We start from the raw sequence: 56,804 nt of genomic DNA, 5'->3' as shown, positions 1-56,804 counted from the left end.
GACTGGCGCTTTGTGCTGGCCAACCGTATTGACAGCCGTTTTTCCCCAGGTCTACGCAGTGATAATAGTGTTAACTCGCTGAAAGAAGCCTACCTGACGTATAAAGTGACGCCGCGTTTACTGTTGGATGCGGGGCGCGTCAACACGCGCTATGGCCTGGCATTCGGTTATAACCCCACCGATTTCCTTGGGCAGGGTACGGTGCGCTCCGTTACGTCTGCCGATCCAGAGGCGCTGAGAAATAACCGCTTGGGCAATGTGATGCTGCGTTGGCAGTATCTGTGGGATAAAGCCGCTTTGACGGCGATCTGGTCGCCCAAGCTCAGCAATAAACCGAGCCAGCAAAGTGCCAGCCTGGACTGGGGAGCCAGTAACCCCAGGCAGCGTCTGTTGCTGGTGGGCAGCTATCAATGGGCAGAAAATCTGAATCCACAATGGCTGCTCCTGCTGGAGCAAGGCCGATCGCCACAGTTGGGCTTCAACCTTTCACGCGTGCTCTCCCATTCCACGCTGTTTTACACCGAATGGGCCGGGGGGCGCCAACCTTACACCTGGCAAACCTCCTTGCCCGAGCAACAGCAAGAGAGCCGCTGGCGCAACCGCCTGGCTTACGGTCTGACCTGGAGTGGGGAGAATCGGCTCACGCTGCGTGCTGAGGGCCATTACAACGGCAGTGCTGATAATCAGCGTGCGTTGGATTTCCTTGCCAACCTGCCTCCTTATGCTGTGGCACAAGGCGCAACCTCTCTCGGTGAGACCCCGTTGCAGGCACAAAACTGGCTGATGCCCCGCCGTTCCGTGCTGTTCCAGGCATACTGGAAAGATATTGTCGATAATTACGATGTTAACGCGATCTGGCAGCGCGATCTGCAACGGCAGCGTAACATGGGCTTTGCCGAGGTGCGTCGTCATATCGGCCCTGTGGATCTGGCTTTGCAGTGGCAGAAAATCTATCTTCTGGAAACATCGCAAGTGGAGCCGGTGCGGCCAGAACGGCGTTGGCAACTGTCGTTCAACTATTATTTTTAAGTGATGTATACCTGCAGTGACCCGGTTAAGAGGTGGTCCGCGTCACTGCCCGCAGCCAACATTTTTGCCGTTTGAAAGATAGCGTATCTTTTTATTTTATTGATTTTTAAAGTCATTTACACCTATTTGGCTGGTTGTAATATAACTGTAATATTTCATACATTTTTCTGTCACTAAACTGTCCTATTTTCCCTCCTGCAACAATACTTACTCTGATGAAAACAACTCAAAGTTGATTTTTGAATATCCCATTAGGAGGGATTATGAAACTGATGCGTACCACCGTCGCCAGTATTGTGGCAGCGACTTTCTCCCTGGCCTCTGTGTCTGCGTTCGCTGCTGCTAGCCTGACCGGTGCAGGTGCGACATTCCCCGCTCCGGTTTACGCCAAGTGGGCAGATTCTTATCAGAAAGAAACCGGCAACAAAGTTAACTATCAGGGGATCGGCTCCTCTGGCGGCGTGAAGCAGATCATTGCCAACACCGTTGACTTTGGCGCCTCCGATGCACCGTTGTCTGACGACAAACTGGCCGCTGACGGCCTGTTCCAGTTCCCGACCGTGATTGGCGGTGTGGTGCTGGCAGTGAACATTCCGGGCATCAAATCCGGCGAACTGACCCTGGATGGTCAAACCTTGGGTGATATCTACCTGGGTAACATCAAAAAATGGAATGACCCGGCGATCGTGAAGCTGAACCCTGGCGTGAAACTGCCGGATCAGAATATTGCTGTCGTACGCCGCGCTGACGGTTCCGGCACCTCTTTCGTCTTCACCAGCTATCTGGCCAAAGCTAACGCGCAGTGGAAAGAGAAAATTGGCGCAGGTTCAACCGTTAACTGGCCAACCGGCCTGGGCGGCAAAGGCAACGACGGCATTGCCGCGTTCGTACAACGCTTGCCGGGTTCTATCGGTTATGTGGAATACGCTTACGCCAAGCAGAATAACCTGGCTTACACTAAACTGATCTCAGCAGACGGCCAACCGGTCAGCCCAACTGAAGAGAGTTTCAGCGCAGCGGCCAAAGGCGTGGACTGGAGTAAAACTTTTGCTCAGGACCTGACCAACCAGAAAGGCGACAACGTCTGGCCGATCACCTCCACTACCTTCATTCTGGTACACAAAGAGCAGAAGAAGCCCGAACAAGGCGCAGAAGTGCTGAAGTTCTTTGACTGGGCTTATAAAACCGGTGCCAAGCAAGCCAGCGAACTGGATTACGCCCCATTGCCACATGAAGTGGTTGAGCAGATCCGCGCCGCCTGGAGAACCAATATCAAAGACAGTTCCGGTAAAGCCTTGTTCTAACTATGCAGGGGGTGCGGAATTTACCGCGCCTCAGCCTGTGTGTCAGGGCTCAGCGTGCTGGGCCCTCCAAGCTTTAAACAGAAGAGTAATCTATGGCTGGAACTAAGCCGACCATTAAAGCACCAAGTAAAAATGGTGACATCATCTTCAGCGCGCTGGTCAGACTGGCGGCGCTGATTACCCTATTGCTGCTGGGCGGCATTATTGTTTCGCTGATTATCGCCTCCTGGCCAAGCATGCAGAAGTTCGGTTTTGCCTTCCTGTGGACCAAAGAGTGGGATGCCCCGGCTGAACAGTTTGGTGCGCTGGTGCCGATCTACGGCACGGTGGTGACCTCGCTGATCGCCTTGATCATCGCCGTACCGGTCAGCTTTGGTATCGCCCTGTTCCTGACCGAACTGGCACCCAACTGGCTGAAGCGCCCGCTGGGCATCGCCATTGAGCTGCTGGCGGCGATCCCAAGCATCGTTTACGGCATGTGGGGTCTGTTCGTGTTTGCCCCGCTGTTTGCCCAATATTTCCAGACCCCGCTCGGCAACGTGCTTTCCGGTATGCCGATTGTCGGTGAGTTGTTCTCCGGCCCGGCGTTTGGTATCGGGATTTTAGCCGCCGGGGTGATCCTGGCGATTATGATTATTCCCTACATTGCCGCAGTGATGCGCGACGTGTTCGAACAAACCCCGGTGATGATGAAAGAGTCGGCCTACGGCATCGGCTGTACCACCTGGGAAGTGATCTGGCGCATCGTGCTGCCGTTCACCAAAAACGGCGTGATTGGCGGGGTGATGCTCGGCCTGGGGCGTGCGCTGGGGGAAACCATGGCGGTGACCTTTATCATCGGCAACACCTACCAGCTCGACAGCTTTTCGCTGTTTATGCCGGGCAACAGTATTACCTCGGCGCTGGCCAACGAATTCGCGGAAGCGGAATCCGGGCTGCACACCTCTGCGCTGATGCAGTTGGGGCTGATCCTGTTTGTTATCACCTTTATCGTCCTGGCGCTGTCGAAGTTTATGGTGATGCGCCTGGCTAAGAACGAGGGACGCTAACGTGGCAACGATGGATATGCAAAACCCCGCAGCGTTGGCGGAAAGCCGCCGCAAAATGCAGGCCTGGCGCCGCCAGAAAAACCGCATTGCGCTGTTCCTGTCGATGGCGACCATGGTATTTGGCCTGTTCTGGCTGGTGTGGATCCTGTTCTCTACCGTAACCAAGGGCATCGACGGCATGTCGCTGGCGCTGTTCACTGAAATGACGCCGCCGCCGAATACCGCCGGTGGCGGTTTGGCCAACGCCATCGCCGGTAGCGGCCTGCTGATCCTGTGGGCGACGATTTTCGGTACACCGCTGGGCATTATGGCGGGGATCTACCTGGCAGAATACGGTCGTAAATCCTGGCTGGCGGAAGTGATCCGCTTTATCAACGACATTCTGCTGTCTGCGCCGTCAATCGTGGTGGGCCTGTTCGTTTACACCGTGGTGGTGGCGAAAATGGAACACTTCTCTGGTTGGGCTGGGATTATTGCGCTGGCCCTGTTGCAGATCCCGATCGTGATCCGTACCACCGAGAACATGCTCAAACTGGTGCCGGATACGCTGCGCGAAGCGGCTTACGCCTTGGGCACGCCGAAATGGCGCATGATCTCGGCCATCACGTTGAAGGCCTCGGTTTCCGGCATTATCACCGGCGTGCTGCTGGCGATTGCGCGTATTGCGGGTGAAACCGCTCCGCTGCTGTTTACCTCGCTGTCGAACCAGTTCTGGAGCACCGATTTGATGCAGCCGATCGCCAACCTGCCGGTGACCATTTTCAAATTCGCCATGAGCCCGTTTGCCGAATGGCAACAGCTGGCCTGGGCGGGGGTGCTGTTGATCACCCTGTGCGTACTGTTACTGAATATCCTGGCGCGTGTGATTTTCGCCAAGAAAAAGCATTCATAAAAATTTAAGCGTCAGCCTGGCTGGCGCGGTGAAAAGAGAGAAGTCTTGATGAGCATTGTTGACTCCGCTTCCAGCAGCAAAATTCAGGTACGCGATCTGAACTTTTACTATGGCAAATTCCATGCGCTGAAAAACATCACGTTGGATATTGCCAAGAATAAAGTAACCGCGTTTATCGGCCCGTCAGGCTGTGGTAAATCCACCCTGTTGCGTACCTTCAACAAGATGTATCAGCTGTACCCAGAACAGCGGGCTGAAGGTGATATCCTGCTGGATGGGCAAAACATTCTGACCGATAACCAGGACATTGCCCTGCTGCGCGCCAAAGTGGGCATGGTATTCCAGAAACCGACGCCGTTCCCGATGTCGATTTACGACAACATCGCCTTTGGCGTGCGCCTGTTTGAGAAGCTGTCGCGTGCCGATATGGACGAGCGCGTGCAGTGGGCGCTGACCAAAGCGGCGCTGTGGAACGAAACCAAAGACAAGCTGCATCAGAGCGGCTACAGCCTGTCCGGTGGTCAGCAGCAGCGTTTGTGCATTGCGCGCGGCATCGCTATTCGCCCAGAGGTGTTGTTGCTGGATGAACCTTGCTCGGCGCTGGATCCAATCTCTACCGGTAAAATTGAAGAGCTGATCAGCGAACTGAAGTCTGACTACACAGTGGTGATTGTGACCCACAATATGCAGCAGGCGGCGCGCTGTTCAGATTCCACCGCATTTATGTATCTGGGCGAATTGATCGAGTTCAGTGATACTGACACCCTGTTCACTGCGCCGCAGAAAAAGCAGACCGAAGATTACATTACTGGCCGTTATGGTTGATGAGGATGCATCATGGATAACCTGAATTTAAACAAACACATCTCCGGCCAGTTCAACGCAGAGCTTGAGCACATCCGCACCCAGGTGTTGACCATGGGCGGGCTGGTGGAACAGCAACTGACTGACGCGATCACCGCGATGCATAATCAGGACGGTGAGTTGGCCAAGCAGGTGATCGAAGGCGATGCCAAGGTCAATATGATGGAAGTGGCGATCGATGAAGCCTGTGTGCGCATCATTGCCAAACGCCAGCCAACGGCCAGCGACCTGCGCCTGGTGATGGCGATCATCAAAACCATTTCCGAGCTGGAACGGATTGGCGACGTAGCGGATAAAATCTGCCGCACCGCGTTGGAGAAATTCTCCCACCAGCATCAGCCGCTGCTGGTGAGCCTGGAGTCGCTTGGCCGCCACACCGTGCAGATGCTGCACGACGTGCTGGATGCCTTTGCGCGTATGGATCTGGATGAAGCGATCCGCATCTACCGCGAAGACAAAAAAGTCGATCAGGAATATGAAGGCATCGTGCGCCAACTGATGACCTACATGATGGAAGATCCACGCACTATTCCGAGCGTGCTGACCGCGCTGTTCTGCGCCCGCTCTATCGAGCGCATCGGCGATCGCTGCCAGAATATCTGCGAATTTATCTTCTACTTCGTCAAAGGCCAGGATTTCCGCCATCTGGGCGGCGATGCGCTGGAAACGCTGCTGTCTGAAACCAAAGACGAGAAGAAAGCGTAATTTCACCAATGAGTTACTTGTAAAGGCGCTGAAAACAGCGCCTTTAGTACATTTAAAAGCCATAAAGTTAAAATGGTTATAAATATAGCGTTTAATATTATTTCCTGACCTAAGAGAGGCTTGCTAGCTTATCAGCCAGCACAACATCATCCCCTTAGGAGCCTTTCATGAAACAGCGCGTTCTCGCCTTAACCCTGCTAGCCAGCTTGACCAGCCTTGTTGTGGGAGCTGCCCATGCCGATAAACTCGACGATATTAAAAAAGCCGGTGTGGTGCGTATCGCAGTATTCGACAGTAACCCGCCGTTTGGTTACATCGACCCGCAAACGAAAAAGCTGGTGGGCTATGACGTGGATGTGGCAGATGCCATTGGGAAAGCGCTGGGTGTGAAAGTGGAACTGCGTGCCACCAACCCGGCCAACCGTATTCCTCTGCTGGTGTCCAAGAAGGTCGATCTGATCGCCGCTAACTTCACCATTACCGATGAGCGTGCCAAAGAAGTGAACTTTAGCGTGCCGTATTTCGCTACCGGCCAGAAATTCATTGCTCACAAAGGCGTGCTGAAAACCCCGGAAGACATCAAAAAACTGCGCATTGGTGCAGATAAAGGCACGGTGCAGGAAATTACTCTGCGCGAGCATTACCCTACCGCTAAAGTGATCTCTTACGACGATACGCCATTGGCGTTTGTTGCACTGCGTAACGGCAACGTACAGGCGATTACCCAGGATGACGCCAAGCTGGTTGGTCTGCTGGGCAACCTGCCAGCCGCGCAAAAAGCGGATTTCGAAATTTCTCCGTTCAGTATCACCAAAGAGTACCAAGGCGTTGGCGTTCCTAAAGGTGAAGAACGTCTGACCGCCACCATTAACGATACGCTGATCAAGCTGGAACAAGACGGTGAAGCGGTGAAGCTTTACGATCGCTGGTTCGGCCCGGAAACCAATTCTGCCCAGCCGCGTGGCAGCTTCAAGATTGGCCCGTTGGATCAACAGCCTAAAGCCTAATCTCCCTTTGCCCTCTCCGGTTGGGGGAGGGTTGAGGTGAGGGGGAAATACCGCAGATGAATTTGCAACAACTCTCAGATTGGCTGCTGGCGCCACACTATCTGAGCTGGCTATGGCATGGCTTCCTGATGACGCTATGGCTATCGGCCTGCGCCGGGCTGGCCGCCACGCTGCTGGGATTTGCTCTGGCCGCCATGCGGGACAGCACCCTTCGCCCGTTAAGCTGGCTGGCGGTGGCTTATAGCGCGTTATTTCGTAATACCCCCCTGTTGGTACAACTGTTCTTCTGGTATTTCGCCGCCGGGCAAATCCTGCCCTCAGCCGCCATGCAGTGGCTGAATACCCCGCATGTATTGGGATGGTTCGAGTGGCCCTCGTTTGAATTTCTGGCGGGTTTTTTTGGCCTGACGCTCTATTCCACCGCCTTTATTGCCGAAGAGATCCGCTCCGGTATCCGTGGCGTTGCCGGTGGGCAAAAGTACGCCGCCAACGCGCTGGGGCTGACCGGCTGGCAATCCATGCGTTACGTGGTGCTGCCGCAGGCGCTGAAAATCGCTTTTCCGCCGTTGCTGGGGCAGTACATGAACGTAATCAAAAATTCGTCGCTGACCATGGCTATCGGCGTGGCGGAACTGTCTTACGCTTCGCGTCAGGTAGAAACCGAAACCCTGCGCACCTTCCAGGCGTTTGGCGTGGCGACGGTGTTGTATATCGCGATTATTGCCCTGCTGGAAGGCTGGGGCATGTGGCGTCAGCAGCGTAAACCGCTCGGGGGGCACTAAGATGGATTTCACCGTTATCCACGAGAACTTAGGTTACCTGCTGTGGGGCACTTTCCCCGACGGGCCGTTGGGCGGCGCAGCGCTGACGTTGGCGATCAGCCTGATGGCCGGGGTAGCCTCGGCGATCTTGGGCACCTTGCTGGGCGTGGCGCTGGCGATGTCGCGCGGTGTGCTGGCTGGGTTACTGGCGGTGGTACTAGGGTTTTTCCGCGCCATCCCGGTGATCATGCTGATTTTCTGGACTTACTTCCTGCTGCCAATGGTGTTCGGTGTCGATATTCCAGAGATTACCACCGTGGTGTGTGCGCTGGCGCTGATCGCTTCGGCCTATCTGGCCCATGCGGTCAAAGCGGGGATCGTCGCCATCGGTGCCGGGCAGTGGCAGGCGGGGCTTTCCTTGGGGCTGAATCGCTGGCAGGTGCTGTTGCTGATCGTCTTGCCGCAGGCGCTGCGCATGATGGTGCCTTCGTTTATCAACCAGTGGATCTCATTGATTAAAGATACTTCACTGGCTTATATCGTTGGCGTTGGTGAACTGACTTTCCTGGCCACCCAGGTGAATAACCGCAGCATGGTCTATCCGATGGAGGTGTTCCTGTTTGTGGCACTGGTGTATTTCATCTTCTGCCTAACGCTGGATATCTTGGCAAACGCGTTAAATAAGCGCTTTAGCCCGCAGGCCAAAGCGCTGAAACGTGGTTGGCGCTGGTGGCGCAATCGGCCACCGTTGCCGTCTAGCTAGACGGCTTACAGCAACTGCCCCAGATTGACGTATTTGGTTTCCATGTATTCATCCAGGCCCATATCCGAGCCTTCGCGCCCCAAGCCAGACTCTTTCACCCCACCGAAAGGGGCCACTTCGGTGGAAATAATCCCTTCGTTGATGCCGACCATACCGCTTTCCAGCGCCTGGCTGACGCGGAAAGCGCGCGCCAAATCGCGGGTATACAGATAAGCCGCCAGCCCGAACGGCGTCGCATTGGCGCGAGCGATCGCTTCTTGCTCATCGGTGAAGCGGAAACAGGCGGCCAGCGGGCCGAAGGTTTCTTCATGGGCTAACCGCATCTGTTCATTGGCTTCAGCCAGCACGGTAGGTTGGTAGAACGAACCGCCCAGCGCATGGCGCTCGCCGCCGCACATCAGCTTGGCACCCAGCTTCAGCGCGTCCTGCACGTGGGCTGCCACTTTCTCTGCTGCTTTCACATGGATCAATGGCCCCTGTTGTGCTCCCGGCGTCATGCCCGGTGCTACTTTTAACGCCTGTGCGGCTTCGGTCAGTTTCTGGACAAAACGATCGTAAATACCGGCCTGAATATAGAAACGGTTTACGCACACGCAGGTTTGCCCGCTGTTGCGGAATTTTGCCGCCATCGCACCGGCAACGGCAGCGTCGAGATCCGCATCGTCGAACACGATAAACGGCGCATTACCACCCAGCTCCAGCGACAGCTTTTTCACCGTATCAGCCGCCTGACGCATCAATAACTTGCCAGTAGGCGTGGAGCCAGTGAAGGAGACTTTACGCACCAGCGGGCTGGCCATTAATGTTTCACCAATAGCCACGGTATCGCCAGAAACGGCGTTAATGACGCCCGCAGGAACCCCGGCCTGCTCCGCCAGCACGATCAGCGCAAAGGCCGAAAGCGGCGTTTCATTGGCCGGTTTAATCACTGCGGTGCAACCAGCGGCCAGCGCCGGGCCGAGCTTGCGCGTCAGCATTGCCAGCGGGAAGTTCCACGGCGTGATCGCGGCAATCACCCCAACCGGCTCCTTAAACGTAAAGATCTGGTTACCCGCTTTGGTTGCCGGAATGGTTTTGCCGTTGGCGCGTTTAGCCTCTTCGGCAAACCATTCGATAAAGCTGGCGGCATAGGCCACTTCACCGGTTGCTTCGCTCAGCACTTTGCCTTGCTCGGTGACCATCAACTCCGCCAACGCTTTTTGATGCTGCATAATCAACTGGAACCAGCGTTGCAAGATTTCTGCTCGCGCTTTGGCGGTTTGAGCGCGCCAAGCGGGGAGTGCAGCAGCAGCGGCGTTAATAGCAGCCTGGGTTTCAGCACGGCCTGCCAGCGCCACATCGGCCACCCTTTCGCCGTTGGCTGGATTATCGACCGGATAAGTTTGGGCTGTGGTTTGCCATGCCCCGTTGCAATACCAACCGGTACGCAACAGTGAAGAATAAGCCGTCATGCAATGTTCCTTGTTTCCAGGTTATCCAGCGCGAATAAACCGCGTGCCGGGCGGCTTTCACGCGCAATGCGCTTACCCGCGGTGTAGTCGTTAATCACATCGCACGGGGTGTAATGGCGTTCCAGTTCGTAGCGTTCGTCTTCGCTAAGTGGCGTGTTCAGTGCCGCCACGGCGCTGTCGATCTGTTGCACGGAATCAGCGCCCACCAACATGCAATCCACGCCAGGGTGATTGATCACCCAAGCCTGGGCGATTTGTGCGGGGGGAACACCGCGCAGTTGCGCGACATGGCTGACCGATTGTGCAACGTTAAGCGAAGTTGCATCAGCATACATTTCCTGGGTAAAGAAGTCGGTTTTGTTGCGCACAGAATTGAAATCACAGCTCAGCAGCCCGCGCGCCAGCGGGCTGAATACCGAAACTCCCAGCCCTTGATCGCGGCAGAACGGGATCATTTCACGTTCTTCTTCGCGGTAAGCGCAGTTGAGCTGTAGCTGCATGTTGATCGGCTTGGCGTAGCCGTTACGCTCGCAGCACCACAGGATCTTGGCCAGTTGCCAGGTAGACATGGTGGAAACCCCCACGTAGCGCGCTTTGCCGGAGCGCACGATATCGTTCATCGCGGCCCAGGTTTCTTCGATCGGTGTATTGATGTCGAAATAGTGCAGCATATAGATATCCACGTAGTCGGTGCCCAGGCGGCGCAGGCTGGCGTCGATGCTCTCCATAATGTGCTTGCGTGAATGCCCCTGATTATTGAGGCCAGCGCCGATCGGGTAACCCACTTTGGTGGTCAGCACCAGTTCGTCACGGTTGGCGATGCGGTTAATCACTCGCCCGACCACTTCTTCCCCTGCGCCGCTGGAGTAAAAGTCGGCCAGATCGATAAAGTTAATCCCGCTTTCCAAAGCGTGGCGGATCAATGGCTCGCTCTGCGCTTCATCGAAAATCCACGGCTTCCACTGTTTGCTGCCCATATTCATGGTGCCCAGGCACAAACGTGAGACTTTCAGGCCACATTGACCCAAGTTGATGTATTCCATGGCGCTTTCCTCAGGCTTTTGGCGTATAGAACGGGTTACCCAGCTGCGGCAGGGCTTGGGTTAACTGGCGGCGCGTCGGTAATTTTTCCATCGCCGCGCGGATTGCCTGAGTACAAGCACGATAGTTGTTGCGGTAAACCTCATCGATATCGTTACAGCCTGGATTTACCCAGTTGGCGGTGACGATGCACCATTCGTCTTCGGCTTCTGCGGGCAGAATGCCTTCCAGTAACGCCTCGGTCACCGCTTTGGCGATCGCCGCCTGCGATGCGCCCCAGGTGGCGTTGCCGTGCAGCTCCCCGCTGATTTCTGCTTTGTTAACGTACAGCGTCATCGGTTTGGCGGGGACGTTAGGCTTGATCACCACCATAAACGGGCAGTGGCCTTGGCTGGGCGAAGCCAGGCTGGCAGAGAACGCCTGGCCGACCACGCCATTACGCGGACCGATCATGATATTGATATGCGAGGCGTTCACGCCGTTGCCTGCAAAACCTTCACCGATATACATTTCCACTAAAAGATCTCCTGTTTTTTAAGATGATGTTATTTCGCGATGGCGGCGAATGTGTTCTCTGCCTGAGGCTGTGAGTCCTGTGCGGCATCCACCAGCGTCAACCCTTTGGTTTCCGGTGCCCAGGCAATGGAAACAATCGCACCAATAATCAGAATCAATGCCAGCATGCCGGTCGTGGCGGGCATACCGTAATGTGCAATCGAGAGTGGCAGCAGGCCGGTGCCGATAGCAGAACCCAACCGACTGATTGATAATGAAAAACCAACCCCCATAGAACGGACTTCGGTAGGGAAGCTTTCGGCAGGGAATACGCCCACCAGATTGCTGACTGCCGACATGACCAGCGTGAAAGCGGCAAAGATGGCGATCAGCCAGGCGGTCTGGCTGGCAGGGATCAGGCTCAGCATCACCAGACAGGCCGCAAGAAAGATAAAGGAGCCAATCAGGAACCCACGACGTGAACACATCACCGTGAGCACGATCCCTAATAAAGCCCCAACGATCAGCAGGCCATTGAGTAGCAGGTCGGTAGCAAAGTTATTGTCCAACCCCATGATTTGCAGAATCGATGGCAGGAAGGTGTAGATTGAGAAATAAGGGATCACCAGGCAGACAAAAAACAGACTGTTGAATGCGGTGCGGCGGCGATATTTGGCACCGAACAGCGACAGAAAACGTTGCTGAGACACGGCCTGCACTTCGTCATTGAGCGCCACGTTCGGCCCGAAGTGTTTATGTACGATCGCCATCGCCTGCTCGCGTCGCCCTTTACCCATCAGCCAGCGTGGTGATTCTGGCGTGCCGATGCGCATCAGCAGAATAGCCAGCGCCGGTAGTGCAGAAGAGCACAGCAGCCAACGCCAGGCATCGGGGCCGGTCGCGGTCAGGAAATGGCCGACGATCCCTGCTCCAACGTAACCAAATGTCCAGACCACGCTGAAAGCGCCGAGCAACACGCCTCGTTGTTTACGTGGTGAGAATTCGGCCAGCATGGTGTGCCCTACCGCAAAATCCCCCCCTAAGCCGATGCCTATCATCACGCGTAGCAGGAATAATTGTTCGGGTGTGCTCACAAAGAACTGCAATGCGGAAGCGAGCGTGATGATAATAAAACTGAAAGAGAAGATTTTCTGGCGGCCGATGTAGTCGGAAATCCAGCCGAACATCAGGCTACCGATAAACAAGCCGATCAGGGCGGAACTGCCGAGCATCCCTTCCCAGAAAGCGGAAACCCCCATTTGTGGTTTGATTTGTGCCAGTGCAAAGCCGATAACGCCCAGCACGTAACCGTCGGTGAAGTGGGCGCCAAAGGTCAACCCGGCGATCTTGATATGGAAACGGTTTAACGGCACGTCATCCATACGGATCTGTTGTTGTGTTAGATGTTGCATGGACCTGTCCTCCTGTTGGAGCGGTGTTTGTAGGTGTATTGTTGGTTTTTTGTTTTTATCGCGTTAACAATGTGGCAGCGAGAGGCGCGGTAGGCGAGTGCGTTTTAGTCATACCCCTCAGCGGAAAATACATGTGATCTGCCTCTGGTTTTAGGGAGATAAATGCTGCGGGTGTAGATAAAACCCACCAGATTGGCAACATGCTGTTAACAATCAAAAGCATGATGCAGAGGTCTGTGGATCGTGAGAAAGCTCCCATCGCTCAGTATGTTGCGCGTATTTGAAGAAACCTGCCGGACGCTGAGCTTCAGCAAAGCGGCTGAAGCGCTGTTTATCACTCAAAGTGCGGCCAGCCGCCAGATCAAGCAGTTGGAGGAGTTTCTCGGTAAGTTGCTGTTTGTGCGCAGCCACAGCGGGCTAGCGCTGACTCAGGATGCCATGCTGTTACTGCCGGTGGTGCGGCAATCACTGGATATTCTGGAAGAAGGTGTGCGCCACGTGCAGTTGCACAATCCTCTACAGCACCTGCGGTTGCAGGTGGCGCCGACTTTCGCTACCCGTTGGTTGGCCCCGCGTTTAGTCACGCTGCGTCAGCGTAACAGCCAATTGCAGATCGCCCTGATCAGCGAAGCGCGGCAAAAATATTGTGACTTTGACTGTGCGGTGCGTTTTGGTGAGTGGGCAGAGAGTTGCGGTGGAGAATGGTTATGCCATGAACAACTGGTGCTGGTGGGCAGCCCGTTGCTGATGATTAACGGTGTGTTTCCACCGCTGAATACGCAGCCGCAGTTACATATTCTCAATGGTGATAGCCGCATGGATACCTGGCAGCGCTGGCTGGCGGCGGCTGGGAGCACAGAAGTGCAGGAACAAGGGGGGTTGGAGTTCAGCACGCAGGATCAGGTGATCAACGCCTGTATTACCGGCGCGGGTTACGCGGTGCTGGATAAAATGATGATCCGCAATGAATTACAGAGTGGTCTGCTGCTGCTGCTGTCACCGTTGGAGCTGAAAAGCACTAACGGTTACTGGCTGGAGATCCCATCCGGTAAGCGAGAACTGCCGCGCGTGTGTTATTTCCACGATTGGCTGCGGGCGGAAATTGGCCGGGGAGAAGCGGCTATAGAAGCCAGAAAGAATGAACGAGAGAAAGATAAAGCCAATATGCAAGCTATGAACGTATTCATTGATAAAGCGGGAATGCTTTCAGATGATGAGTTTTTTGGGGGGGTGTAATGACGCAATAATTTGATATGTAAAGTAATTTATCAACCTGGGTAAACATATTGCGATCCCACTTAGGTTCTCTACAAGTTTGGTCGTGAATATGTGGCATTGAACACCATCATTCAAGTTTCTTAAATTGTTTCCCTAATACATATATTATAATTATGCTAAGAATAAGCGTTATAAGCTGCCCTGTAAGATAGCCTAAGTTATACCTGCTTGGACCCTCGTTATATATTACTGTTATTGTCGCTGCGATATAAAAAAGGGAGAAAAATGTCAAAATGCAAAAAAAGGAAACCACTATTGCGAGCAATATGGTAATTGTTTTTGATACTATCCCTTTCATTTTTAATTCCTTTTTTGAAAAATCGCAAGCAACCTGTTGGCTGGAGATCCCGCCAGATAAGCGGGATCGGCCCGGCTAACGCGTAAGCTGCCAGCCGCGCTGTTGCCACAGCGCGGGCAACTGGGCCAGATCGTCAAACGTGGTGACTAACGGATGTTCGATCGGCTTATTGTGCGGATCGGCACAGAAGTAAAACACCGGGATCCCGGCCGCGATACCTGCTTGAGCACCGGCAGCAGAGTCATCCACCAGAATGCAGCGCTCCACCGGCACCTGCATCTGTTTTGCCGCGTGGAACACGATGGCCGGATCGGGCTTCCAGCGCTGAATATCGTAGCCGCTGAACAATCGGTCATCAAAATAGGACAGCATGTTGGTCAGCCCCAGCGAATGCTGCATTTTGCTCACCGGGCCGTTGGAAACGGTGCACATTGGTACCGCCATCTGCGCCAACAGTGCGCGGGCTCCGGCAATCGGTTGCAGCTCGGCATCAAACAGGCGCGCCACTTCCTGACGGTACACCGGCTCCAGCTCACTGACCGGTAAATTCACACCCTGTTCGGCATTAACCTGCTCGATAATTTCGTACAGCTTTATTCCTTTGAATTGCTTGAACACTTCTTCCAGCGAAAGCGTAATGCCAAAGTGCTCAAACATATGCACATACGCCTTGCTGCACAACACTTCGCTGTCTACCAGTGTGCCATCACAATCAAATAAAACACATTCAACCTGATTCATTGGGGTAAGGGTCCTCAGTTAAGCCATGATTGTTGTCACTTTAACCGGATTGTGCAGGATTGCGACCCTTTAAACATTTATTGACGATGAATATCAATAAATACAGTCCGTTGAAAAATTCGACTGAAAAAAGCCGGTGAGCAAGGTCAAAACGCCAACATTTTGTTATACGATAGCGCCCGAAAGTCCATTCCCCTCTTCGGAATCCTGATAATGAGCAAACAAGACATCAGCCTTGATGCAAAGCAAGGCTTGCTTGAGCGTGTGTTTAAACTCAAGCAGCATGGCACTACGGCACGGACGGAAACGATTGCCGGTCTTACCACCTTTTTAACCATGGTGTACATCGTGTTCGTTAACCCCCAGATCCTGGGTGCGGCGGGCATGGATACTCAGGCGGTGTTTGTGACTACCTGCCTGATCGCCGCTTTCGGCAGTATCTTCATGGGGCTGCTGGCTAACCTGCCGGTTGCGCTGGCACCGGCGATGGGCTTGAACGCCTTTTTCGCGTTTGTGGTGGTCGGTGCAATGGGGATTTCATGGCAGGTGGGTATGGGCGCGATTTTCTGGGGCGCCGTCGGCCTGCTGTTGCTGACCGTGTTGCGTATCCGCTACTGGATGATTGCCAATATTCCTCTCAGCCTGCGTGTGGGGATCACCAGCGGTATCGGCCTGTTTATTGCCATGATGGGGCTGAAAAATGCCGGTATCGTAGTGGCTAACCCGGATACGCTGGTGGCGGTCGGTAACCTGACTTCTCACAGTGTGCTGCTCGGGGCGCTGGGGTTTTTTATCATTGCGGTGCTGGCTTCGCGCAATATCCATGCGGCGGTACTGGTTTCCATTGTGGTTACCACGCTGATCGGCTGGATGCTGGGTGATGTGAAATATGGCGGCGTGTTCTCGATGCCACCGGATATCACTACCGTAGTGGGCCAGGTGGATTTGGCCGGTGCGTTGAATCTCAGCCTGGCTGGGGTGATCTTCGCCTTTATGCTGGTTAACCTGTTCGACTCTTCAGGCACCTTGATCGGCGTGACCGACAAAGCCGGGTTGACGGATGATAAAGGCCAGTTCCCACGTATGAAGCAGGCGCTGTACGTTGACAGTATCAGCTCGGTGGCCGGTTCGTTTATCGGTACCTCTTCCGTGACGGCCTATATTGAAAGCTCCGCCGGTGTTTCCATCGGTGGCCGTACCGGCCTCACCGCTGTGGTGGTGGGGATTCTGTTCCTGCTGGTGATCTTCCTGTCGCCGTTGGCGGGCATGGTACCGGCCTACGCCGCTGCGGGGGCGTTGATCTACGTGGGCGTGCTGATGACCTCCAGCCTGGCACGCGTGAAGTGGGAAGACATGACCGAAGCGGTTCCGGCTTTTGTCACCGCCGCCATGATGCCTTTCAGCTTCTCGATTACCGAAGGCATTGCTCTGGGCTTTATCTCTTACTGTGTGATGAAGCTCGGCACCGGCCGCTGGCGTGAAATCAGCCCCTGCGTGATCGTGGTGGCGCTGCTGTTTGTGCTTAAAATCGCGTTTGTTGACGGGCATTAAGTGCAGAAAAGAGGTCCAGCAAGCTGGGCCTCTTTACATCATAATCCCGGCGACGCATCCGTAGTCTTGCCCATCACCCAGCGTAATGGCTGGTTGAAACGTGCTTGCCAGCCACCGATCGCATCTTCTCCTTGGGCAAAATGCTCAATCTCGACCTGGTTCCTTTCGTTGAACAGATCGGCGAAATACAGTGCCGTAGCCTGATCGTCGAAATTCTGCCGATCGTAATAGGCGATCATAATCCGTTTTTTTTCTGCTAACGACTGTTTGGCTGGCGTGATTTCACCGCTCGGGGCAATCAACAGGGCGCCAGCATAAAACTGCGGGTATTTTGCTATCAGGTTGGCACCGTGCAGAGCGCCTTGCCCGCGTGCGGTCAGGAACACCTGTTTGGGATTTAACTTCAATACCGGCGTCAGGGAGCGTAGAGCACGCTGAATGGTGCTTTGAGTGCTCTCATCGCTGTAATTGGACCAGCGGAAGTTGTTCTCAGCCAACATCTGGGTGCCATTCAGCTCAATGTAGGCGACTCCGGCCTCCGCAAACAGCAGCCGGTCTTGTGGATTAATAGCCGCAGCCTGACCATAAGCGTGAAGATAGACGATGGTTGGCCAGCCTCCAGGCGGTGGTTCTCCGCTGGGGACGGCATAATGGGCTTTACCTTCAAACTGTGAGGCGTGTTGCTGATAGCGAGCCTTGGTTTTGGCAAGGATGGAACGGTAGGTTTCACCTTGCTGAATACTGTTGAATGCGCTGTCTTCCAACAGATTGTAGTAGTACCACAATCCGCGTTTGGCACTCAGTTGCAGATAACGTTCTGCAAGCTCGGTCTGGCCCTTTTCTGCCGAAGAAGCGGCCAGTTGATAAGGTGCCCAGACGTTCCGTTCATCTTCGCGCATCAGGGTCAGATACAACGACATGGCTTCCGTCTTTTTATCTTCCTGGCTATAGGCTAGCCGAGGCAATTGGGCATTCAGCGGGTGGTGCGTGGGGAGGTCTACCGGCTCTTCTCCGGCAGGGTAATGCATTTCTGCAGCAAACAGTGAACTGGTGGTGAAAGCCATCATCATGGCTAAAATAAAAAAACGCATAATAGTGTTACTTTGTTTTCTACTACATTAAATGGTGCGGTTTCTTCCATGAGCGGCGCCTTTTTGTCTCAAAACGCCGAAAGGAAAGTTACTTCACGCGACGAATATAATCGCTGAATGCAGACAACTGGCCGGTTAGAAAATCCAGCGTACCTTGATCTATCAACTCACCCGCTTGTTCATCAACCTTGTTCTGGATCACGCCCCCCATAAATTCGGGTTTGTTCATGACCATGGCATCAAGGAACACCAGGATCTGGCGCAGATGATATTGGCAACGTGCGCCGCCGATCGGCCCCATGGAACTGGTCTGAATGGCGACCGGTTTACCGGCCAGGGGTTGATTGGGCAGGCGGGAAAGCCAGTCAATGGCATTTTTCAGGCCGCCGGGAACCGAATAGTTATATTCTGGCGTAACGATAATGACCCCATCAGCCTGGCGGATGTGTTCCGCAATGGCTTCAACCGCAGCGGGAAAGCCGTCTTCTTGTTGCCGATCGGCGTCGTAAAGAGGGATATCGCGAATCGAAGGAAGCGCTTCGATGGTTACGCCATACGGTGCCAGCTTGGGTAAGCTGCGGGCGATCATGGCGTTATAAGAACCTTTACGCAGGCTGCCCAGCAACGTGACGATTTTTAGTGTTTGCTCTGACATATGATGATTCTCCCTTTCTAGTGAACAGATTCAGCTTGTACCAACAGATTTTAGCTGCGGCTGGAAGGCTCTGCCGCCTGAAAAGTGAGGGTATAAAACAACCGGCAAATAGTAGGGCAAATTTTCAACAGATCATAGGCCAGTTCTGCATATTTATCTGTTTTTACAATTCTGTGTAGGAATTAATGCGTTTAAAAAAGTTTTATTTCAGATATTTCCGCCATGAGCAGGCATTAATCGGTAATTCAGCGTGCAGACAGGCTGGTCAGTTTCAGAAAGTGCGTTGAAGGGGGTGGGTTGCGTGATGATATTTCACTGCTTTTCCGCAACCCTAGCCGATCGTCATACTGCCAGCAAATCAGGCGCTCCAACCCCGGTGTACGAGCGCAAGCCCAACTCAGGTATTCCCCGGCGTCACTCATCACTTGCACATGCGGTGTAGCGCTGGAGCGTAAATGCCCGGAAAAGGGGTGCAGATGCAGCGTTCCCTGCCCATCGTTACTCAGGCCACAAAGCTTCAACACGCATTGGCGAATACTCCATAGCTGAGTTTCAGCCTCCAGCCGATCAGACTGCGCTTCAATCCAGGCGTGCTCGGTAACGGATTGGTATTGCTGTTGCAGATTACGGCCGCGTGCGCGCATCACTTCAATATCCAACCCGACCTTGCCTTCAAGGCTCAGCAAGGCACCTACCGTGCTACCTGCATAAGCAAGGCTGAAATCAGGTAAGTAGGGATCGACAAAGTGGGGCCGCCCGTTAGGCGTGGTGGTGATGGGGGGCAGAACGGGCAGGCGATACAGATAGAACATCATTTCAGCCAGCAGGATCCGGCCTTGCAGAAAACGCCTGCGGCGCTTAATGGAGAAGTTTAGTGTTTTTTCAATCAGATCGCTGGATAGCCGATGGGTGTTCAAAATCCCTGAGGTGGTATCCCATCGGATAAAGTGGCAAGCCATTACTCACTCCATGATCGAGGCTGACAAAAAACTGGAATGCTAGATTAAGCATAACGTCAGGTTTTTTCATCAAAAAACAGTATGCGTATTATCTTATTTATTTAAATTTTGAATGTTTTTCAGCAGAAGACACTCTTAGAGTGTGGAATAAAAACCCCACAAAACAACCCGTCATGTGGGATTTATAGAAATGGCAGGGTATTTAGCAACTGGGGCTTATTTACCGATACAGAAACTGGAGAAAATACGCCCCAGCAGATCGTCGGAAGTGAATTCACCGGTGATTTCGCTCAACGCCTGCTGCGCCAAGCGTAATTCCTCGGCCAACAGCTCCCCCGCGTAAGCGCTCACTAACTGTTCTTTACCTTGCACCAGATGCTGGGCTGCCTGCTCCAGGGCTTGCAAATGGCGGCGGCGAGCCAGGAAACCGCCCTCCATATTGCTGGTAAAGCCCATGCTTTGCTTCAGGTGATCACGCAGCAGGTCAATGCCTTCGCCGGTACGTGCTGACAGGCGAATAAGTGAGTGGCCATTCACTTCGGTCATACCCAGAGTTTCGCCCGTGATATCGGCTTTGTTACGCACCACGGTGATCGGCAGATTGCTGGGCAAGCGGGCCATAAACTCCGGCCAGATTTCGCTGGGTTCGGTTGCGGCGGTGGTGGTTCCATCCACCATAAACAGCACGCGGTCGGCCTGTTCTATCTCATTCCACGCACGTTCGATGCCGATGCGTTCCACTTCGTCACTGGCTTCGCGCAGGCCTGCGGTATCGATAATATGCAACGGCATCCCATCGATATGAATATGTTCACGCAGTACGTCGCGCGTGGTGCCAGCGATATCGGTGACGATCGCTGCCTCACGCCCGGCCAGTTCATTGAGCAGGCTGGACTTCCCGGCGTTGGGCCGCCCGGCAATCACCACTTTCATCCCTTCACGCAGCAAGCTGCCCTGGCGCGCTTCGGTACGCACGTTGTCCAGATCGGCCATCACGTCATTGAGCTGTGCTTCGATTTTGCCGTCGGAAAGGAAATCAATCTCTTCATCGGGGAAGTCGATCGCCGCTTCCACATAGATGCGCAGGTGAGTAAGTGCTTCCACAAGCTGATGGATGCGCGTGGAAAACGCACCCTGTAGCGAGTTCATCGCCGAACGGGCCGCCTGTTCGGAACTGGCGTCGATCAGATCGGCAATCGCTTCAGCCTGTGCCAGATCCAGCTTATCGTTGAGAAATGCACGTTCAGAGAATTCACCCGGCCGCGCAATGCGCACGCCGGGCAGTGCCAGCACGCGTTTGAGCAGCAGATCGAGGATCACCGGCCCGCCGTGGCCTTGCAGTTCCAGCACGTCTTCACCGGTGAAGGAGTTCGGGCCGGGGAACCATAAGGCGATGCCCTGATCGAGAACCGCACCAGCGGCATCGCGGAACGGCAGGTAATCGGCGTAGCGCGGCTTTGGCAGTTTGCCGAGCAACGCCTGAGCGACGTCTTTCGCATTGCGGCCGGAAATGCGCAGAATGCCGACGCCGCCGCGCCCCGGCGGGGTGGCAAGGGCAGCGATAGTATCGGTGGTGCTCATAACAGGTTATCTCTCTGACAATATGCAAAAAGGCGGTCGAATGACCGCCTTTGAGTTTCGCAGAAGGGGCGCAAACTGCAACCCCTTGGCTACGCCTTAGGACTTCTTCTTGTCGCGGCTGTGTAAGCCACGTTTTTCCAGACCGCGATAAATAATCTGCTGCTGGAGGATAGTCACCAGGTTACTGACGATATAGTACAGCACCAGACCGGACGGGAACCACAGGAAGAACACGGTGAAAATCACCGGCATGAAGGTCATGATCTTCTGCTGCATCGGGTCGGTCACGGTGGTCGGTGACATCTTCTGGATGAAGTACATGGTCACACCCATCAGGATCGGCAGGATGTAGTACGGGTCCTGCGCTGACAGATCGTGGATCCACAGAATGAACGGCGCGTGACGCAGTTCAACCGAGCTCATCAGCATGTAGTACAACGCCAGGAAGATCGGCATCTGGATGATCAACGGCAGGCAGCCACCCAGCGGGTTCACTTTCTCTGCTTTGTACAGCGCCATCATTTCTTGGCTCATGCGCTGTTTGTCGTCACCGATACGTTCACGCATCGCCTGCAATTTTGGTTGCAGTAAACGCATTTTGGCCATCGAGGTGTACTGCGCTTTGGTCAGCGGGTACATGATGCCACGCACGATGAAGGTGATGATGATGATCGAGAAGCCCCAGTTACCGATAAAGCCGTGGATAAACTTCAGCAGTTTGAACAGCGGCTGGGAAATGAACCACAGCCAGCCGTAATCCACGGTCAGATCGAGATGCGGTGCCAGTTCGGCCATCTTATCCTGCAACTCTGGGCCAACCCACAAGGTGGCACTCAGTTGCTGCTGCGCGCCGGGTTGTACCACCACCGGAGTCGACTTAAAGCCGATAGCGGAGAGGTTATCGCCAGGTTTTGCGGTATAGAAGGTGTTTTTACCCTGAGTCTGCGGCACCCACGCGGTGGCGAAATACTGTTGCAGCATGGCCACCCAGCCGCCCTGCGTGGTGATATCCAGGTTCTCGTCCTTATCGAACGCATACTTCTGGTATTTATTGTCACTGGCAGAGTAAGCCGCGCCACGGAAAGTGTGCAGTGCAAAGTTGTTGCTGCCGGTGTCGCGGTGTTTTGGCAACTCGGTGCTTTGCTTGAGCTGGCCGAACAGCGTCAGTTCCAGAGGCGCTTCACTTTTGTTGAGGATGGTGTAATCCACACCAACCCCGTAGTGATTACGCTTGAGGACAAACGTCTTGGTGAACACCGAGCCGTCTTTGCCGGTAAAGGTCAGCGGGATACGCAGCTCATCCTGGCCATCTGCCAGCGTGAAGGTATCTTGCGCGGCTTCAAACAGAGGACGTTCGCCGTTTGCCGGGTTGTCCGGGCCATTTCTGCCGGTCAGGCCGCTTTGTGCCTGATAGACAAACGCCGGTGTGGTTTCCAGCAGTTGGAATGGAGTCGATGAACCCAAAGAGTCCGGGTAGGCCAACAATTTAGCCTGTTCGATATCACCACCACGGGTATTGATGGTCAGCGACAGTACGTCAGTATTAACAGTAATCAGTTTACCCTGACCACTGGCTGGCAAAGCCTGGCTGGCAGCATCACCGGTAGCAGTGTTCGCAGTCTGTTGCGTGGTCTGAGCGGCTGGTTGCGGAGCATTGTCCGTTTGCCAGGTCTGCCAGATCATGAAAGACACGAACAGCAGAGCGATGAGGAAAAGATTGCGTTGCGAATCCATCGTTAGTGTTCTCTGTTATCGTCGGTTTTCGGCGGCACGGGATCATCGCCACCTGGGTTCAAAGGGTGGCATTTTAATACGCGTTTCAATGCTAACCAACTGCCTTTTAACATGCCAAACCTGCTTAATGCCTCAATTGCGTAATGAGAGCATGTCGGCTGGAAGCGACAACGAGGCCCAAGCAGCGGACTGATAACGAGCTGATACGCCCGTACCAGCCCGATCAGGATGCGGGAGCCTGGCGACAGTGGCGACGCCATAATTTTTCCAAAGCTTCCGTCAGCGCGCGGTTATCCAAATCCGCTATCCCTTTTTTAGCCACCACGACAAAATCCATCGCCGGTAACTCGTGCTGACGTAAACGGAAGCTTTCGCGGGTGAGGCGTTTGATCCGGTTGCGTTCATGCGCGCGTTTGACGTGTTTTTTGGCGACGGTAAGACCGATGCGGGGATGCCCCAGCAGGTTTTGGCGGCCGAGGATGGTGATTTGCGGCGTGCCAGCCCGTTGTGGCTGCTGGAAGACGAAAGTGAAATGAGTGGGAGTTAACAAACGTAACTCCCTGGGAAAAGCGAGCTTAACCACTCAGCGGGTTAGCTTTTATTACTTAGAAACAGTCAGACGAGTACGGCCTTTCGCACGACGGCGGGCCAGAACTTGACGACCATTTTTGGTGGCCATACGGGCACGGAAACCGTGGCTACGGTTACGCTTCAGTACGGACGGTTGGAAAGTGCGTTTCATAGCGATTTCTACCTAAACTTAAATGAATTACTGAGAAGTCAAATGCGTTTGGCTACTCGGCGTGAAGACGACCGACGCCTCAATCGCATATAAAGAGGCGGGATTGTAATAATTGTACAGTCCTGAGTCAATTCGCATCACGCATCAACCCTGCATATTTCAAGCCGCAGCTTTCCTGCACCTTGAGATCTGCTTGGGTATAGCCCTACCTGGTTGCTTGCCAAATACGGAACAAAATCCCGGCCTTGGCCCGTGGTCACCGCAGAATCCCGTCTGGCAAATCACTCACCGTTAAGGAACCAGGTATCACACGTAGGGCGAAGATTATACGGACTCGGGGTGAAATCGCAAGGATCCCGGTGCGATCCTGCGTGTTTAACGTGAGGATCCTACGTGGATAACAGGGTATAACTCGTTTATGCCGTAAAAACCTGCTGTCGCAGGATCAGATCTCATCAGCGTTGCGCTACAAGTGGCTAAAATACAACCACTCACCAATGGCTGTGGATAAAATGGATCTAATCTGTGATGAAGGGGAGGATCTCTTGCGCATATTGCGTTATGATCCTTCATTCCGATCGCGATCCCAAATGAGGGATCGTCAGGGACATAAACCGTGAAAGGCGGTTCGCATGCCCCACAGGTTTTCGGCCGATGCCGGGCGTGTGTCAAAAAATCATGAGTTATAAAAAAGTAGCCTGATTCTTTTCTTTTTATTGATCTTGTTCGAGTGGAGTCCGCCGTGTCACTTTCGCTTTGGCAGCAGTGTCTTGCCCGATTGCAGGATGAGTTACCTGCCACAGAATTTAGTATGTGGATACGCCCATTGCAGGCGGAACTGAGTGACAATACCTTGGCGCTGTATGCGCCCAATCGTTTTGTGCTGGATTGGGTTCGCGATAAATACTTAAACAATATCAATGGCCTGCTAAACGATTTCTGCGGTACTGATGCACCGTTGCTGCGTTTTGAAGTAGGCAGTAAACCGCTGACGCAAACCATCAGTCAGCCCGTTACGGCCAGCGTCAGCAGCGCGCCAGTGGCCCCCGTGGTGCGCATGGTTGCACCGTCGCGCCCCAGTTGGGACAACGCGGCACCGCCGCCCGAGCTGTCATACCGTTCCAACGTGAATCCCAAGCACACTTTCGATAACTTTGTTGAGGGTAAGTCTAACCAGTTGGCGCGCGCTGCGGCCCGCCAGGTGGCGGATAACCCAGGCGGAGCGTATAACCCGCTGTTCCTTTATGGTGGCACTGGCTTGGGTAAAACCCACCTGTTGCATGCGGTGGGTAACGGCATCATGGCGCGCAAGGCCAATGCCAAAGTGGTTTACATGCACTCAGAACGCTTTGTGCAGGACATGGTCAAGGCATTGCAGAACAACGCCATTGAAGAGTTCAAGCGTTACTACCGCTCGGTTGATGCGCTGCTGATCGATGACATTCAGTTTTTTGCCAACAAAGAGCGTTCACAGGAAGAGTTTTTTCATACCTTTAATGCCTTGCTCGAAGGCAATCAACAGATCATCCTGACCTCGGATCGTTATCCCAAAGAGATCAACGGCGTTGAAGATCGTCTGAAATCCCGCTTCGGCTGGGGTCTGACGGTGGCGATCGAGCCGCCGGAGCTGGAAACCCGCGTGGCGATCCTGATGAAAAAGGCCGACGAGAACGATATCCGTCTGCCGGGCGAAGTGGCGTTCTTTATCGCCAAACGCCTGCGTTCCAACGTGCGTGAGCTCGAAGGGGCGCTGAACCGGGTGATCGCCAACGCAAACTTTACCGGCCGTGCCATTACCATTGATTTCGTGCGCGAAGCGCTGCGCGATCTGCTGGCATTGCAGGAAAAGCTGGTCACCATCGACAATATCCAAAAGACGGTGGCGGAGTACTATAAAATCAAAATCGCGGACTTGCTGTCTAAACGGCGTTCGCGCTCGGTTGCCCGCCCGCGCCAGATGGCGATGGCATTGGCAAAAGAGCTCACCAACCACAGCCTGCCAGAAATCGGCGATGCGTTTGGTGGCCGCGACCATACCACGGTGTTGCACGCCTGCCGCAAGATAGAGCAGCTGCGTGAGGAAAGTCACGACATCAAAGAAGATTTCTCCAATTTAATCAGAACATTGTCGTCATAGCGCATATGAAATTTATCGTTGAACGTGAGCATCTGCTAAAACCGCTGCAACAGGTGAGTAGCCCATTGGGTGGCCGCCCGACGCTGCCGATTCTGGGTAACCTGCTGTTGCAGGTGACGGAAGGTTCCCTGTTGCTGACAGGAACCGATCTGGAGATGGAGATGGTGGCGCGCGTTGCCCTGTCTCAGCCCCATGAAGCGGGCGCGACTACCGTCCCCGCGCGTAAATTTTTTGATATCTGCCGTGGCCTGCCGGAAGGCGCCGAGATTACCGTGCAACTGGAAGGCGAGCGTATGCTGGTGCGTTCTGGCCGCAGCCGTTTCTCGCTGTCTACGCTACCCGCAGTGGATTTCCCGAATCTGGATGACTGGCAGAGCGAAGTTGAATTCACCCTGCCGCAGGCAACGCTGAAGCGCCTGATCGAAGCCACCCAGTTCTCGATGGCGCATCAGGACGTGCGTTACTACCTGAACGGTATGCTGTTTGAAACCGAGGGGGAAGAACTGCGCACCGTGGCCACCGACGGCCACCGCCTGGCGGTATGTTCGATGCCGATTGGTCAGCCGTTGCCAACCCATTCGGTGATCGTACCGCGTAAAGGGGTGATGGAGCTGGTGCGCCTGCTGGACGGCGGCGATACGCTGTTGCGGGTGCAGATTGGCAGCAACAATATTCGCGCCCACGTGGGGGATTTTATTTTCACCTCCAAGCTGGTTGATGGTCGTTTCCCAGATTATCGCCGCGTATTGCCGAAGAACCCGGATAAAACGCTGGAAGCGGGCTGCGACTTGCTCAAGCAGGCGTTTGCCCGCGCGGCTATTTTGTCGAACGAGAAGTTCCGCGGTGTGCGTTTGTACGTCAGCCAGAACCAGCTCAAGATCACCGCCAATAACCCGGAACAGGAAGAGGCGGAAGAGATCCTTGATGTCAGCTATGACGGCACCGAGATGGAAATTGGTTTCAACGTCAGCTACGTGCTGGATGTGCTGAATGCGCTCAAGTGTGAAGATGTGCGCCTGTTGCTGACTGATTCGGTTTCCAGTGTGCAGATCGAAGACGGTGCCAGTAAGGCGGCGGCCTACGTCGTCATGCCAATGCGGTTGTAGTTCTATAAAGAAGTACCGGTATCGGTAAAGAGATTGCATGGCACTGACGCGCTTACTGATTAAAGATTTCCGCAATATCGAAGCTGCCGATCTGGCACCCGCACCGGGATTTAACTTCCTGGTGGGGCCCAACGGCAGCGGTAAGACCAGCGTATTGGAAGCGGTGTATACGCTTGGCCATGGGCGCGCGTTTCGCAGTTTGCAGGCCGGGCGGGTGATCCGTCACGATCAGCCGGAGTTTGTCTTGCACGGCCGGATCATCGAAGGCACAGAACGTGAGTTATCGGTAGGATTAAGCAAGAGCCGTCAGGGTGACAGCAAAGTGCGTATTGATGGCAGCGATGGCCATAAAGTGGCTGAGCTGGCCCAGTTATTGCCCATGCAGTTGATTACCCCTGAAGGCTTTACTCTGCTAAACGGCGGGCCGAAATATCGGCGCGCTTTCCTAGACTGGGGCTGTTTTCACAACGAACCCGGTTTTTTCACCGCCTGGAGCAACCTTAAAAGGTTACTGAAGCAGCGCAATGCCGCGCTGCGCCAGGTCAGCCGCTATGCGCAGATTCGCGCCTGGGATCAGGAACTGATCCCGTTGGCCGAACGCATCAGCGAGTGGCGGGCATCCTACAGCGACGCAATTGCCGCGGATATCACCGCGACCTGCGCGCAGTTTTTGCCCGAATTTGCCCTGAGTTTCTCTTTCCAGCGCGGTTGGGATAAAGAGAGTGACTACGGAGAGCTGCTGGAGCGCCAGTTTGAGCGCGACAGGGCGTTAACCTATACCGCGTTGGGGCCGCATAAAGCGGATTTCCGTATTCGTGCTGAAGGCACGCCGGTAGAGGATATGTTATCGCGCGGTCAGCTTAAGTTGCTGATGTGCGCATTGCGCTTGGCGCAGGGTGAGTTTCTCACCCGCCAGAGCGGGCGGCGTTGCCTGTATCTGATTGATGATTTTGCCTCCGAGCTGGACACCGGCCGTCGCCGGTTGCTGGCCGATCGCCTGAAAGCCACCCAGGCTCAGGTTTTTGTCAGCGCTGTCAGTGCTGAACAAGTAACCGACATGATGGGTGAAAAGGGCAAGATGTTCCGCGTGGAACAGGGTAAAATAGAGGTTCAACCACAGGACTAAAATGAGCGAGAAACGTTGATGTCGAATTCTTATGACTCCTCAAGTATCAAGGTATTAAAAGGGCTGGACGCGGTGCGTAAGCGCCCAGGCATGTATATCGGCGATACTGATGACGGCACCGGTCTGCACCACATGGTGTTCGAGGTTGTGGACAACGCTATCGACGAAGCACTCGCTGGCCACTGTAGTGACATTCAGGTGACCATCCACGCCGATAACTCCGTCTCAGTACAGGATGATGGTCGTGGTATCCCAACCGGTATTCACGAAGAGGAAGGGGTGTCTGCGGCGCAGGTCATCATGACCGTGCTGCACGCTGGCGGTAAATTTGACGACAACTCCTATAAAGTTTCCGGCGGCCTGCACGGTGTGGGCGTCTCGGTGGTTAACGCCTTATCCGAGAAGCTGGAACTGGTGATCCGCCGTGAAGGCAAGGTGCACGAGCAGACTTACTGCCACGGTGAGCCACAGGGCCCGTTGAAAGTGACGGGTGACTCCGAGAAAACCGGGACTACCGTGCGCTTCTGGCCGAGCTACCAGACCTTTACCAATAACATCGAATTTGAATACGACATTCTGGCCCGGCGCCTGCGTGAGCTGTCGTTCCTGAACTCCGGTGTTTCTATCCGTTTGAAAGACAAGCGCGATGGCAAAGAAGACCACTTCCATTACGAAGGGGGCATTCGGGCGTTTGTTGAATACCTCAACAAGAACAAAACCCCGATCCACCCAACGGTGTTCTACTTCTCCACCGTGAAAGACGACATCGGTGTGGAAGTGGCGTTGCAGTGGAACGATGGTTTCCAGGAAAATATCTACTGCTTTACCAACAACATCCCACAGCGTGACGGGGGTACTCACCTGGCCGGTTTCCGTGCCGCGATGACCCGTACCCTGAATACGTACATGGATAAAGAAGGCTACAGCAAGAAGTCCAAGATCAGCGCGACCGGTGACGATGCGCGTGAAGGGCTGATTGCCGTGGTTTCGGTGAAAGTGCCGGATCCGAAGTTCTCTTCACAGACCAAAGACAAGCTGGTGTCTTCCGAAGTGAAAACGGCGGTTGAATCGCTGATGAACGAGAAGCTGGTGGATTATCTGATGGAAAACCCATCAGATGCCAAAATCGTGGTCGGCAAAATCATTGATGCCGCCCGCGCTCGTGAAGCGGCGCGTAAAGCGCGTGAAATGACCCGCCGTAAAGGCGCGCTGGATCTGGCTGGCCTGCCGGGCAAACTGGCGGACTGCCAGGAGCGCGATCCGGCGCTGTCTGAACTGTACCTGGTGGAAGGGGATTCTGCGGGCGGCTCGGCAAAACAGGGGCGTAACCGCAAGAATCAGGCGATTCTGCCGCTGAAGGGTAAGATCCTCAACGTTGAGAAAGCCCGCTTTGACAAGATGCTGTCTTCACAGGAAGTGGCAACGCTGATCACCGCGTTGGGCTGCGGCATTGGCCGTGACGAGTACAACCCGGACAAGCTGCGCTATCACAGCATCATCATCATGACCGATGCCGACGTCGATGGCTCGCACATCCGTACGCTGCTGTTGACCTTCTTCTATCGCCAGATGCCGGAAATCATCGAACGTGGCCATGTGTTTATCGCCCAGCCACCGTTGTATAAGGTGAAAAAAGGCAAGCAAGAGCAGTACATCAAAGACGACGAAGCGATGGATCAATACCAGATCGCCATCGCGCTCGACGGCGCGACGCTGCACACCAATGAAGTTGCACCGGCCTTGGCGGGTGAACCATTGGAAAAACTGGTGGCTGAACACTACAGCGTGCAGAAACTGATCGGCCGTATGGAACGCCGCTACCCGCGCGCGTTGCTGAATAACCTGATCTATCAGCCGACCCTGCCCGGTGGCGATCTGGGCGATCGCGCCAAAGTACAGGCGTGGATTGAATCACTGGTGAAATTGCTGAACGATAACGAACAGCATGGCAGCAGCTACGACTACGTGATTAATGAAAACCTCGAACGTCAGATCTTTGAGCCAGTGCTGCGTATTCGTACCCACGGTGTGGATACCGATTATGACCTGGACTTCGATTTCATCCACGGCGGTGAATATCGCAAGCTCTGTACGTTGGGTGAAAAACTGCGCGGCCTGCTGGAAGAAGATGCCTATATTGAACGTGGCGAGCGCCGTCAACCGGTGGACAGCTTCGAACAGGCGCTGGAATGGCTGGTGAAAGAGTCGCGCCGTGGTCTGTCGGTGCAGCGTTATAAAGGTTTGGGTGAAATGAACCCAGATCAGCTGTGGGAAACCACCATGGATCCCGAGCAGCGCCGTATGCTGCGCGTGAACGTGAAAGACGCGATTGCAGCTGACCAACTGTTCACCACCCTGATGGGTGATGCGGTTGAACCACGCCGTGCCTTTATCGAAGAAAACGCCCTGAAAGCGGCGAACATCGATATCTAACGCGTGAATGAGTGATTAAAAATCCGCGCCGGTTCTCCTGCGCGGATTTTTTTATGCCGTTTTTAGCGCTGATATGGCAAGCTGAAACGTGTTGGCATGAAGAAAAACCACTGGGAGAGGCTCGAATGACCATTGAACTGATTGCAATTGATATGGATGGTACGCTGCTCGATCCGCAGCACCAGATTACGCCAGCGGTAAAGCAGGCGATTAGCGCAGCGCGCAGCCAGGGGGTGCATGTGGTGTTAGCCACCGGGCGGCCTTATGTTGGCGTACAAGACTATTTGCGTCAGTTGGATATTCAGGGCAGTGGTGATTTCTGTATTACCTATAACGGTGCCTTGGTACTGCAAGCGGCGGATGGTGCCTGCATTTTGCAGGAAACGCTCGGTTTTGAGGATTATCTCTATTGTGAGCAGTTGGCGCGGGAGCTTGGCGTGCATTTCCACGCGTTTGACTTCGATACTCTGTACACGCCGAACAGGGATATCGGTAAATACACCGTCCAAGAAGCGGCCATGACCGGTATCCCGTTGAAATACCGCAGCGTCGAAGAGATGGATCGCACTAGCCGTTTCCCGAAAGTGATGATGATTGATAAACCGGAATTACTCGATAAGGCCATTGCCCGCATTCCGGCAGCAGCGCACGAACGCTACACCATTATGAAAAGTGCGCCTTTCTACCTGGAGATTCTGCACAAGAATGTGGATAAAGGGGCCGGGGTGAAAATGCTGGCCGATCATCTCGGTATCCAACAGCAAAACGTGATGGCGCTGGGCGATCAGGGCAACGATATTGCGATGATCGAATATGCCGGGGTTGGCGTGGCGATGGGCAACGCTATTCCTGAACTGAAAGAGATCGCCCAGTTTGTGACCACCAGCAACACCGAAGACGGCGTGGCGCGCGCGATCGAGAAGTTTGTGCTGGATGTTTAATAGCTAGCCAAAGCGACCTGCCGTTAGCTCCCTCTCCCGCTGGGTTGGGGTGAGGGGCTCTTGCCAGAATACCCTTCACTGAACGCAGCTATTGGACGGCCTTCAGGTATTTCTCCAGCACGATGTTTTTACCGCACAGCACCACGGCCACTTTTTTCCCCTGAAACTCCGGGGCCAGTTTGCAGGCCGCGGCCAAGGCCACACCGGCAGCACCTTCAATGATCCAGCGATCGCTGGCGGCAATCATGCGCATCGCCTGCTTGATTTCCTGCTCGCTGACCAGCACTTTGCGGTCGATCACCTGTTGGCACAGCGGGAAAGTGATCGCACCCGGCTCAACGCCGCCAGCGGTGCCGTCAGACAGCGTCTCCTGCTCTTCCACCGGGTAAATATGCCCGGCCTCCAGCGCGCTGTACATGCTGGTGGCGTTTTCTGGCCAACAGGCAATAATCTGCGTTTTCGGCGATAACTGCTTCAATACGCTGCCGATACCGGCAATATAACCACCACCACCGACAGCGACGAACACCGCATCCAGATCGGGCTGTTGCTCCACCATCTCTATTCCACAGGTGCCTTGACCAGCAATGACCTGAACGTCGTTATAAGGGGAAATATAGGTTTTATGCTGTTCGCGGGCGGCTTTTTCCCCGGCTAATTCAGCATTCAACGCATCACCCGCTATCAGCTCCACCTGGCCCCCGAGCGCGCGAATGGTTTCCAGCTTGATGGCGGCGGCGCTTTCAGGGGCATATACCGTGACGTTAACGCCCATCAGCTTGCCTGCTAGCGCGACCGCCTGGCCGTGGTTGCCCGTGGACGCCGCAATAACGCCTTGCTGACGTTGTTGATCGCTCAGCAGGCGCAACTTATTGCTCGCTCCACGGAATTTAAACGAGCCGGTATGCTGCAAGTGGTCGCATTTCAGATACAGTTCACAGCCCAGTTGTTGCGAAAGCAGCACGCTGTGCTCCAAAGGCGTGACGCGAACCTGCGGGCGTAACTGCTGGTGCGCCAAAACAATCTCATCAAATAAATTATTCATACCGATTCCTTTAAACTTTTTTATACCTACCCATCATACTTCAAGTTGTCTGTGCGATGCCTGATAATGGGCTCATCTTGCTGGACCGACATCGATAGAGAAAAACAGGAGGCCACGCCATGAGCCATCGGGAACAACAGTTGACGTTTGCTCCGCACAACCATCAGTTAACCAACATTAACACCTGGACGCCATGCAGCCAGTGGCTGGCTTATGATGTGCGCCCTAACGGCGCCTCCTTTACCGGATTGACCATTGAGCGCGTGAATGCGGTGAATGGTGAAGTGGAAGTGGTGTATCGGGCGCAGCACGGAGCGCATGTGGGTGTGGTGACGGTCAGCCCGGATGCACCGGCACGTTACGCGTTTATCCATGGGCCCGAACACCCGGATAGCCACTGGCATTACGATTTTCACCATCGCCGCGGCGTGATTGTTTGCGAGCCGGATCGCGAACTGGCGATCACCCTGGATGCGATGGATATTACCGCTCCTTATACGCCCGGTGCCCTGCGCGGCGGTACGCATGTGCATGTGTTCAGCCCAGACGGCAGCCGCCTGAGCTTTACCTATAACGATCACGTGATGCACGAACGCGATCCGGCGTTGGATCTGCGTAATGTCGGGGTGGCAGTGCCATTGTATGGCGTGAATCCGCCCAAGCAGCACCCGCGCGAGTATGACGGCAGCCATTATTGCGTACTGGTCAGTTCGACCACGCCAACTCCGCAGCCGGGCAGCGATCAGATCAATCGTGCTTATGAGGAAGGTTGGATTGGGCTACGGGGCTATCTCAAAGCCGATGGGAGCCGCCAGCGCTGGGCATTGGCGTTTATCGGCGATACGCTCTCTGCGCAGGGTGAAAAACTGCCCGAAGTGTTTGTGGTCGATCTGCCGGAAAACGATGCCGATTACGCTAAAGCCGGTAGTGCGCCGTTGCAGGGCACCGACAGCACATTGCCTGCGCCACCGCTCGGGGTGCAACAGCGGCGGCTGACGTTTACCGGCCAGCGCCGCTATCCTGGGGTGGCTACCGCGCCGCGCCACTGGCTGCGCAGTTCTCCAGAGGGTGATGCCATCGCCTTTCTGATGCAGGACGATCGCGGCGTTGTGCAACTGTGGACGATTTCACCCAACGGTGGTCAGCCGCATCAGGTGACGGAAGGTGTACACAGCATCCAGTCGGCGTTCAGTTGGCATCCGCAGGGGGGCAAGATCGCGCTGGTGTGTGATAACAGCCTGATGCTGTGTGACGTGAGCGACGGCAAAATGCAGCGCTTGACGCCGCGCACTCCGCAACCGCCGCTGGGGGATGCCGTGGTGTTCTCGCCAGACGGCAAGCAGGTGGCGTTTGTGCGCGAGGTTGAGGGATTCAGCCAGATTTTTACTGTGACAGTCTAAATGTGGGCCATCCGCCCACAATCAGTGAGAGGGGGCGTTCATGCCCTGACCAGGATTTCCGCTGGTGGCCTGATTTTGCTCTTCAGCCTGTTGGACGCGAGCCTTGGGTGATTTTGCTTTTTTATCGCTGTCTGAACGCAGATAGTCGTAAGGTAATAACAGGGTATCCATCGCCGCCGATAAGGGCAGGTCAATCGCCAGCAGTGGGATCATGGCCCAACTGGTGTCATCTTTTTTCATCATATTCACGTTGGCGCGCGTGCCAGCATAGTATCCCTGATCGGCACCGGTGTGGCTCATCACGCTGGAGCAGCCGCTGGTGGTCAACAACATGCAACTGGTCGCTATCATTTTCAGAGGTTTCATTAATCCATCCAGAAGGGTACGGTTTCCCTTAAATTTGCTTTATTACTTGAAGCTGTAGCGTCGTTGGCTGCGCAAGCGTTCTGATTTATCAGCTTATCACTCGGCGGCAACCTATATTGTATGTGATAAACCGACCCCCGTCGTTTCTGATGGACAATTTTTTGATCATCGATGGTTGAAATGAAGAAATCAAACCCCATTTTCTTATCAAGGCCAAATTAAGAACTTGCCGTAAGGGAGTTTGGGCCAGAGCCAAAATTGAGTCTGTCCATTGTGGAGGGCTTATATTAATAACCTCGCTGAAGTGCCTTAGGAGGCTGTTTATGCGCAATTTCGATCTTTCCCCGCTATACCGTTCTGCCATTGGTTTCGATCGCCTGTTCAATGCTCTTGAAGCGAATCAAAGCCAGAGCAATGGTGGTTACCCACCCTATAATGTTGAATTAGTAGACGAAAATCACTATCGCATTGCGATCGCCGTTGCCGGGTTTGCCGAGCAGGAACTAGAGATCACCACGCACGATAATCTGCTGGTGGTCCGTGGTGCCCACAATAATGAGCCTGCCGAGAGAACTTATTTATATCAGGGTATCGCCGAGCGTAATTTTGAGCGCAAATTCCAGTTGGCTGAACATATCCAAATTAAAGGTGCCAAATTGGAAAACGGTTTGCTGTATATCGATATGCAACGCATCGTGCCGGAAACATTAAAACCGCGCCGGATCGAAATTAAATAATTTTTATACTTGCCTGCCGTTAGGGGGCAAATCAATATCATCTCGCTTCTTGGAAGGAGTTAATACCATGCGTAATTACGATTTATCCCCGCTTCTGCGTCAATGGATCGGTTTTGATAAACTCGCCAGCTCAATGGGCGGCCAGGAACCACAGGGGTTCCCGCCATACAATATTGAGAAAAGCGACGACAACCACTATCGCATTTCTCTGGCACTGGCCGGGTTCAAGCAGAGCGAACTGGACATTGAAGTGGAAGGCCCGCGCCTTACCGTGCGTGGCAACCCGACACCGCCGGAAAAACAGGTGGAATATCTGCATCAGGGCTTGGTGTTTAAAGAGTTCACTCTGACCTTTACCCTGGCAGAACACCTACAGGTTGCCGAAGCCAAATTTGAAAACGGCTTGCTGCATATTGATCTGGTGCGGCATGTACCGGAAGCCTTGCAGCCACAGCGTATCAGTATCGGCAGCACGCCGGGGTTAGAAGCTAAATAACCGGCTGAAAAAAAAGAAAAACTCACGGGGGAAGTCCATTCGGGCTTCCCCCATTGCATTCTGTGGCACAACCCACATTCCCCCCCTGCACCTTATGTCAGAATCCCTACTAATTGTGTGTTTTTCACCACATACCGATTGTTAAACTTGAGGTAAGGATGTGACGTATGAGTGATATTGCCCTGACCGTCAGCATGTTGGCGTTGGTGGCTATTCTCGGATTGTGGATCGGAAACTGGAAAGTGTACGGCGTCGGGCTGGGGATTGGTGGGGTGCTGTTTGGCGGTATTATCGTCGGACACTTTGCCCAGACTTATCAAATCAGCCTTAACGGCGACATGCTGCACTTTATTCAGGAATTCGGTCTGATCCTGTTTGTTTACACCATCGGTATTCAGGTTGGCCCTGGTTTCTTTTCGTCCCTGCGCGTATCCGGCCTGCGGCTGAATGGCTTTGCCATTTTGCTGGTGCTGGTAGGCGGCGTGGTGGCAGCGATTGTACACAAACTGTTTGCCGTGCCGCTGCCGATCATTCTTGGCGTATTCTCCGGTGCGGTAACCAACACCCCGGCGCTGGGGGCCGGGCAGCAAATCCTCACCGATCTGGGTTCCGATCCGGCCTTGGTGAATCGCATGGGGATGGGGTATGCGATGGCCTATCCGTTCGGGATCTGCGGCATTCTGCTGGTGATGTGGCTGATCCGCCTGTTCTTCCGCATCAATATCGAAAAGGAAGCGCAGGAGTTTGAAAGCAGCTTAGGTAATAATCGCGAACTGCTGCAAACCATGAACGTGGCGGTGCGTAACCCTAACCTGCATGGTATAGCGATCAAGAACGTGCCGCTGCTCAACAGTGACGACATTATCTGCTCGCGCCTTAAGCGCGGTGACTTGCTGATGGTGCCCGCCCCGCAGGAGAAGCTGGAACTGGGGGATTTCCTGCACCTGGTCGGTATGCGTGAACAGCTGGAAAACGCCCGGTTGGTGATCGGCGAGGAGGTGGATGTCTCGCTCTCCACGCAGGGCACGGCGCTGCAAGTGGTGCGTGCGGTGGTCACCAACGAAAAGGTGCTGGGCAAAAAAATCCGCGATCTGAATCTGAAGCAGAAATACGACGTGGTGGTTTCGCGCCTCAATCGTTCCGGGGTAGAGCTGGTGGCGGGCAGCAATGTCACGCTACAGTTCGGCGATATTCTCAACCTGGTCGGGCGGCCAGAGGCGATCGAAGCCGTGGCGGCGATTGTCGGCAACGCCAAGCAGAAGCTGCAACAGGTGCAGATGCTACCGGTGTTTATCGGTATCGGCTTGGGCGTGTTGCTGGGGTCGATCCCGCTGTTTATTCCCGGTTTCCCGGCGGCGTTGCGCTTGGGGCTGGCGGGTGGCCCGCTGGTGGTGGCGTTGATCCTGGGGCGTATCGGCAGCATCGGCAAGCTGTACTGGTTTATGCCGCCCAGTGCCAACCTGGCGTTGCGTGAGTTGGGGATCGTGCTGTTTCTGGCGGTCGTCGGCCTGAAGTCGGGCGGTAACTTTATCGATACCCTGCTGCATGGCGATGGCATGGCATGGGTGGGCTATGGCGTATTGATCACCGCTATTCCGCTGATCACCGTGGGGGTGCTTGCCCGGGTGGTGGGCAAGATGAACTACCTGACGCTCTCCGGCATGTTGGCTGGTTCGATGACCGATCCACCGGCGCTGGCCTTTGCCAACGGGCTGCATCCAACCAGCGGTGCGGCGGCGCTGTCTTATGCCACGGTGTATCCGCTGGCGATGTTCCTGCGTATTATGTCCCCGCAACTGCTGGCGGTATTGTTCTGGACGATGTAGCTATACTTGGGGCTCTGCAAGCAGAGCCCTTACTGATTTAACCCGCTTCCTGATGTGCCCGCTCGACTTCTTCTGCCAATATCATTACGCCACGTTCAATTTGTTCCGGATCAGGCACATAGTTCATGCGCATACATTGATGCGTATGCGGCCATTCATGTTCCAACCCAGGGAAGAAGTAGTGGCCCGGCACCATCAGCACGCCGCGTTTTTTCAGGCGCTGATACAGCAATTCGGTGCTGATCGGCAGATCTTTGAACCATAACCAGAGGAAAATCGCCCCTTCCGGTTTGTGGATCAGGCAACGCTCCGGTGGCAGATGGCGGCGCAGAATGCCGATGGTCTGCTCGACACGTTGCTTATAGAACGGGCGAATGACCTCATTGGATAAACGCAGCAGATCGCCGCGTTCGATCATCTCCGTTGCCAAGGCCGGGCCGATGCTGCCCGGCGACAGGCTGATAATGCCGTTCATATTGGTGAGCGCGGTGATGACTTTCTCATCGGCAATCACGATACCGCAGCGTGAGCCCGGCAGGCCAAGTTTGGACAGGCTCATGCACAGAATGATATTCGGGTTCCACAGCGGCGTCGCTTCGCTGAAGATAATGCCGGGGAAGGGCACGCCGTAGGCGTTGTCGATCACCAGCGGGATGTCCCGTTGCTGCGCCAGCACATCGAGCTTCATCAGCTCTTCGTCGGTGATCACGTTGCCGGTCGGGTTGGTCGGGCGTGAAACGCAGATCATACCGATATCGTCGCCGATATTCAGATGTTCAAAATCGACGTGATACTTGAACTGGCCGTCCGGCAGCAGTTCGATATTGGGTTTGGCAGAGACAAACAGCCCTTCGTCCAGCCCGGAATCGGCGTAGCCGATATACTCCGGTGCCAGCGGGAACAGCACGCGGCGGCGGCTGCCGTCGGCATAGCGGCCAGCGAACAGGTTGAACAAGTAGAAAAACGCGCTTTGGCTGCCGTTGGTCAGTGCAATATTCTGTGGTTCGATCGGCCAACCCAACTCTTCCTGCAACAGTTTGGCCAGCGCTTTCAGCAGGGTGTTTTTACCCTGTGGGCCATCGTAGTTGCAGAGTGCCTCGGTCAGTTTGCCCTGATCGAGCATCTCTTGGCACAGCTGTTTGAAGTAGCTTTCCATCTCTGGGATATGCGCCGGGTTACCGCCGCCGAGCATGATAGCGCCAGGAGTGCGCAGGCCGTCGTTCATATCGTCCATCAAGCGGGTGATGCCCGCGTAACGGGTAAATTTGTCGCCGAAAAGAGAAAAAGTCATAGGTACACAGTATTGTTATTAGCAAGTGAACCACCACCATAACGCCAGACAAATGCCGGTGCAATGCGGCGATATTTCCCCCGCTGGGGAGAGATATCGCCCCGCGGGTTTTTGCTAGCATAACCTGCTGAATTATTGTGACCGATCACCAGCCCACGCCACCATCACTTTATCACCATCATGCTGGCGGCTGAACGCATAGTAACTTGGCGTTTGCTGCGACTGCTGGGTTCCTGCGCCGATCGCCGGGTGGCGGGCGCGGAACTGGCCCAGCACCTGCCAGTGCGCCAGCAACGGCGCTTTGGCCCCTTTCAGCTCATCCCAGTTCATATCAGAACGCGTGCCTTGCAGCGGATCGGAGCCAGTGGGGCCGAATGGCCTGCCGCTTTCATCACCGTAATAAATCTGCACCGCACCCGGTGCCAGCAACAGCAGATCTGCTGCCCGTTGCTGCAATGGCAGTGAGCTTTTGGCATCGTTGGTGAAGAACAGGCGCGTATCGTGCGAGGAGAGATAGCTCAGCACGTTGAACCCTTGCAGCTTATCGGCCATCTGCTGATAGGTAGTGTCGATAGTGGAGAAACAGTCTAACGCCTGTGCGGCCTGATCTTGGAAATCGAAGTTGATCATCGCATCGAAGCCATTCTGGTAGTAATCGCTTTTCATCACGCCGTGGCCCCAGGCTTCGCCGGTCATCCAGAACGGCGCATCGTCCAGCGCCTGTTTAGGATTAGCCGCCTTCCACTCTGCCAGCGCCGTGGCGGCGCGCTGTTTCAGCAACGCCAGCGTCGGTTTTTCGACGTGCTTGGCGGTGTCGACGCGGAAACCATCAATGCCGTAATCACGCACCCACTGGCTGAGCCAGATAGTCAGATAGTCGCGGGTGGTGGCTCCGGGGATTTCACGCGCGGCGGTGTCTGGCTTATGGCGATAAAACAGCGGCAGGCCGCTAGCACCGGGCGCTTCGGTCTTGATATCCGGCAGGAACGCCAGCGACATGGTCAGATCGTTAAAGCCCGGTGAATCGTAGTCGCCAATATCGGTGCGGATCCAGTTTTTGCCCCACCATTGGCTCCAGCCTGCTTTATCGCTGAAATTAATGTAGTCGTTGAAACTGTGCCAGCTCTGGCCTGGCCCCGGTTGCCAATCGCCCCAGTTTTTGCCCAAGGTTTTTTCAAGCTCGCTGTCTTTCAGATACAGCGAACCGAACTGAAACTGCTGCATATCGGTCAGCGTGGCGTAGCCGACGTGATTGACCACCACGTCAAACAGAATGCGGATACCGCGCTGGTGTGCCTGCTCTACCAGGTTATGCAGCTCCTGTTCGTTGCCCATGTTGGCATCGAGCTTGGTCCAATCCTGATGGTAGTAGCCGTGATAGGCATAATGCGGGAAATCGCCTTTGGTGCCGCCGCCAACCCAACCGTGGATCTGCTCCAGCGGTGAGCTGATCCACAGTGCATTGACGCCAAGCTGTTGCAGATAGTCCAGTTTTTGCGTCAGCCCGGCAAGATCGCCACCGTGGAAGGTGCCGATCTCCTGCATACCATCGCTGCGGCGGCCATAGCTGTGATCGTTGGCGGGGTTGCCGTTTGCAAAGCGATCGGTCAGCACAAAATAGACCGTGGCGTTGTGCCAATTGAAGGCGGCCTGCCGCTGCGTGGCGGCAGATTCCAGTAGCAGTATGCCGCCGCTGTTGGCCGCCGGTTGCAGGGTGACTTTGCCCAGCGTGACTTTCGCGGTTTGGCCGGAGTAGAAATCGCGTACCATTTCGCCTTCGGCGAAGATGCCGTTAACGGCGATGGTGACCGGTTTGCCGTCCCAACGTTGGCAGGTGTGCGCCACGGCAGCCACGCTGTTTTCCGGTTCGGTTTTCAGGCTGAGCTGCAACGTTGGGGTGCCGCTGCGCGTGTCGATACGCACCTGATACTCGCCACTGCGGAACAGTCGCCAACTGGCCGGTGCATGATCACCGCAAGGTTGCAGCGACAGGGGCTGATTGAGTTTTATTGCTTCTGCCGGTTGCCAGCACTGTTGGTTCTGGTAAAGCTGCAACGGCAGTTGCCCTTTTGGCAACGTAGCCTGGCTGATAAACAGCCCGCTGGAAGGTTCGTTAAAGGCAGGGAAGCTTTGCAGCGTCCAGTTGGCTAAGGCTGCGGGTGACAGCAGCATTAACAGAGGAAATGTCAGGCGTTTCATGGCTCTCCTTACGCATGGCAGGAAGCGTTTTTATCCTAGGGTAGTGCCCAGTTTGCTGAGCGTAGAAAAAATCGCCTCATCCCCTGGCAGGAATTTAGGGGCGGAGGGGGCAGGGGGAGAGGTTTGACTATGTTCTGCTGTTTTTTTAATCTATATTACGATGTATACATTGTAGTATGAGGTAAACCCTATGAGCGTGATGTCTGTTCGACTCTCCGACGATCTCTCCCAGCAGCTTGAAGCATTGGCTGAAGCGACCGGCAGAACCAAATCCTTCCTGGCAGCGCAAGCGATTCGGGATTTTTTAAACCGTGAAGCCTGGCAGATTGCTGAAATTCAACAGGCAATTATTGAGGCGGACGAGGGTGATTTTGCTTCGGAACATGAAATGGCCGCCCGTTTTAAGCAGATGGGAGTGATTGATCCAGATGGAGATTAAATGGCTAAGGAAAGCCGCCATCAATTTTGATGATGAATATGACTGGCTTTACCAAGAGAACCCGCAAGCTGCGGCCGAATTTGCCAGAGAAGTTTTTCGCTTAGTGAACTTACTGGTTACCAATCCGGCGTTAAGCCGGGCGGGCAGAGTGATGGGGACGCGGGAAATTGTGATGCAAACCTTTCCTTATCTGATCCCCTACAGAATTAAAAACGATGAAATACATATTCTCAGGGTATTCCATACGCGCAGGCGCCCGCTGGAAAAGTATTAATCCCGCCGTTATTTCAGTCTTGCGTCAAACAGATGCGGTATCGCCTGAGCGCTGGCAAGGTAGGTGGCGAAATCAGCGTGTTGCGGGTTAATCAGTAGGTTGTTTTCCATCGGCACCACCGCTGAGGGAACCAATAAGCCCACAGAGGTGGCTGAATCCAGCCATTCAGAGCCGATATCCATGGTTTCTTGCGGCGCGGTTAATTGCTGCCAGTTGGCAGGCAATGCGCTGGGTTCTAAGGTAATAATCTCCGTGTCCGCAACTTCAATGCTCAGCAAGGTGTAATGCTGCAACAGCGCTGCATCATCGAAATGCACCAGGCATTCGAGCATCGCCAATGAAACCGAGGTTGCCAAATAGATCATGGCTTTGCCTTTGTGGTTCCAGCGGCCGCCGTATTGCTGGGCACCGTAGCCTGACCAGGCGCTATCCAGGTACTTGGTTTTTACGATGCGATAGCCGATCACGAGAAAACGCCGTGCTCGAGTCTGCCGATAAGATCGAGCACCTCAACCGCCCCGCTTTCGGTGTTCAGCAGGCTCTCCGGGGTTTCATTCGCCAGGCCACGCACGGGCTTGCGCATCCAGCTTACGGCTTTTTCACGATCGCCCTCGAACAGCGTGACGGCAGCATCAGCCACGCGGATTAAACGTGCGATCTTCTCGCTCTCATCCGGGCTTAATATCCCGCTGCCTGCTTTTCTGCGGCTCAGCGTTTTGGCATTGATGCCGGTGATGCGCAGGATATCCGCTTTAGGAAAACCCGCCCAACTGTGGATGGTTTCAATCACCGATACCGGTAAGCCTTGGCGCAAGCGCAGGATCAACTCTGGCCCCCTGCTGGCCGGGAAACCGGCAGAGCGCCACAGTTCGTTACTGGTTGGTCTTTTCGATGGGCTGAATGTGCGCATAACACCTCCGGAATTCTCATTTGTCTTACTCAAGTATAGACATTTGTCCGCTGCTGCACAATCAGCCAATCTGGGCATACTTACAATGCCGTTTGCAGCACCTGCGGATTGACGCAGTTTTCTTGCACCGTGCCGGTCAGCGCGGCAATCAGGTTATCCACTGCGCAGGCGGCCATACCGTAACGGGTTTCATGAGTAGCAGAACCAATGTGCGGCAACGCAACCACGTTCGGCATCTTCAGCAGCGGCGAGTTCACCGCTAACGGTTCTTGTTCGAACACATCCAGCCCTGCTGCGTGGATCGTACCGTTTTGCAGGGCTTCGATCAGCGCCGCTTCATCGACCACCGGGCCACGGCCCGCGTTAATCAGGATGCCGCTGTTCTTCATCTTCGCCAGCTGTTCGCGGCCAATGATATGGAAGGTTTCGTCGGTCAGCGGCAGAACAATGCAGACAAAGTCAGATTCGGCCAGCAGCGTGTCGAGATCGCAGCGGCGGGCGTTAAAGCGTTGCTCCGCTTCCTGATGAACGCGGCGCGCGTTATACAGCACCGGCATCCCGAAGCCGAAGTGTGCACGCTGTGCCAGCGCCAGGCCGATGCGGCCCATGCCGAGAATGCCGATGGTTTTATGGTGCACGTCCACGCCATACCAATCAGAATCGATGCTTTCCTGCCATTCACCGGCCTTCACTCGTTCGGCTACTTCGACCATACGGCGCGCGGTGGCTAACATCAAACCCATCAGGGTATCGGCAACGGTTTCGGTCAGCACGGTCGGGGTGTGCATCAGCGCTATGTTACGCGCGTTGAGTGCATCAACGTCAAAGTTATCGTAACCCACGGCTATGGTTGAAGCCGCGCGCAGCTTGGGTGCCTGCTGCAAGAAAGCGTCGTCAATTTTGCCGCCGGAACCGATGATCCCTTCAGCCTGTTGCAATGCCTGTTTCAAGGCGGTGGGGTTTTCTGGGTTCAGGTCGTCAAAGGCATGAACGGTAAAATGTTGCTCCAGCCGTTTATGCAGATCGCAGGGGATGCTTTTGTACAACACAATGGAAGGCTTCATCACAAACTCCAGCAAGATAACGATTTGTTTAAAATAACATAAAGCGCTGAGCGGAGAAGGACGGGGTTGTTCTGCAAAATTGCGGTATGAGGTGCTGAAATCAGCGGGGCTCACGCCCCGCGCGGCATGATTACAATGGGCTGAGCGTGATCTCAACGCGGCGGTTTTGCGCTTTGCCTTCAGCGGTGCTGTTGGAGGCTATCGGCTGATCCGGGCCAACGCCGCTGGAACGGATGCGATTGGCGGCAACGCCCTGGGTGATCAGGGCGCTAGCAACGCCATCGGCACGCTGCTGTGACAAAGTCATGTTGAGCGCGCGAGTACCGGTGCTGTCGGTATGGCCGACTACGTTAACCGCCGTTTTTTCATACTCTTTCAGCACCATGGCAACGCCCACCAGGGTGTTGGCTCCAGCCGGTTTCAGCGTGCTGCTGTTGGTATCGAAGGTGACGTTATTCGGCATGTTCAGCACGATATTATCGCCCTGGCGGGTAACGCTGACGCCGGTTCCTTGCATTTTTTCGCGCAGTTTGGCTTCCTGCACATCCATGTAATAACCAGCTCCGCCGCCCAGTGCCGCTCCGGCTGCTGCGCCGATCAGGGCCCCTTTGCCGCGATCTTTTTTCGAGGAAGAGAGCACACCGATTCCGGCCCCCAAAACCGCGCCAACGCCAGCACCAATGCCCGCCTTACCGGCTTGTGATTCCCCGGTATAGGGGTTGGTGGTACAAGCGGATAGCGTCATAACAACGGCTATCGCACCGGCAATAATCGCAATGCGTTTTTTCATGGTTTTCCCTTAAATGGCCTCAATATCTGCATTGGCTGATCCAAGATGGACGCGCTAAGGAGCAGAAAATGCCTACAGACATTGCGGGGAAAATTACCCGGCAATGTGTGAGAGGAGAACCAGAAAAAGCTGAATTATCAGCGGTAATGGGGTTTTTAAGATAATGATCCTCTTCTCAACGGATTGAGAGGTGAAGCACTTCAGGAATAAGGCGGGTCAGCGGCGGCCCAGTTCATGATCAAGGTATAGGCTTGGGTCTCCTGATTGAACAGACGTTGCATCTGATGAAAACCCTGCTTGCGGTAAAATGCGCAGGCACGCAGATTCTGCTCATACACTTCCAGGCTCAGCCAGTTATGGCGCTGCTGCACGTAGGTCATCAATGCCTGGCCGACCGCTTTGCCATGAAAGCTCTGCTTAACAAACAGCGCGCCGATGAAACGCTCATTCAGCACGCTGATAAAACCGACGATCTGCCCGCCATACAGATAAACCCAGTTTTCGGCCCGCGGTAGATAGCTTTCACGCACCAGTTGAGCACTCTGCTGCCAATACTCTGCCGCAATAAACGGATGCGCCTGGGTCGTACTTGCCAGCCACAGCGTCATCAATGTTTCAATATCGGCCGGGTAGGCAGTGCGGATTACGCCCTGCGTTGCTTTGGGTGGCTGAAACAGCCGGTCAGGTGATCGTTCACCAAGCCACTGGCCTGCATAAAGGCATAGCAGATGGTGGAACCGATAAATTTGAAGCCGCGTTTTTTCAGCGCCTTGGACATGGCATCTGAACGTTCGGTTTTTGCCGGAACGTCGCTCAACGCTGGCCAATGGTTCAGCAGAGGTTTGCCGTCGACAAAGCTCCAGATAAAGGTGACGAAGTCTTCACCGGCCGCCTCCATGGCCAGATACATCTTGGCATTGGTAATAATGGCTTCGATTTTACCGCGATGGCGAATGATACCGCTGTCTTGCAGCAGGGTTTCCACATCCTGCTCGGTCATGGCGACAACGCGTTGTGGATCGAAATTGTGGAAGGCACGGCGATAGTTTTCACGCTTTTTCAGGACGGTGATCCAGGAAAGCCCCGCCTGTTGCCCCTCCAGGCAGAGCATTTCAAACAGCTCTCGTGTATCGGTGGTTGGCGTACCCCATTCATTGTCGTGATACTCAAGATACAACGGATCGGTTGTCACCCAACCGCAACGCTCGCTGGTCATGCTACTGCTCCTTGTGCTGTGTTTATTTACAGGTAATCATCGCCTGAAGCGGTTTGGTTGGCAAGCTTTTGATTATTTTATCAGCACTTAACTTGACGTAGTGTGAAAGCCCGCAATATTTACTGCATGGCCGCGAGAGAGTGGTCAACGATAAAAAGGTGGTTTTGTTCATTTTCTCTGGCTCTGAGGAGCTCATTCATGCCTCTAAAAACGATTTGCATACCGCGCCCGGCGGTGCTTGCAGTGGCTTTGGCGTTTTGTCTCAGCGCTCCGGTGCAGGCTTACGATCAGCTCTACGTGTTTGGTGACAGTTTGAGTGACACCGGCAACAATGGCCGGTTTACCTATGACAACCGTCAACATCTGCTGTATGACGAAGCGCTGGCCCAGCGGATTGGTGCTGCGCTGGTGGCCTCCGACGATGGCGGTTACAACTATGCCGCGGGTGGTGGGGTGGCGGTGCCTACGCTCAACCCGGCGGACAATACGCAGGATCAGGTACAGCGTTATCTTGCGCGGGTTAACGGTCAAGCGGATAGCGACGGGCTCTATATCCACTGGATTGGCGGCAATGATTTGGCGGCGGCGGCCATGAATCCGGCAACGGCACCGGAAGTGGCCTACCTCAGTGCCGCAGCGGCGGCGATGCAGGTGCATTCATTGCTGAATGCCGGTGCCGGAACGGTGATTGTGCCGACGGTGCCGAATATTGGTTCTACGCCGCAGCTGATGGAGCTGATCATTCAGCAGGCGCTCTCTCCGGTGCAGGGCGCAGCCATACAGGCGGCCTACGCCACACTCAATGCGCTGGCCACACCGGATAACGCGGCGCGCCAGCAGGCGATTCATCAGGCGTTGAGCGCCGCTGCGGCACAGGGCAGTGCGGATCCGCAGGTGCAACAATTGATTGCTGCGCAACTGATCGCCGCCTTTGACAGCCTGAGTGCGCAGGCGGAGCAACTCACTGATTTTTATAATCAGAGCGAAGATCGCCTGCTGGCGCAACGTGGCGGCAATATCGTGCGTGTTGATGTCAATCAACTGTTCAGTGAGGCAATCGCCAACCCAGGGCAGTTCGGTTTCACCAATACCGCCGGGATGGCCTGCCCGGCTGGGGTATCATCGGCAGTATGTAACGCGTCCACGCCCGGTTTTGATGCCAGCCAGTCTTATCTGTTTGCCGATCATTTCCACCCTAGCCCGCAGGCACACCAACTGATTGCTGACTATATCCAGGCGGTGCTCGACGGCCCGGCGCAGGCGGTGGCGCTCAACCAGGCGACAGCGGCCATGGCGCGTGACAGCCGAGCCACTCTCGACGGCCGTTTTCAGCAGCTACGCTCTGGCAATAATCCGCAAGGCTCCTTGGGTGTGTTCGGGGGCTATGCAGGTCAACGTTATGATTACTCAGCCAATCGGGTGGCGGGTGATGGCGATGCCACCACGCATAATCTGACGCTGGGCGTGGACTATCAGCTGACGGATGACTGGCTGATCGGTGCGCTGCTGGCCGGTTCCAATGACGATCAACAACCCTCCAGTCGTTATGAATATAAAGCGCGTGGTTTGTTGTTCTCTGCTTTCAGCGCTTTATCGCTGTTTGAACAGGGTTGGGTGAACGCCGATGTGCATTACATGACGATGAATTACGACGATATTCGCCGCAGTATGCAATTGGGCTCACTCACGCGCACGGAAACCGGCTCGACCTCGGGTAAGCAGTGGGGGGCGCGCGTAACCGGTGGTTATGATTTCCCGCTGACATCCTATTTGACTACCGGGCCGATGGCGCAGTTTGCCTGGGATTACAGCAACGTATCTGGTTACAGTGAAGACAGCAACGACAGCACCGCGATGCGTTTCAACGATCAAACTTATCGTTCACAGATTGCCGCCTTGGGGTGGCGGTTGGACGCGCAACTGGGCGTGGTCAACCCCTATGCGGAGGTGAGCTATCAGCACCAGTTTGGCGATGATGTTTATCGTGCGGGTGGCGGGCTGAAATCCACTCAGACCTCCTTTACCCGTGACAGTGCCAGCCAGGATAAAAACTGGGTCAATATGACGTTGGGGGCCAATATGCCGCTGACCGATCGGGTCGCGGCTTTCACCTCGGTTTCGCAAACCGGCGGCCTGAGCAGCGGCGAGCAATTTATGTATAACGTTGGGATCAGCGCACGGTTCTGATCGCGAGTTGGAGCAGGGTCTTGTTTCAAGTGGCCTGATTCAGCGGCCACTTGATCAATGATTCACACTTGTTGCGGGATTCTGGCTGTATATCTTACGGTCAACGGGTATACTGGCGGACTCCATTAAATCCACTTGTATCGCGTGCGAATCTAACATGCAAAAGTTTGATACCAAGACCTTTCAGGGCCTGATCCTGACATTGCAGGACTATTGGGCGCGCCAAGGCTGCACCATCGTTCAACCACTGGACATGGAAGTCGGCGCGGGAACCTCTCACCCGATGACGTGCCTGCGCGCACTGGGGCCGGAGCCGATGGCTACCGCCTACGTGCAGCCATCACGCCGCCCGACCGACGGCCGTTACGGGGAAAACCCGAACCGCCTGCAACACTATTATCAATTCCAGGTGGCGATTAAGCCATCGCCGGAAAACATTCAGGAACTGTACCTGGGCTCACTGAGAGAGCTGGGTCTGGATCCGACCATTCACGATATCCGCTTCGTAGAAGATAACTGGGAAAACCCGACGCTCGGCGCTTGGGGCCTGGGCTGGGAAGTGTGGCTGAACGGCATGGAAGTGACGCAGTTCACCTACTTCCAGCAGGTTGGCGGCCTGGAGTGTAAACCGGTTACCGGCGAGATCACCTACGGCCTGGAACGTTTGGCGATGTACATCCAGAGCGTGGACAGCGTTTACGATCTGGTGTGGAGCAACGGCCCATTGGGCATCACCACCTACGGTGATGTGTTCCACCAGAACGAAGTGGAACAGTCTACCTATAACTTCGAATACGCCGATGTCGATTTCCTGTTCAGTTGCTTCGAGCAGTACGAGAAGGAAGCGCAAACGCTGCTGGCGCTGGAAAAACCGCTGCCGCTACCGGCTTACGAACGTATCCTGAAGGCTGCCCACACCTTCAACCTGCTGGATGCACGCAAGGCGATCTCGGTGACCGAGCGCCAGCGCTATATTCTGCGTATCCGCACGCTGACCAAAGCCGTTGCCGAGGCCTATTACGCTTCCCGCGAAGCGCTGGGCTTCCCAATGTGTCATAAGAAATAATAGAGGCAGCCATGACTCAACAGACTTTCCTGGTGGAAATCGGCACGGAAGAGCTGCCGCCGAAGGCTCTTCGCTCACTGGCAGAAGCTTTTGCCGCGAATTTTACCGCCGAGCTGGATAACGCCGGTCTTGAACACGGTGCCGTAAGCTGGTTTGCCGCACCGCGCCGCCTGGCGCTGAAAGTAGCCAACCTGAGTGCTGCGCAGGCCGATCGTGAAGTTGAAAAACGCGGCCCGGCGATCGCCCAGGCATTCGATGCCAGCGGCCAACCGAGCAAAGCGGCTGAAGGCTGGGCGCGCGGTTGCGGTATCACCGTCGATCAGGCCGAACGCCTGGTGACCGACAAAGGCGAATGGTTGCTGTATCGCGCCCACGTGCCGGGCCAGTCTGCGCAGCAACTGCTGGCAGGCATGGTGAGCACTGCGCTGGCCAAATTGCCGATCCCGAAACTGATGCGCTGGGGCGATAAAGAAACCCAGTTTGTGCGCCCGGTGCATACCGTCACCCTGCTGCTGGGGGCGGAACTGATCCCTGGCACCGTGCTGGGTATTGATTCTGCGCGCACGATTCGCGGCCACCGTTTTATGGGCGAGCCGGAATTCACCATCGACAACGCCGACCAATACCCGCAGATCCTGCAAGAGCGCGGTAAAGTGATTGCCGATTACGCAACCCGCAAAGCGCTGATCAAGCGCGATGCCGAGCTGGCAGCACAGAAGATTGGCGGCAAAGCCGATCTGAGCGAAAGCCTGCTGGAAGAAGTGGCCTCGCTGGTGGAGTGGCCGGTGGTGCTGACCGCTAAATTCGAAGAAAAATTCCTGGCGGTACCGGCAGAAGCGCTGGTGTACACCATGAAGGGCGACCAGAAGTATTTCCCGGTCTACGACGCCGCAGGCAAACTGCTGCCGAACTTTATCTTCGTGGCTAACATCGAATCGAAAGATCCGCAGCAAATCATCTCCGGTAACGAGAAAGTGGTGCGTCCGCGCTTGGCCGATGCTGAGTTCTTCTTCAATACCGATCGCAAAAAACGCCTGGAAGACCACCTGCCGCGCCTGGAAACCGTGCTGTTCCAACAGCAGTTGGGTACTTTGCGCGACAAAACCGACCGTATTCAGGCGCTGGCAGGTTCGATTGCCGGGCAGATTGGCGCGGACGTCAACCATGCCACGCGCGCCGGGCTGCTGTCGAAGTGCGATCTGATGACCAACATGGTGTTCGAGTTCACCGACACCCAGGGCGTGATGGGCATGCACTACGCACGCCACGACGGTGAAGCGGAAGACGTTGCCGTGGCGCTGAACGAACAGTATCAGCCGCGTTTTGCCGGTGACGAACTGCCGCAATCGCTGGTAGCCTGTTCATTGGCGATCGCCGACAAGATGGACACCCTGGCCGGTATTTTCGGCATCGGGCAACATCCGAAGGGCGATAAAGACCCGTTTGCTCTGCGCCGTGCCGCGCTGGGCGTGCTGCGTATCATTGTCGAGAAAAACCTGCCGCTGGACCTGCAAACCCTGACCGAAGAGGCCGTGCGCCTGTACGGCAGCAAGCTGACCAACGCCAAGGTGGTGGACGAGGTTGTCGACTTTATGCTGGGCCGTTTCCGCGCCTGGTATCAGGAAGAAGGCCACGCGGTAGACACTATTCAGGCGGTATTGGCGCGTCGCCCCACCAAACCGGCTGATTTTGACGCACGCGTGAAGGCGGTCACTCACTTCCGCACCTTGGAAGAAGCAGCGGCATTGGCGGCGGCTAACAAGCGTGTCTCCAATATTCTGGCCAAGTCCAACGATATTCTGTTGGATCAGGTGCGTGCTTCCGTGCTGAAAGAACCGGCTGAACTCAAGCTGGCGACTCACCTGGTGGTGCTGCGCGACAAGCTGCAACCGGACTTCGCCGCAGGCCGTTATCAGGAAGCGTTGGTTGAGCTGGCTGCACTGCGCGAAACCGTGGATGCCTTCTTTGATGGCGTGATGGTGATGGCAGAAGATGAAGCAGTGCGCGTGAATCGCCTGACGCTGCTGAGCAAGCTGCGCGAGCTGTTCCTGCAGGTGGCGGATATTTCGGTATTGCAGTAATAACCTATCGTTAAGGGGAAAGTCGCGTTATTGCTTAACACCGTTCACTTAAAATATCTTAAGTGAACGGTGTTAGCCTCAGGGCCGTTTTTTCAGCCATCCGGGCCGCTTTACTAAAAGCTCTGTCAGTCATTACAAAGTAATCTGGGGATGTACCACACCGCAAGCTTTGGCATATCTGACCAGCGTATCTAAACTGGCTTTCACGATATTAGCTTCCATACGTGAAACCGTTGGCGGTGTGACGCCCATTCGTTCAGCCACTTGCGCGCGTGTTAACCCTGCATGGCTACGCCATTCAGCCAGCATGGTTTGCAAGCGTTCTTTCCGCTCTTCGGCTTCATAAGCCGCTTGTACATCAGGGTCTGACATCAAATCAGCCCTCACCGCTTCCCAGGTAACACCTTTAACTTTCTTCATTGAGCATCTCCTCAAGTCGTTCAAAAGCGAGCATTATCTCCCCTGAAGGGGTTTTCTGTGTTTTTTTGATGAACACTCTAAGCAGGTAGATATTTTTCCTTTTCTGATAAACATACAGCCCTCTAGCGATATCTGTTCCCATCGTTCTGAGTTCAAACAGACCGTCCCTTAGGGGTTTGCTATCAGGTTCCCGTAATGCTGTCGCATTCATTTTTAGTTTATCGATCAAACGGATCATTTTAGCTCTGACAACCGGTGGTAATCCGTTGATTTCATCCGGCACATAATCGTGCAATATTACGTTAAACACGGTATTTCCCTTCGCGACATAATATTAGCATAAAAGTTAAATTGCATTATAAGCTAATTTTCTGCGTGTTGGCCACATTGCTTTTTATGTCATAAAACAGAGCAGACTATGCACTCTAATGCGGCATCCATGCCCCAATTTGGCGCACCGATCGTCATCTTGCTTTAAGCACTTACTCTCTCTTCTCTGCCGCGTGTAAATATAATTATCATTTAATTCAATGCATTAAATGATAATTCGCTTTAGTTGAGGTGAACCAATAAAAATTGGTTCTTTTCTTGCTTAGGTATTAATAACCTGTGTTGTGTATTTAATAGCCTTATGGTAGCTTGATTGTTAATTAATTGTAAAATTATAATCTATGTGGTCTTTTTTTGATGAAAATATAGGCGAACCAATAATGGATGAAATGCCTGGCCGTACCGCAAACTCCAGTTCCGCATTGGAAAAACTTCGTCAACTGCTCCAGCAAGATGACATACAACCCGATCTGGCCTTGCCCACGGAGCGTGAGCTGGCGGAGCGTTTTGCCGTGGGGCGGCGCGAAATCCGCCGGGCGCTGAACGTGCTGGAAGAAGAAGGGCGGATCTGGCGCAAACAGGGCAAGGGGACGTTTGTTGGCCCGGCCGCGCCGGTGCAGCCGCTGCAATTGCAGGATTTGCCGCAGCAGTCGAACCTGTTGGAGGTGATGGAAGCGCGTATCCAACTGGAACCGGGCTTGGCGCGTTTAGCCGCGCTGCGTGCCAGCAAAGAGCAGATCGCCCTGATGCAGCGCCTGCTGGAACGGATGCATCGCATCACGCTGGACGATAGCGATCAGCATGAGCTGTGGGACAGCGCTTTCCATCGCGCCATTGCCGAGGCCGCAGGCAACCGCCTGATGCTCAGCCTGTTTGACGCCATTGATGCCGTGCGCCGTGAACCCGCCTGGCAGCACCTGCGCGTGCAGGCCCGCACGCCAGCGCGGCTGGAAAACTATGACCATCACCACGTTCGCCTGATTCAGCACATTGCGGCGCGCCAGCCGGTGGAGGCCGCGCAGGCGATGCGTGAGCACCTGCTGGCGCTGCAACAGGCGCTGCTTGAAGCGATCAATGTGGGTGACGAGGAGCTGCCATGACCCTTTCTTCTGCCAGCCCTGCGGTGCTGCGCCTGCACGATCTTAACGTCCAGTTCAGCGGTTCGCCGGTCACGGTGCTGGATAACATTTCGCTCACCGTCCACGCAGGGGAAACGCTAGCGCTGGTGGGCGAGTCCGGCTGTGGCAAGAGCATTACCTCGCTGGCGCTGATGGGATTATTGCCCAGCAGTGCTCAGGTCAATGGCGGTGAGATGTACTTCAATCATCACGATCTGCGTCAGTTAAGCCCTCGCGACTATGCCGATCTGCGCGGCAACCAGATGGCGATGATTTTTCAGGAGCCGATGACCTCGCTTAATCCGGCGTTTACGCTTGGCGATCAGCTTAGCGAAGCGGTGATGCGCCATCGTAATTGCAGCCGCCGCGAGGCGATGGAACTGGCGCTGGAGATTTTGGAAAAGGTACAGATCCCGGCGGCGGAAATGCGCTTGAAGGCTTACCCGCACCAACTTTCTGGCGGGATGCGCCAGCGCGTGATGATCGCCATGGCGTTGATCAATCATCCGCAGCTGTTGATTGCCGATGAGCCGACCACCGCGCTCGACGTCACCATTCAGGCGCAAATCCTGGTGCTGCTCAACCAGCTTAAACAGGAAACCGGCACTGCGGTGCTGATGATAACCCACGATTTGGGGGTGGTGGCCGAAGTGGCGCAGCGGGTGGCGGTGATGTATGCCGGGCAGGTGGTGGAAAGCGGCGAGGTGGCAGAGGTGTTTAACGATCCTCAACACCCTTACACCATCGGTTTGATGGGGTCGATTCCCAGCCTCGGTGCCCGCAGCGCCAAACTGGCAACCATTCCTGGCAACGTGCCGCTACCGGAGCAGATGCCCGCTGGCTGCCGTTTTGCCACCCGCTGCCCGTTCGCGGAAGCGCGTTGCTATCAGCAAAAACCCCCGCTGCAAGTGCTGAATCCGCAGCATCAGGTGGCCTGTTTCCGCGCACCGCTGGAACACTCCGTGGCTCAGGGAGCATTGATATGACAACGCCTATTCTTGCCTGTACCGATTTAAGCAAAACCTTTAGCGGCCCGACGTCGCTGTTTAAACGTAACAAACAGGTGACTGCCGTTGACCGCGTTTCGCTGCAAGTGATGCCCGGTGAAACGCTGGCGATTGTCGGTGAGTCCGGTTCCGGTAAATCGACGCTCGGCCGCCTGCTGCTGCGCCTGCTCGCGGCCAGCCACGGCCAGGTATTTTATCAGGGGGAAGAGATTACCCATGCCAGCGGCACCCGGCTGAATCAACTGCGCCGGGAGCTACAGATTATTTTTCAGGATCCGTTTGCCTCGTTGAACCCGCGCATGACGGTAGAAAACATCGTGGGCGAACCGATCTGGCTGCATGAGTCGCTGTCGAGCCGCGATCGCCAGGAAAAGGTGCATCAACTGCTGCGCACCGTCGGCCTGCCTGCCGCCTGGGCGCAGCGCTATCCGCACGAGTTTTCCGGCGGCCAGCGTCAGCGCATCGGCATTGCTCGCGCGCTGGCCAGCGGCCCTAAGCTGCTGCTGGGGGATGAGCCGGTTTCTGCGCTGGATGTGTCGGTGCAGGCACAGGTGGTCAACTTGTTGGAGAACCTGAAATCACAGTTTGGCTTGACCATGGTGATCGTGGCGCACGGCTTGGCGGTGATCCGCCATATGAGCGATCGCGTGGCGGTGATGTATTTGGGGCAGATCGTCGAGCTGGCCAGCGTCGATGAGATTTTCGACGCGCCGCTGCACCCTTATACCCAGGCATTGATCGCCTGCGCGCCACAGCTAAAACCGGGCATTGAGCGTGAGATACCGATGTTGCAGGGCGATCTGCCGAATCCGGCTTCGCCGCCCAGCGGTTGCCGCTTTCATACCCGTTGCCCGCACGTTCGCGACGAATGCCGTCAATATGAGCCGATTAATCAGGTTTTAGCCGGTGGCCGTCAGGTGGCCTGCCATCGTTGGCAAGAAATTAACCGTGATCGCAGCGTGATTGAAATTGCCCCACCGTCATCCGCCTTTTTACGCCGCCGCGCGCTGTTTGAGCAGGCAGTTAATCAAAAATCATCAACCCCTCTGGAGAAGTGAAGCGATGAAAGGACGTCATATTGTATTGAGTGCGCTCGGTGGCCTGCTGCTGACAGGCACCAGCGTGCAGGCACAGGCAGAAAGCACGATACGCATTGGCTTGGGGGCCGATCCAGACATGCTGGATCCGCATTTGGCGCGTACCTATTATGGCCGCTTTGTGTTTGCGGCAATGTGCGATCGGCTGGTGGATATTGACGAGCACATGAAGATTGTTCCGGGTCTGGCTACCGACTGGGCATGGAGCGATGAGGGCAAGACCCTTACCATGAATCTGCGGCAGGGCGTGACGTTCCACGACGGTGAAGCATTCGACGCTCAGGCGGTGAAATTCAATATCGAACGAGCATTAACGCTGCCGGGATCGCTGCGCAAAAGCGAAATCTCGTCCATTGAGTCCGTCGACGTCACCGGGCCGTATCAGGTGGTGTTTCACCTGAAAACCGCCGACGCGGCGCTGCTCAGCCAACTGACCGATCGCGCTGGAGCGATGCTGGCACCCAAAGCCGCTGCCAAAGCGGATTTCGCCACGCAGCCCGTGTGCTCTGGCCCTTACCAGTTTGACAGCCGCGTGCAGCAGGATCGCATCGTACTCAAGCGCTTTGAAAACTACTGGAATAAGTCTGCCTACCACTTCGATAAGGTGGTGTTCCTGCCAATCCCTGACGCATCGGTGCGCTTAGCGAACCTGCGCTCTGGCGATCTCGATCTGACAGAACGCATTGCCGCCAGCGATGTTAAAACCGTGGAAGCCGACCCGAAACTGCGTTTAGCCAAGGTGACCGGCCTGGGTTATCAGGGCATTACCTTTAACATTGGCAACGGCAAGGTCGATGCCAACAACCTGTTCGCCAAAGATGCGCGGGTGCGCGAGGCCTTCTCGCTGGCGATCGATCGCGATGCGCTCAATCAGGTCGTGTTTGAAGGGCTGGCTACCCCATCCAATCAGGGGATTTCCACCGTCAGCCCTTACCACGTCAAGCTGCCGGTTGCTCCGCGTGATGTAGAGAAAGCCAAAGCGCTGCTGGCGGCGGCGGGGGTGACGCCGCCGCTCAACGTTACGCTGCTGGTGACCAATGACTCTATCTCACAGCAGGTGGGCCAAGTGCTTCAGGCGATGGTTGGCGAAGCCGGTTTTAACCTGAACTTGCAGATGAACGAGTTTGCCACCTTGCTCGATCGCCAGCAGCGCGGGGAATACCAGCTCAGCCTGTCTGGCTGGTCAGGGCGGCCAGATCCCGATGGCAACATGTTCTCGTTTGTTCACAGCAAGGGCACGCTTAACGACGGTCGCTACAGCAATCCGCAGGTCGATGAATGGTTGACGCAGGCGCGCCAGACCAACGATCAGGCGGCGCGTCAGGCGCTGTATGACCAAGTGGTGAAACGGTTGCAGATCGATATGCCGATTGCTTACCTCTATTTTGAGCCACGCATTTTTGGCCTGAATAAAAAGCTGGAAGGCTTTAAGGCCTGGCCGGACGGCGTAGTGCGTCTGGCCGGTGTGAAAATGGCGCCCTGAGGGCAAGCGGAGAAGCACTGATGGTTGAATTGATCTGCAAGCGCCTGCTGCTGGCCATTCCCACGCTGCTGCTGGTGAGCATTATGGTGTTCTCACTGCAAAAGCTGCTGCCCGGTGACCCGGTGTTGGCGATGGCGGGCGAAGAGCGCGATCCCGAGGTGATTGCGCAACTGCGCGAAGAGTATCACCTCAATGATCCGATCCCGGTGCAGTATTTTTACTGGGTGAGCAACGCGCTGCGCGGCGATTTAGGGATTTCGCTGCGTACCAAAGAGCCGGTCACACAGCTGATTATCAGCAAACTGCCGGTGACGATGGAACTGTCACTGCTGGCGATGATGGTGGCGCTGCTGGTGGGGATCAGTATGGGGATTATCGCGGCGGTGCGTAAGGGCAGTTGGGTCGATCACACCACCAACTTTGTGGCGCTTTCGGGGATTTCGGTGCCGCATTTCTGGCTGGGGATCTTACTGATTCTGCTGTTCTCGGTGCATTTACAGTGGTTTCCCGCCTCTGGCTATGTGCCGCTCAGTGAGAGCATTCCGCAGAATCTCAAAACGCTGCTGCTGCCCGCGCTGGTGCTGGGCACCGGTCTGGCGGCCACGCTGATGCGCCATACCCGCGCTTCGATGATTGCCGTCTTGAAGGCCGATTATATCCGCACCGCGCGGGCTAAAGGGCTGTTGCCGCTACGGGTGATCCTCAAGCACGCCTTTCGCAACGCGCTGGTGCCGATTGTCACCCTGACTACGCTGCTGTTTGGCGAACTGCTGGGGGGCGCGGTGCTGACCGAACAGGTATTCACTCTGCCCGGTT

55 protein-coding genes (2 of these 55 running past the window's edge) are annotated in these 56,804 nt (G+C 55.1%); 30 read left to right on the top strand and 25 right to left on the bottom strand.

Annotated features, from left to right (window positions below):
• The 9 genes from ACX9GT_RS25370 to ACX9GT_RS25330 all read left to right on the top strand — a co-directional run.
• On the top strand, positions 1-1,029 hold the 3' portion of the coding sequence (locus tag ACX9GT_RS25370) for a hypothetical protein (RefSeq protein ID WP_473189257.1). The gene continues 243 nt to the left of window position 1, outside the view; 1,029 of the gene's 1,272 nt are visible here — the last part of the coding sequence; its start codon lies beyond the left edge, outside the window; the stop codon is at positions 1,027-1,029.
• 263 nt (positions 1,030-1,292) lie between these two features.
• Positions 1,293-2,333, top strand: a complete 1,041-nt coding sequence (pstS, locus tag ACX9GT_RS25365) for a phosphate ABC transporter substrate-binding protein PstS (RefSeq protein ID WP_473189256.1) — start codon at positions 1,293-1,295, stop codon at positions 2,331-2,333.
• A 92-nt stretch (positions 2,334-2,425) separates the two neighbouring features.
• Positions 2,426-3,382 carry a phosphate ABC transporter permease PstC gene (gene pstC / locus ACX9GT_RS25360; RefSeq protein ID WP_473189255.1) on the top strand — a complete coding sequence of 319 codons (957 nt, stop codon included), beginning with the start codon at positions 2,426-2,428 and terminating at the stop codon, positions 3,380-3,382.
• 1 nt (position 3,383) lies between these two features.
• Entirely contained in the window at positions 3,384-4,274 is an 891-nt protein-coding gene (gene pstA, locus ACX9GT_RS25355; RefSeq protein WP_473189254.1) for a phosphate ABC transporter permease PstA, read from the top strand.
• Positions 4,275-4,322: 48 nt separating this feature from the next.
• A complete protein-coding gene (pstB, locus tag ACX9GT_RS25350) occupies positions 4,323-5,099 on the top strand; it encodes a phosphate ABC transporter ATP-binding protein PstB (RefSeq protein ID WP_459400657.1) in 777 nt (258 codons plus the stop codon).
• Between the two features lie 12 nt (positions 5,100-5,111).
• Positions 5,112-5,843 (top strand): phosphate signaling complex protein PhoU, encoded by a 732-nt coding sequence (phoU, locus tag ACX9GT_RS25345; protein ID WP_473189253.1) that lies wholly within the window; start codon positions 5,112-5,114, stop codon positions 5,841-5,843.
• A 167-nt stretch (positions 5,844-6,010) separates the two neighbouring features.
• A complete protein-coding gene (locus ACX9GT_RS25340; RefSeq protein WP_473189252.1) occupies positions 6,011-6,850 on the top strand; it encodes an ABC transporter substrate-binding protein in 840 nt (279 codons plus the stop codon).
• A gap of 56 nt (positions 6,851-6,906) precedes the next feature.
• Entirely contained in the window at positions 6,907-7,632 is a 726-nt protein-coding gene (locus ACX9GT_RS25335; RefSeq protein ID WP_473189251.1) for an amino acid ABC transporter permease, read from the top strand.
• A gap of 1 nt (position 7,633) precedes the next feature.
• The gene (locus ACX9GT_RS25330; RefSeq protein WP_473189250.1) at positions 7,634-8,374 is read left to right on the top strand and encodes an amino acid ABC transporter permease; all 741 of its coding nucleotides are present in this window, start codon (positions 7,634-7,636) and stop codon (positions 8,372-8,374) included.
• Between the two features lie 5 nt (positions 8,375-8,379).
• Here the strand turns inward: ACX9GT_RS25330 and ACX9GT_RS25325 are convergent, their stop codons facing one another.
• Genes ACX9GT_RS25325 through ACX9GT_RS25310 form a run of 4 tightly spaced genes read right to left on the bottom strand, consistent with a single transcriptional unit; the run spans position 8,380 to position 12,773 of the window.
• Entirely contained in the window at positions 8,380-9,825 is a 1,446-nt protein-coding gene (locus ACX9GT_RS25325; protein ID WP_473189249.1) for an NAD-dependent succinate-semialdehyde dehydrogenase, read from the bottom strand.
• A complete protein-coding gene (locus ACX9GT_RS25320; protein WP_473189248.1) occupies positions 9,822-10,868 on the bottom strand; it encodes an aldo/keto reductase in 1,047 nt (348 codons plus the stop codon). Before ACX9GT_RS25320 ends, ACX9GT_RS25325 begins: the two co-directional genes overlap by 4 nt.
• Positions 10,869-10,878: 10 nt before the next feature.
• Positions 10,879-11,382, bottom strand: a complete 504-nt coding sequence (gene fae / locus ACX9GT_RS25315; RefSeq protein WP_473189247.1) for a formaldehyde-activating enzyme — start codon at positions 11,380-11,382, stop codon at positions 10,879-10,881.
• Positions 11,383-11,411: 29 nt separating this feature from the next.
• A complete protein-coding gene (locus ACX9GT_RS25310; protein WP_473189246.1) occupies positions 11,412-12,773 on the bottom strand; it encodes an MFS transporter in 1,362 nt (453 codons plus the stop codon).
• A gap of 243 nt (positions 12,774-13,016) precedes the next feature.
• On the opposite strand from ACX9GT_RS25310, the gene ACX9GT_RS25305 reads away from it, so the two are divergent.
• The gene (locus ACX9GT_RS25305; protein WP_473189245.1) at positions 13,017-14,009 is read left to right on the top strand and encodes a LysR family transcriptional regulator; all 993 of its coding nucleotides are present in this window, start codon (positions 13,017-13,019) and stop codon (positions 14,007-14,009) included.
• A gap of 415 nt (positions 14,010-14,424) precedes the next feature.
• Here the strand turns inward: ACX9GT_RS25305 and yieH are convergent, their stop codons facing one another.
• Positions 14,425-15,090, bottom strand: a complete 666-nt coding sequence (gene yieH, locus ACX9GT_RS25300) for a 6-phosphogluconate phosphatase (protein ID WP_473189244.1) — start codon at positions 15,088-15,090, stop codon at positions 14,425-14,427.
• Between the two features lie 213 nt (positions 15,091-15,303).
• On the opposite strand from yieH, the gene ACX9GT_RS25295 reads away from it, so the two are divergent.
• A complete protein-coding gene (locus ACX9GT_RS25295; protein ID WP_473189243.1) occupies positions 15,304-16,641 on the top strand; it encodes an NCS2 family permease in 1,338 nt (445 codons plus the stop codon).
• Between the two features lie 38 nt (positions 16,642-16,679).
• Here the strand turns inward: ACX9GT_RS25295 and ACX9GT_RS25290 are convergent, their stop codons facing one another.
• From ACX9GT_RS25290 to rpmH, 8 genes are all read right to left on the bottom strand, one after another.
• Positions 16,680-17,732 (bottom strand): alpha/beta hydrolase, encoded by a 1,053-nt coding sequence (locus ACX9GT_RS25290; protein WP_473189242.1) that lies wholly within the window; start codon positions 17,730-17,732, stop codon positions 16,680-16,682.
• An 88-nt stretch (positions 17,733-17,820) separates the two neighbouring features.
• On the bottom strand, positions 17,821-18,387 hold the full coding sequence (locus ACX9GT_RS25285; RefSeq protein ID WP_473189241.1) for an NADPH-dependent FMN reductase: 567 nt from the start codon (positions 18,385-18,387) through the stop codon (positions 17,821-17,823).
• 245 nt (positions 18,388-18,632) lie between these two features.
• Entirely contained in the window at positions 18,633-19,346 is a 714-nt protein-coding gene (locus tag ACX9GT_RS25280; RefSeq protein ID WP_473189240.1) for a 4'-phosphopantetheinyl transferase family protein, read from the bottom strand.
• 216 nt (positions 19,347-19,562) lie between these two features.
• Complete coding sequence (mnmE, locus tag ACX9GT_RS25275) at positions 19,563-20,927, bottom strand: tRNA uridine-5-carboxymethylaminomethyl(34) synthesis GTPase MnmE (RefSeq protein WP_473189239.1); 1,365 nt, start codon at positions 20,925-20,927, stop codon at positions 19,563-19,565.
• 96 nt (positions 20,928-21,023) lie between these two features.
• The gene (yidC, locus tag ACX9GT_RS25270; protein WP_473189238.1) at positions 21,024-22,661 is read right to left on the bottom strand and encodes a membrane protein insertase YidC; all 1,638 of its coding nucleotides are present in this window, start codon (positions 22,659-22,661) and stop codon (positions 21,024-21,026) included.
• A 2-nt stretch (positions 22,662-22,663) separates the two neighbouring features.
• The gene (gene yidD / locus ACX9GT_RS25265) at positions 22,664-22,921 is read right to left on the bottom strand and encodes a membrane protein insertion efficiency factor YidD (RefSeq protein WP_037401295.1); all 258 of its coding nucleotides are present in this window, start codon (positions 22,919-22,921) and stop codon (positions 22,664-22,666) included.
• On the bottom strand, positions 22,885-23,244 hold the full coding sequence (gene rnpA, locus ACX9GT_RS25260) for a ribonuclease P protein component (RefSeq protein WP_337264256.1): 360 nt from the start codon (positions 23,242-23,244) through the stop codon (positions 22,885-22,887). The genes yidD and rnpA overlap by 37 nt, the downstream gene beginning before the upstream one ends.
• 18 nt (positions 23,245-23,262) lie before the next feature.
• On the bottom strand, positions 23,263-23,403 hold the full coding sequence (rpmH, locus tag ACX9GT_RS25255) for a 50S ribosomal protein L34 (RefSeq protein ID WP_004093983.1): 141 nt from the start codon (positions 23,401-23,403) through the stop codon (positions 23,263-23,265).
• 742 nt (positions 23,404-24,145) lie between these two features.
• Between rpmH and dnaA the strand changes: the two genes are divergently transcribed.
• From dnaA to yidA, 5 genes are all read left to right on the top strand, one after another.
• A complete protein-coding gene (gene dnaA / locus ACX9GT_RS25250) occupies positions 24,146-25,540 on the top strand; it encodes a chromosomal replication initiator protein DnaA (protein ID WP_473189237.1) in 1,395 nt (464 codons plus the stop codon).
• Positions 25,541-25,545: 5 nt separating this feature from the next.
• Positions 25,546-26,646, top strand: coding sequence for a DNA polymerase III subunit beta (gene dnaN / locus ACX9GT_RS25245; RefSeq protein ID WP_473189236.1), 1,101 nt, complete (start codon positions 25,546-25,548; stop codon positions 26,644-26,646).
• A gap of 37 nt (positions 26,647-26,683) precedes the next feature.
• Positions 26,684-27,772 (top strand): DNA replication/repair protein RecF, encoded by a 1,089-nt coding sequence (recF, locus tag ACX9GT_RS25240; protein WP_459400677.1) that lies wholly within the window; start codon positions 26,684-26,686, stop codon positions 27,770-27,772.
• Between the two features lie 18 nt (positions 27,773-27,790).
• Complete coding sequence (gene gyrB, locus ACX9GT_RS25235) at positions 27,791-30,205, top strand: DNA topoisomerase (ATP-hydrolyzing) subunit B (RefSeq protein WP_473189235.1); 2,415 nt, start codon at positions 27,791-27,793, stop codon at positions 30,203-30,205.
• A 125-nt stretch (positions 30,206-30,330) separates the two neighbouring features.
• A complete protein-coding gene (yidA, locus tag ACX9GT_RS25230; RefSeq protein ID WP_473189234.1) occupies positions 30,331-31,146 on the top strand; it encodes a sugar-phosphatase in 816 nt (271 codons plus the stop codon).
• A gap of 88 nt (positions 31,147-31,234) precedes the next feature.
• Here the strand turns inward: yidA and ACX9GT_RS25225 are convergent, their stop codons facing one another.
• Positions 31,235-32,191: a threonine/serine dehydratase gene (locus tag ACX9GT_RS25225; protein WP_473189233.1), complete on the bottom strand. Its 957-nt coding sequence runs from the start codon at positions 32,189-32,191 to the stop codon at positions 31,235-31,237.
• Between the two features lie 119 nt (positions 32,192-32,310).
• On the opposite strand from ACX9GT_RS25225, the gene ACX9GT_RS25220 reads away from it, so the two are divergent.
• The gene (locus ACX9GT_RS25220; RefSeq protein ID WP_473189232.1) at positions 32,311-33,591 is read left to right on the top strand and encodes a DUF3748 domain-containing protein; all 1,281 of its coding nucleotides are present in this window, start codon (positions 32,311-32,313) and stop codon (positions 33,589-33,591) included.
• 21 nt (positions 33,592-33,612) lie between these two features.
• On the opposite strand, the gene ACX9GT_RS25215 is transcribed toward ACX9GT_RS25220, so the two are convergent.
• Positions 33,613-33,957, bottom strand: coding sequence for a YceK/YidQ family lipoprotein (locus tag ACX9GT_RS25215; RefSeq protein ID WP_473189231.1), 345 nt, complete (start codon positions 33,955-33,957; stop codon positions 33,613-33,615).
• A 323-nt stretch (positions 33,958-34,280) separates the two neighbouring features.
• On the opposite strand from ACX9GT_RS25215, the gene ibpA reads away from it, so the two are divergent.
• The 3 genes from ibpA to ACX9GT_RS25200 all read left to right on the top strand — a co-directional run bounded on the left by ibpA (position 34,281) and on the right by ACX9GT_RS25200 (position 37,016).
• Positions 34,281-34,694, top strand: coding sequence for a small heat shock chaperone IbpA (gene ibpA / locus ACX9GT_RS25210; protein ID WP_473189230.1), 414 nt, complete (start codon positions 34,281-34,283; stop codon positions 34,692-34,694).
• A 67-nt stretch (positions 34,695-34,761) separates the two neighbouring features.
• Positions 34,762-35,190, top strand: coding sequence for a small heat shock chaperone IbpB (gene ibpB / locus ACX9GT_RS25205; protein ID WP_076943822.1), 429 nt, complete (start codon positions 34,762-34,764; stop codon positions 35,188-35,190).
• Between the two features lie 167 nt (positions 35,191-35,357).
• Positions 35,358-37,016: a putative transporter gene (locus ACX9GT_RS25200; RefSeq protein WP_473189229.1), complete on the top strand. Its 1,659-nt coding sequence runs from the start codon at positions 35,358-35,360 to the stop codon at positions 37,014-37,016.
• A gap of 37 nt (positions 37,017-37,053) precedes the next feature.
• Here ACX9GT_RS25200 and ACX9GT_RS25195 read toward each other — a convergent pair whose 3' ends face one another.
• Together ACX9GT_RS25195 and ACX9GT_RS25190 are read right to left on the bottom strand one after the other, a co-directional pair.
• Positions 37,054-38,307 carry a valine--pyruvate transaminase gene (locus tag ACX9GT_RS25195; RefSeq protein WP_473189228.1) on the bottom strand — a complete coding sequence of 418 codons (1,254 nt, stop codon included), beginning with the start codon at positions 38,305-38,307 and terminating at the stop codon, positions 37,054-37,056.
• 132 nt (positions 38,308-38,439) lie between these two features.
• On the bottom strand, positions 38,440-40,506 hold the full coding sequence (locus ACX9GT_RS25190; RefSeq protein ID WP_473189227.1) for an alpha-amylase: 2,067 nt from the start codon (positions 40,504-40,506) through the stop codon (positions 38,440-38,442).
• A 190-nt stretch (positions 40,507-40,696) separates the two neighbouring features.
• Here ACX9GT_RS25190 and ACX9GT_RS25185 point away from each other — a divergent pair, with 190 nt between their 5' ends.
• Positions 40,697-40,945 (top strand): CopG family ribbon-helix-helix protein, encoded by a 249-nt coding sequence (locus ACX9GT_RS25185; RefSeq protein WP_473189226.1) that lies wholly within the window; start codon positions 40,697-40,699, stop codon positions 40,943-40,945.
• Entirely contained in the window at positions 40,935-41,219 is a 285-nt protein-coding gene (locus tag ACX9GT_RS25180) for a type II toxin-antitoxin system RelE/ParE family toxin (RefSeq protein WP_473189225.1), read from the top strand. The genes ACX9GT_RS25185 and ACX9GT_RS25180 overlap by 11 nt, the downstream gene beginning before the upstream one ends.
• Before the next feature lie 8 nt (positions 41,220-41,227).
• Here the strand turns inward: ACX9GT_RS25180 and ACX9GT_RS25175 are convergent, their stop codons facing one another.
• From ACX9GT_RS25175 to ACX9GT_RS25150, 6 genes are all read right to left on the bottom strand, one after another.
• The gene (locus ACX9GT_RS25175; protein WP_473189224.1) at positions 41,228-41,686 is read right to left on the bottom strand and encodes an RES family NAD+ phosphorylase; all 459 of its coding nucleotides are present in this window, start codon (positions 41,684-41,686) and stop codon (positions 41,228-41,230) included.
• Positions 41,683-42,129, bottom strand: coding sequence for a type II RES/Xre toxin-antitoxin system antitoxin (parS, locus tag ACX9GT_RS25170; protein WP_473189223.1), 447 nt, complete (start codon positions 42,127-42,129; stop codon positions 41,683-41,685). The genes ACX9GT_RS25175 and parS overlap by 4 nt, the downstream gene beginning before the upstream one ends.
• An 80-nt stretch (positions 42,130-42,209) precedes the next feature.
• On the bottom strand, positions 42,210-43,193 hold the full coding sequence (ghrB, locus tag ACX9GT_RS25165) for a glyoxylate/hydroxypyruvate reductase GhrB (RefSeq protein ID WP_473189222.1): 984 nt from the start codon (positions 43,191-43,193) through the stop codon (positions 42,210-42,212).
• A 130-nt stretch (positions 43,194-43,323) separates the two neighbouring features.
• The gene (locus ACX9GT_RS25160) at positions 43,324-43,983 is read right to left on the bottom strand and encodes an OmpA family lipoprotein (protein WP_473189221.1); all 660 of its coding nucleotides are present in this window, start codon (positions 43,981-43,983) and stop codon (positions 43,324-43,326) included.
• A 200-nt stretch (positions 43,984-44,183) separates the two neighbouring features.
• Positions 44,184-44,591 (bottom strand): N-acetyltransferase, encoded by a 408-nt coding sequence (locus ACX9GT_RS25155; protein ID WP_473189220.1) that lies wholly within the window; start codon positions 44,589-44,591, stop codon positions 44,184-44,186.
• A gap of 35 nt (positions 44,592-44,626) precedes the next feature.
• Positions 44,627-45,199: a DNA-3-methyladenine glycosylase I gene (locus ACX9GT_RS25150; protein WP_473189219.1), complete on the bottom strand. Its 573-nt coding sequence runs from the start codon at positions 45,197-45,199 to the stop codon at positions 44,627-44,629.
• 198 nt (positions 45,200-45,397) lie between these two features.
• Here ACX9GT_RS25150 and ACX9GT_RS25145 point away from each other — a divergent pair, with 198 nt between their 5' ends.
• The 3 genes from ACX9GT_RS25145 (at position 45,398) to glyS (ending at position 50,533) form a co-directional block, all read left to right on the top strand.
• Positions 45,398-47,386, top strand: a complete 1,989-nt coding sequence (locus ACX9GT_RS25145; RefSeq protein ID WP_473189218.1) for an autotransporter outer membrane beta-barrel domain-containing protein — start codon at positions 45,398-45,400, stop codon at positions 47,384-47,386.
• Between the two features lie 157 nt (positions 47,387-47,543).
• Positions 47,544-48,452: a glycine--tRNA ligase subunit alpha gene (gene glyQ, locus ACX9GT_RS25140; protein WP_473189217.1), complete on the top strand. Its 909-nt coding sequence runs from the start codon at positions 47,544-47,546 to the stop codon at positions 48,450-48,452.
• A gap of 11 nt (positions 48,453-48,463) precedes the next feature.
• Positions 48,464-50,533, top strand: a complete 2,070-nt coding sequence (gene glyS / locus ACX9GT_RS25135; protein WP_473189216.1) for a glycine--tRNA ligase subunit beta — start codon at positions 48,464-48,466, stop codon at positions 50,531-50,533.
• Positions 50,534-50,665: 132 nt separating this feature from the next.
• Here glyS and ACX9GT_RS25130 read toward each other — a convergent pair whose 3' ends face one another.
• Positions 50,666-50,953 carry a helix-turn-helix domain-containing protein gene (locus ACX9GT_RS25130; protein WP_473189215.1) on the bottom strand — a complete coding sequence of 96 codons (288 nt, stop codon included), beginning with the start codon at positions 50,951-50,953 and terminating at the stop codon, positions 50,666-50,668.
• Positions 50,940-51,263: a type II toxin-antitoxin system RelE/ParE family toxin gene (locus tag ACX9GT_RS25125; protein ID WP_473189214.1), complete on the bottom strand. Its 324-nt coding sequence runs from the start codon at positions 51,261-51,263 to the stop codon at positions 50,940-50,942. The genes ACX9GT_RS25130 and ACX9GT_RS25125 overlap by 14 nt, the downstream gene beginning before the upstream one ends.
• 400 nt (positions 51,264-51,663) lie before the next feature.
• Between ACX9GT_RS25125 and ACX9GT_RS25120 the strand changes: the two genes are divergently transcribed.
• The 5 genes in view from ACX9GT_RS25120 to ACX9GT_RS25100 are tightly spaced (at most 20 nt apart) and all read left to right on the top strand, a layout consistent with a single transcriptional unit that may run on beyond the window.
• Positions 51,664-52,383 (top strand): FadR/GntR family transcriptional regulator, encoded by a 720-nt coding sequence (locus ACX9GT_RS25120; protein ID WP_473189213.1) that lies wholly within the window; start codon positions 51,664-51,666, stop codon positions 52,381-52,383.
• A complete protein-coding gene (locus ACX9GT_RS25115) occupies positions 52,380-53,387 on the top strand; it encodes an ABC transporter ATP-binding protein (RefSeq protein WP_473189212.1) in 1,008 nt (335 codons plus the stop codon). Before ACX9GT_RS25120 ends, ACX9GT_RS25115 begins: the two co-directional genes overlap by 4 nt.
• On the top strand, positions 53,384-54,466 hold the full coding sequence (locus ACX9GT_RS25110; RefSeq protein WP_473189211.1) for an ABC transporter ATP-binding protein: 1,083 nt from the start codon (positions 53,384-53,386) through the stop codon (positions 54,464-54,466). The genes ACX9GT_RS25115 and ACX9GT_RS25110 overlap by 4 nt, the downstream gene beginning before the upstream one ends.
• Positions 54,467-54,470: 4 nt before the next feature.
• Positions 54,471-55,988, top strand: coding sequence for an ABC transporter substrate-binding protein (locus ACX9GT_RS25105; RefSeq protein WP_473189210.1), 1,518 nt, complete (start codon positions 54,471-54,473; stop codon positions 55,986-55,988).
• Positions 55,989-56,008: 20 nt separating this feature from the next.
• Positions 56,009-56,804 carry the 5' portion of an ABC transporter permease gene (locus ACX9GT_RS25100; RefSeq protein WP_473189209.1) on the top strand. Its footprint extends 146 nt past the window's final position, so only the first 796 of its 942 coding nucleotides appear in the window; it begins with the start codon at positions 56,009-56,011; its stop codon lies beyond the right edge, outside the window.

It is taken from the genome of Serratia sp. YWN4 (genome assembly GCF_055790845.1).
The sequence above is the reverse complement of the archived record's forward strand: the minus strand, read 5'-3'. Positions and strand labels throughout refer to the sequence as shown.

What these genes read in the sequence shown, in the direction of transcription:
- pstS (WP_473189256.1), top strand. Translation starts at nt 1,293, where the DNA reads ATGAAACTGATGCGTACCACCGTCGCCAGTATTGTGGCAGCGACTTTC.
- pstC (WP_473189255.1), top strand. Translation starts at nt 2,426, where the DNA reads ATGGCTGGAACTAAGCCGACCATTAAAGCACCAAGTAAAAATGGTGAC.
- pstB (WP_459400657.1), top strand. Translation starts at nt 4,323, where the DNA reads ATGAGCATTGTTGACTCCGCTTCCAGCAGCAAAATTCAGGTACGCGAT.
- phoU (WP_473189253.1), top strand. Translation starts at nt 5,112, where the DNA reads ATGGATAACCTGAATTTAAACAAACACATCTCCGGCCAGTTCAACGCA.
- ACX9GT_RS25340 (WP_473189252.1), top strand. Translation starts at nt 6,011, where the DNA reads ATGAAACAGCGCGTTCTCGCCTTAACCCTGCTAGCCAGCTTGACCAGC.
- ACX9GT_RS25335 (WP_473189251.1), top strand. Translation starts at nt 6,907, where the DNA reads ATGAATTTGCAACAACTCTCAGATTGGCTGCTGGCGCCACACTATCTG.
- ACX9GT_RS25330 (WP_473189250.1), top strand. Translation starts at nt 7,634, where the DNA reads ATGGATTTCACCGTTATCCACGAGAACTTAGGTTACCTGCTGTGGGGC.
- ACX9GT_RS25325 (WP_473189249.1), bottom strand. Translation starts at nt 9,825, where the DNA reads ATGACGGCTTATTCTTCACTGTTGCGTACCGGTTGGTATTGCAACGGG.
- ACX9GT_RS25320 (WP_473189248.1), bottom strand. Translation starts at nt 10,868, where the DNA reads ATGGAATACATCAACTTGGGTCAATGTGGCCTGAAAGTCTCACGTTTG.
- ACX9GT_RS25310 (WP_473189246.1), bottom strand. Translation starts at nt 12,773, where the DNA reads ATGCAACATCTAACACAACAACAGATCCGTATGGATGACGTGCCGTTA.
- yieH (WP_473189244.1), bottom strand. Translation starts at nt 15,090, where the DNA reads ATGAATCAGGTTGAATGTGTTTTATTTGATTGTGATGGCACACTGGTA.
- ACX9GT_RS25295 (WP_473189243.1), top strand. Translation starts at nt 15,304, where the DNA reads ATGAGCAAACAAGACATCAGCCTTGATGCAAAGCAAGGCTTGCTTGAG.
- ACX9GT_RS25290 (WP_473189242.1), bottom strand. Translation starts at nt 17,732, where the DNA reads ATGCGTTTTTTTATTTTAGCCATGATGATGGCTTTCACCACCAGTTCA.
- ACX9GT_RS25285 (WP_473189241.1), bottom strand. Translation starts at nt 18,387, where the DNA reads ATGTCAGAGCAAACACTAAAAATCGTCACGTTGCTGGGCAGCCTGCGT.
- ACX9GT_RS25280 (WP_473189240.1), bottom strand. Translation starts at nt 19,346, where the DNA reads ATGGCTTGCCACTTTATCCGATGGGATACCACCTCAGGGATTTTGAAC.
- mnmE (WP_473189239.1), bottom strand. Translation starts at nt 20,927, where the DNA reads ATGAGCACCACCGATACTATCGCTGCCCTTGCCACCCCGCCGGGGCGC.
- yidC (WP_473189238.1), bottom strand. Translation starts at nt 22,661, where the DNA reads ATGGATTCGCAACGCAATCTTTTCCTCATCGCTCTGCTGTTCGTGTCT.
- yidD (WP_037401295.1), bottom strand. Translation starts at nt 22,921, where the DNA reads ATGGCGTCGCCACTGTCGCCAGGCTCCCGCATCCTGATCGGGCTGGTA.
- rpmH (WP_004093983.1), bottom strand. Translation starts at nt 23,403, where the DNA reads ATGAAACGCACTTTCCAACCGTCCGTACTGAAGCGTAACCGTAGCCAC.
- dnaN (WP_473189236.1), top strand. Translation starts at nt 25,546, where the DNA reads ATGAAATTTATCGTTGAACGTGAGCATCTGCTAAAACCGCTGCAACAG.
- recF (WP_459400677.1), top strand. Translation starts at nt 26,684, where the DNA reads ATGGCACTGACGCGCTTACTGATTAAAGATTTCCGCAATATCGAAGCT.
- gyrB (WP_473189235.1), top strand. Translation starts at nt 27,791, where the DNA reads ATGTCGAATTCTTATGACTCCTCAAGTATCAAGGTATTAAAAGGGCTG.
- yidA (WP_473189234.1), top strand. Translation starts at nt 30,331, where the DNA reads ATGACCATTGAACTGATTGCAATTGATATGGATGGTACGCTGCTCGAT.
- ACX9GT_RS25225 (WP_473189233.1), bottom strand. Translation starts at nt 32,191, where the DNA reads ATGAATAATTTATTTGATGAGATTGTTTTGGCGCACCAGCAGTTACGC.
- ACX9GT_RS25220 (WP_473189232.1), top strand. Translation starts at nt 32,311, where the DNA reads ATGAGCCATCGGGAACAACAGTTGACGTTTGCTCCGCACAACCATCAG.
- ACX9GT_RS25215 (WP_473189231.1), bottom strand. Translation starts at nt 33,957, where the DNA reads ATGAAACCTCTGAAAATGATAGCGACCAGTTGCATGTTGTTGACCACC.
- ibpA (WP_473189230.1), top strand. Translation starts at nt 34,281, where the DNA reads ATGCGCAATTTCGATCTTTCCCCGCTATACCGTTCTGCCATTGGTTTC.
- ibpB (WP_076943822.1), top strand. Translation starts at nt 34,762, where the DNA reads ATGCGTAATTACGATTTATCCCCGCTTCTGCGTCAATGGATCGGTTTT.
- ACX9GT_RS25200 (WP_473189229.1), top strand. Translation starts at nt 35,358, where the DNA reads ATGAGTGATATTGCCCTGACCGTCAGCATGTTGGCGTTGGTGGCTATT.
- ACX9GT_RS25195 (WP_473189228.1), bottom strand. Translation starts at nt 38,307, where the DNA reads ATGACTTTTTCTCTTTTCGGCGACAAATTTACCCGTTACGCGGGCATC.
- ACX9GT_RS25190 (WP_473189227.1), bottom strand. Translation starts at nt 40,506, where the DNA reads ATGAAACGCCTGACATTTCCTCTGTTAATGCTGCTGTCACCCGCAGCC.
- ACX9GT_RS25185 (WP_473189226.1), top strand. Translation starts at nt 40,697, where the DNA reads ATGAGCGTGATGTCTGTTCGACTCTCCGACGATCTCTCCCAGCAGCTT.
- ACX9GT_RS25180 (WP_473189225.1), top strand. Translation starts at nt 40,935, where the DNA reads ATGGAGATTAAATGGCTAAGGAAAGCCGCCATCAATTTTGATGATGAA.
- parS (WP_473189223.1), bottom strand. Translation starts at nt 42,129, where the DNA reads ATGCGCACATTCAGCCCATCGAAAAGACCAACCAGTAACGAACTGTGG.
- ghrB (WP_473189222.1), bottom strand. Translation starts at nt 43,193, where the DNA reads ATGAAGCCTTCCATTGTGTTGTACAAAAGCATCCCCTGCGATCTGCAT.
- ACX9GT_RS25160 (WP_473189221.1), bottom strand. Translation starts at nt 43,983, where the DNA reads ATGAAAAAACGCATTGCGATTATTGCCGGTGCGATAGCCGTTGTTATG.
- ACX9GT_RS25155 (WP_473189220.1), bottom strand. Translation starts at nt 44,591, where the DNA reads ATGACGCTGTGGCTGGCAAGTACGACCCAGGCGCATCCGTTTATTGCG.
- ACX9GT_RS25150 (WP_473189219.1), bottom strand. Translation starts at nt 45,199, where the DNA reads ATGACCAGCGAGCGTTGCGGTTGGGTGACAACCGATCCGTTGTATCTT.
- ACX9GT_RS25145 (WP_473189218.1), top strand. Translation starts at nt 45,398, where the DNA reads ATGCCTCTAAAAACGATTTGCATACCGCGCCCGGCGGTGCTTGCAGTG.
- glyQ (WP_473189217.1), top strand. Translation starts at nt 47,544, where the DNA reads ATGCAAAAGTTTGATACCAAGACCTTTCAGGGCCTGATCCTGACATTG.
- glyS (WP_473189216.1), top strand. Translation starts at nt 48,464, where the DNA reads ATGACTCAACAGACTTTCCTGGTGGAAATCGGCACGGAAGAGCTGCCG.
- ACX9GT_RS25130 (WP_473189215.1), bottom strand. Translation starts at nt 50,953, where the DNA reads ATGAAGAAAGTTAAAGGTGTTACCTGGGAAGCGGTGAGGGCTGATTTG.
- ACX9GT_RS25120 (WP_473189213.1), top strand. Translation starts at nt 51,664, where the DNA reads ATGGATGAAATGCCTGGCCGTACCGCAAACTCCAGTTCCGCATTGGAA.
- ACX9GT_RS25115 (WP_473189212.1), top strand. Translation starts at nt 52,380, where the DNA reads ATGACCCTTTCTTCTGCCAGCCCTGCGGTGCTGCGCCTGCACGATCTT.
- ACX9GT_RS25110 (WP_473189211.1), top strand. Translation starts at nt 53,384, where the DNA reads ATGACAACGCCTATTCTTGCCTGTACCGATTTAAGCAAAACCTTTAGC.
- ACX9GT_RS25105 (WP_473189210.1), top strand. Translation starts at nt 54,471, where the DNA reads ATGAAAGGACGTCATATTGTATTGAGTGCGCTCGGTGGCCTGCTGCTG.